The 56,286-nt window shown below is 69.3% G+C and carries 50 protein-coding genes (2 of these 50 cut by a window edge); 28 read left to right on the forward strand and 22 right to left on the reverse strand.

The window, feature by feature from the left end; genetic code table 11:
* A protein-coding gene (gene bioB / locus U5A56_RS21490; protein ID WP_044846175.1) for a biotin synthase BioB crosses the window boundary here: on the forward strand, positions 1-129 show its end. Its footprint begins 891 nt before the window's first position; the window shows 129 of its 1,020 coding nt (coding positions 892-1,020); its start codon lies off the left edge, out of view; the stop codon is at positions 127-129.
* A gap of 187 nt (positions 130-316) precedes the next feature.
* Here the strand turns inward: bioB and U5A56_RS21495 are convergent, their stop codons facing one another.
* Both U5A56_RS21495 and U5A56_RS21500 read right to left on the reverse strand, forming a co-directional pair.
* A complete protein-coding gene (locus tag U5A56_RS21495) occupies positions 317-1,042 on the reverse strand; it encodes a copper homeostasis protein CutC (protein ID WP_044846174.1) in 726 nt (241 codons plus the stop codon).
* A 77-nt stretch (positions 1,043-1,119) separates the two neighbouring features.
* Complete coding sequence (locus U5A56_RS21500) at positions 1,120-2,406, reverse strand: EAL domain-containing protein (RefSeq protein WP_044846173.1); 1,287 nt, start codon at positions 2,404-2,406, stop codon at positions 1,120-1,122.
* Positions 2,407-2,697: 291 nt separating this feature from the next.
* Here U5A56_RS21500 and U5A56_RS21505 point away from each other — a divergent pair, with 291 nt between their 5' ends.
* Positions 2,698-4,365 carry a Na+/H+ antiporter gene (locus tag U5A56_RS21505; protein WP_321924442.1) on the forward strand — a complete coding sequence of 556 codons (1,668 nt, stop codon included), beginning with the start codon at positions 2,698-2,700 and terminating at the stop codon, positions 4,363-4,365.
* An 88-nt stretch (positions 4,366-4,453) separates the two neighbouring features.
* On the opposite strand, the gene U5A56_RS21510 is transcribed toward U5A56_RS21505, so the two are convergent.
* Together U5A56_RS21510 and U5A56_RS21515 are read right to left on the reverse strand one after the other, a co-directional pair.
* Positions 4,454-8,026, reverse strand: a complete 3,573-nt coding sequence (locus U5A56_RS21510; RefSeq protein WP_321924444.1) for an indolepyruvate ferredoxin oxidoreductase family protein — start codon at positions 8,024-8,026, stop codon at positions 4,454-4,456.
* Positions 8,027-10,214: 2,188 nt separating this feature from the next.
* A complete protein-coding gene (locus U5A56_RS21515) occupies positions 10,215-10,772 on the reverse strand; it encodes a sugar O-acetyltransferase (protein WP_321924446.1) in 558 nt (185 codons plus the stop codon).
* 467 nt (positions 10,773-11,239) lie between these two features.
* Between U5A56_RS21515 and U5A56_RS21520 the strand changes: the two genes are divergently transcribed.
* On the forward strand, positions 11,240-11,854 hold the full coding sequence (locus U5A56_RS21520; RefSeq protein WP_044846169.1) for a glutathione S-transferase family protein: 615 nt from the start codon (positions 11,240-11,242) through the stop codon (positions 11,852-11,854).
* 74 nt (positions 11,855-11,928) lie between these two features.
* Here the strand turns inward: U5A56_RS21520 and U5A56_RS21525 are convergent, their stop codons facing one another.
* Both U5A56_RS21525 and U5A56_RS21530 read right to left on the reverse strand, forming a co-directional pair.
* On the reverse strand, positions 11,929-12,897 hold the full coding sequence (locus U5A56_RS21525; RefSeq protein ID WP_124893697.1) for an ion channel: 969 nt from the start codon (positions 12,895-12,897) through the stop codon (positions 11,929-11,931).
* Between the two features lie 206 nt (positions 12,898-13,103).
* Entirely contained in the window at positions 13,104-14,123 is a 1,020-nt protein-coding gene (locus tag U5A56_RS21530) for a sulfate ABC transporter substrate-binding protein (protein ID WP_321924448.1), read from the reverse strand.
* Between the two features lie 452 nt (positions 14,124-14,575).
* On the opposite strand from U5A56_RS21530, the gene dapA reads away from it, so the two are divergent.
* The gene (dapA, locus tag U5A56_RS21535; protein WP_321924450.1) at positions 14,576-15,469 is read left to right on the forward strand and encodes a 4-hydroxy-tetrahydrodipicolinate synthase; all 894 of its coding nucleotides are present in this window, start codon (positions 14,576-14,578) and stop codon (positions 15,467-15,469) included.
* A gap of 21 nt (positions 15,470-15,490) precedes the next feature.
* Here the strand turns inward: dapA and U5A56_RS21540 are convergent, their stop codons facing one another.
* The 3 genes from U5A56_RS21540 to U5A56_RS21550 form a co-directional block, all read right to left on the reverse strand.
* The gene (locus U5A56_RS21540) at positions 15,491-15,871 is read right to left on the reverse strand and encodes a type II toxin-antitoxin system VapC family toxin (RefSeq protein WP_044846165.1); all 381 of its coding nucleotides are present in this window, start codon (positions 15,869-15,871) and stop codon (positions 15,491-15,493) included.
* Complete coding sequence (locus tag U5A56_RS21545) at positions 15,871-16,125, reverse strand: prevent-host-death protein (RefSeq protein WP_052664711.1); 255 nt, start codon at positions 16,123-16,125, stop codon at positions 15,871-15,873. The genes U5A56_RS21540 and U5A56_RS21545 overlap by 1 nt, the downstream gene beginning before the upstream one ends.
* A gap of 69 nt (positions 16,126-16,194) precedes the next feature.
* Positions 16,195-17,241: a LysR substrate-binding domain-containing protein gene (locus U5A56_RS21550; RefSeq protein WP_321924452.1), complete on the reverse strand. Its 1,047-nt coding sequence runs from the start codon at positions 17,239-17,241 to the stop codon at positions 16,195-16,197.
* Between the two features lie 107 nt (positions 17,242-17,348).
* On the opposite strand from U5A56_RS21550, the gene U5A56_RS21555 reads away from it, so the two are divergent.
* Positions 17,349-18,623, forward strand: coding sequence for an MFS transporter (locus tag U5A56_RS21555; RefSeq protein ID WP_321924454.1), 1,275 nt, complete (start codon positions 17,349-17,351; stop codon positions 18,621-18,623).
* A 55-nt stretch (positions 18,624-18,678) separates the two neighbouring features.
* Here U5A56_RS21555 and U5A56_RS21560 read toward each other — a convergent pair whose 3' ends face one another.
* Complete coding sequence (locus U5A56_RS21560; RefSeq protein WP_321924455.1) at positions 18,679-20,880, reverse strand: TonB-dependent siderophore receptor; 2,202 nt, start codon at positions 20,878-20,880, stop codon at positions 18,679-18,681.
* A 305-nt stretch (positions 20,881-21,185) separates the two neighbouring features.
* Entirely contained in the window at positions 21,186-21,824 is a 639-nt protein-coding gene (locus U5A56_RS21565) for a glutathione S-transferase family protein (protein WP_124571777.1), read from the reverse strand.
* A gap of 111 nt (positions 21,825-21,935) precedes the next feature.
* Between U5A56_RS21565 and U5A56_RS21570 the strand changes: the two genes are divergently transcribed.
* Positions 21,936-22,856, forward strand: a complete 921-nt coding sequence (locus U5A56_RS21570; protein WP_124486603.1) for a LysR substrate-binding domain-containing protein — start codon at positions 21,936-21,938, stop codon at positions 22,854-22,856.
* Positions 22,857-22,871: 15 nt separating this feature from the next.
* Here the strand turns inward: U5A56_RS21570 and U5A56_RS21575 are convergent, their stop codons facing one another.
* From U5A56_RS21575 to U5A56_RS21585, 3 genes are read right to left on the reverse strand one after another with little or no spacing between them, the layout of a single operon-like run.
* Positions 22,872-25,097 (reverse strand): xanthine dehydrogenase family protein molybdopterin-binding subunit, encoded by a 2,226-nt coding sequence (locus U5A56_RS21575; RefSeq protein ID WP_321924458.1) that lies wholly within the window; start codon positions 25,095-25,097, stop codon positions 22,872-22,874.
* On the reverse strand, positions 25,094-26,095 hold the full coding sequence (locus tag U5A56_RS21580) for an FAD binding domain-containing protein (RefSeq protein ID WP_124486605.1): 1,002 nt from the start codon (positions 26,093-26,095) through the stop codon (positions 25,094-25,096). Before U5A56_RS21580 ends, U5A56_RS21575 begins: the two co-directional genes overlap by 4 nt.
* A gap of 17 nt (positions 26,096-26,112) precedes the next feature.
* Complete coding sequence (locus U5A56_RS21585) at positions 26,113-26,868, reverse strand: 2Fe-2S iron-sulfur cluster-binding protein (protein ID WP_321924460.1); 756 nt, start codon at positions 26,866-26,868, stop codon at positions 26,113-26,115.
* A 559-nt stretch (positions 26,869-27,427) separates the two neighbouring features.
* Here U5A56_RS21585 and U5A56_RS21590 point away from each other — a divergent pair.
* Both U5A56_RS21590 and U5A56_RS21595 read left to right on the forward strand, forming a co-directional pair.
* On the forward strand, positions 27,428-27,712 hold the full coding sequence (locus U5A56_RS21590; RefSeq protein WP_321924461.1) for a hypothetical protein: 285 nt from the start codon (positions 27,428-27,430) through the stop codon (positions 27,710-27,712).
* 57 nt (positions 27,713-27,769) lie between these two features.
* Positions 27,770-29,890 (forward strand): phosphocholine-specific phospholipase C, encoded by a 2,121-nt coding sequence (locus U5A56_RS21595; protein WP_321924463.1) that lies wholly within the window; start codon positions 27,770-27,772, stop codon positions 29,888-29,890.
* 54 nt (positions 29,891-29,944) lie between these two features.
* On the opposite strand, the gene U5A56_RS21600 is transcribed toward U5A56_RS21595, so the two are convergent.
* On the reverse strand, positions 29,945-30,568 hold the full coding sequence (locus tag U5A56_RS21600) for an alpha/beta hydrolase (protein WP_321924465.1): 624 nt from the start codon (positions 30,566-30,568) through the stop codon (positions 29,945-29,947).
* A gap of 257 nt (positions 30,569-30,825) precedes the next feature.
* Here U5A56_RS21600 and U5A56_RS21605 point away from each other — a divergent pair, with 257 nt between their 5' ends.
* The 5 genes from U5A56_RS21605 to U5A56_RS21625 are packed head-to-tail and all read left to right on the forward strand — an operon-like array spanning position 30,826 to position 33,904.
* Complete coding sequence (locus U5A56_RS21605; protein ID WP_044846155.1) at positions 30,826-31,263, forward strand: VOC family protein; 438 nt, start codon at positions 30,826-30,828, stop codon at positions 31,261-31,263.
* A 4-nt stretch (positions 31,264-31,267) separates the two neighbouring features.
* Positions 31,268-32,209, forward strand: coding sequence for a 2-hydroxyacid dehydrogenase (locus tag U5A56_RS21610; protein WP_124666486.1), 942 nt, complete (start codon positions 31,268-31,270; stop codon positions 32,207-32,209).
* Between the two features lie 29 nt (positions 32,210-32,238).
* Positions 32,239-33,171: a hydroxymethylglutaryl-CoA lyase gene (locus tag U5A56_RS21615; protein ID WP_321924467.1), complete on the forward strand. Its 933-nt coding sequence runs from the start codon at positions 32,239-32,241 to the stop codon at positions 33,169-33,171.
* A gap of 23 nt (positions 33,172-33,194) precedes the next feature.
* A complete protein-coding gene (locus U5A56_RS21620; RefSeq protein ID WP_044846152.1) occupies positions 33,195-33,701 on the forward strand; it encodes a YbaK/EbsC family protein in 507 nt (168 codons plus the stop codon).
* Complete coding sequence (locus tag U5A56_RS21625) at positions 33,698-33,904, forward strand: DUF1289 domain-containing protein (protein WP_124571769.1); 207 nt, start codon at positions 33,698-33,700, stop codon at positions 33,902-33,904. Before U5A56_RS21620 ends, U5A56_RS21625 begins: the two co-directional genes overlap by 4 nt.
* 205 nt (positions 33,905-34,109) lie before the next feature.
* Here U5A56_RS21625 and U5A56_RS21630 read toward each other — a convergent pair whose 3' ends face one another.
* A complete protein-coding gene (locus tag U5A56_RS21630; protein ID WP_321924469.1) occupies positions 34,110-35,012 on the reverse strand; it encodes a DMT family transporter in 903 nt (300 codons plus the stop codon).
* 113 nt (positions 35,013-35,125) lie between these two features.
* Here U5A56_RS21630 and U5A56_RS21635 point away from each other — a divergent pair, with 113 nt between their 5' ends.
* A complete protein-coding gene (locus U5A56_RS21635) occupies positions 35,126-35,617 on the forward strand; it encodes an Lrp/AsnC family transcriptional regulator (protein ID WP_034177375.1) in 492 nt (163 codons plus the stop codon).
* Positions 35,618-35,674: 57 nt separating this feature from the next.
* On the opposite strand, the gene U5A56_RS21640 is transcribed toward U5A56_RS21635, so the two are convergent.
* Complete coding sequence (locus tag U5A56_RS21640; protein ID WP_124666483.1) at positions 35,675-36,571, reverse strand: alpha/beta fold hydrolase; 897 nt, start codon at positions 36,569-36,571, stop codon at positions 35,675-35,677.
* Between the two features lie 280 nt (positions 36,572-36,851).
* Here U5A56_RS21640 and U5A56_RS21645 point away from each other — a divergent pair, with 280 nt between their 5' ends.
* Positions 36,852-37,811 carry an NAD(P)H-dependent flavin oxidoreductase gene (locus tag U5A56_RS21645; RefSeq protein WP_124486615.1) on the forward strand — a complete coding sequence of 320 codons (960 nt, stop codon included), beginning with the start codon at positions 36,852-36,854 and terminating at the stop codon, positions 37,809-37,811.
* 112 nt (positions 37,812-37,923) lie between these two features.
* Here U5A56_RS21645 and U5A56_RS21650 read toward each other — a convergent pair whose 3' ends face one another.
* The 3 genes from U5A56_RS21650 to U5A56_RS21660 all read right to left on the reverse strand — a co-directional run bounded on the left by U5A56_RS21650 (position 37,924) and on the right by U5A56_RS21660 (position 41,004).
* Complete coding sequence (locus tag U5A56_RS21650; RefSeq protein WP_044846148.1) at positions 37,924-38,886, reverse strand: LysR family transcriptional regulator; 963 nt, start codon at positions 38,884-38,886, stop codon at positions 37,924-37,926.
* 174 nt (positions 38,887-39,060) lie between these two features.
* Entirely contained in the window at positions 39,061-40,137 is a 1,077-nt protein-coding gene (locus U5A56_RS21655) for a porin (protein ID WP_044846147.1), read from the reverse strand.
* A 369-nt stretch (positions 40,138-40,506) separates the two neighbouring features.
* Positions 40,507-41,004, reverse strand: a complete 498-nt coding sequence (locus tag U5A56_RS21660; protein ID WP_044846200.1) for a hypothetical protein — start codon at positions 41,002-41,004, stop codon at positions 40,507-40,509.
* 358 nt (positions 41,005-41,362) lie between these two features.
* Between U5A56_RS21660 and U5A56_RS21665 the strand changes: the two genes are divergently transcribed.
* From U5A56_RS21665 to U5A56_RS21690, 6 genes are all read left to right on the forward strand, one after another.
* Entirely contained in the window at positions 41,363-42,406 is a 1,044-nt protein-coding gene (locus U5A56_RS21665; protein WP_124520621.1) for a bile acid:sodium symporter family protein, read from the forward strand.
* A 442-nt stretch (positions 42,407-42,848) separates the two neighbouring features.
* The gene (locus U5A56_RS21670; protein ID WP_321924473.1) at positions 42,849-44,687 is read left to right on the forward strand and encodes a phosphodiesterase; all 1,839 of its coding nucleotides are present in this window, start codon (positions 42,849-42,851) and stop codon (positions 44,685-44,687) included.
* Between the two features lie 352 nt (positions 44,688-45,039).
* Positions 45,040-46,059, forward strand: coding sequence for a LacI family DNA-binding transcriptional regulator (locus U5A56_RS21675; RefSeq protein ID WP_044846144.1), 1,020 nt, complete (start codon positions 45,040-45,042; stop codon positions 46,057-46,059).
* On the forward strand, positions 46,056-47,336 hold the full coding sequence (locus tag U5A56_RS21680) for an AGE family epimerase/isomerase (protein ID WP_321800561.1): 1,281 nt from the start codon (positions 46,056-46,058) through the stop codon (positions 47,334-47,336). Before U5A56_RS21675 ends, U5A56_RS21680 begins: the two co-directional genes overlap by 4 nt.
* A complete protein-coding gene (locus U5A56_RS21685; RefSeq protein WP_321924475.1) occupies positions 47,333-48,241 on the forward strand; it encodes a carbohydrate kinase in 909 nt (302 codons plus the stop codon). Before U5A56_RS21680 ends, U5A56_RS21685 begins: the two co-directional genes overlap by 4 nt.
* Before the next feature lie 98 nt (positions 48,242-48,339).
* Positions 48,340-48,561: a hypothetical protein gene (locus tag U5A56_RS21690; RefSeq protein ID WP_044849082.1), complete on the forward strand. Its 222-nt coding sequence runs from the start codon at positions 48,340-48,342 to the stop codon at positions 48,559-48,561.
* A gap of 103 nt (positions 48,562-48,664) precedes the next feature.
* On the opposite strand, the gene U5A56_RS21695 is transcribed toward U5A56_RS21690, so the two are convergent.
* Positions 48,665-48,859: a DUF2905 domain-containing protein gene (locus U5A56_RS21695; RefSeq protein WP_321924477.1), complete on the reverse strand. Its 195-nt coding sequence runs from the start codon at positions 48,857-48,859 to the stop codon at positions 48,665-48,667.
* Positions 48,860-48,871: 12 nt separating this feature from the next.
* The gene (locus tag U5A56_RS21700) at positions 48,872-50,062 is read right to left on the reverse strand and encodes a class I SAM-dependent methyltransferase (protein WP_124520617.1); all 1,191 of its coding nucleotides are present in this window, start codon (positions 50,060-50,062) and stop codon (positions 48,872-48,874) included.
* A gap of 13 nt (positions 50,063-50,075) precedes the next feature.
* Here U5A56_RS21700 and U5A56_RS21705 point away from each other — a divergent pair, with 13 nt between their 5' ends.
* From U5A56_RS21705 to U5A56_RS21735, 7 genes are all read left to right on the forward strand, one after another.
* Positions 50,076-50,819, forward strand: coding sequence for an SDR family oxidoreductase (locus U5A56_RS21705; protein WP_044849085.1), 744 nt, complete (start codon positions 50,076-50,078; stop codon positions 50,817-50,819).
* 78 nt (positions 50,820-50,897) lie between these two features.
* Complete coding sequence (locus U5A56_RS21710; protein ID WP_124486622.1) at positions 50,898-51,302, forward strand: dihydroneopterin aldolase; 405 nt, start codon at positions 50,898-50,900, stop codon at positions 51,300-51,302.
* Positions 51,299-52,294: a tRNA 2-thiocytidine(32) synthetase TtcA gene (ttcA, locus tag U5A56_RS21715; RefSeq protein ID WP_124486623.1), complete on the forward strand. Its 996-nt coding sequence runs from the start codon at positions 51,299-51,301 to the stop codon at positions 52,292-52,294. The genes U5A56_RS21710 and ttcA overlap by 4 nt, the downstream gene beginning before the upstream one ends.
* A gap of 135 nt (positions 52,295-52,429) precedes the next feature.
* Entirely contained in the window at positions 52,430-53,791 is a 1,362-nt protein-coding gene (glmU, locus tag U5A56_RS21720; protein ID WP_044849088.1) for a bifunctional UDP-N-acetylglucosamine diphosphorylase/glucosamine-1-phosphate N-acetyltransferase GlmU, read from the forward strand.
* Between the two features lie 53 nt (positions 53,792-53,844).
* On the forward strand, positions 53,845-55,662 hold the full coding sequence (glmS, locus tag U5A56_RS21725; protein WP_044849089.1) for a glutamine--fructose-6-phosphate transaminase (isomerizing): 1,818 nt from the start codon (positions 53,845-53,847) through the stop codon (positions 55,660-55,662).
* A 107-nt stretch (positions 55,663-55,769) separates the two neighbouring features.
* Positions 55,770-56,135 (forward strand): type II toxin-antitoxin system RelE/ParE family toxin, encoded by a 366-nt coding sequence (locus tag U5A56_RS21730; protein WP_321800546.1) that lies wholly within the window; start codon positions 55,770-55,772, stop codon positions 56,133-56,135.
* Positions 56,128-56,286: the 5' end (the start) of a DNA-binding transcriptional regulator gene (locus U5A56_RS21735; protein WP_321800544.1), read on the forward strand. Its footprint extends 162 nt past the window's final position; 159 of the gene's 321 nt are visible here — the first part of the coding sequence; its start codon is at positions 56,128-56,130; its stop codon lies beyond the right edge, outside the window. Before U5A56_RS21730 ends, U5A56_RS21735 begins: the two co-directional genes overlap by 8 nt.

A 56,286-nucleotide genomic window follows, 5' to 3' on the forward strand; every position in this document is an offset into this window, starting at 1 on the left:
GCGAACTCGATGTTCTACGGCGACCAGCTGCTGACCACGAGCAACCCGCAGACGCAGCGCGACCGCGCGCTGTTCGAGCGCCTCGGCATCCGCGCGAGCCAGGCCGACGCGCTGGCGGAGAACGCGTAAGCGCCGGCCTCGCGTCGTTCTGCGAAGGTTGCAGACGAAAAAACCGGGGCATGCCCCGGTTTTTTTTCGTCCGATCGTCTGCGCCGGGCCGGCCTGCGCGTCGCGCATCGCGGTCTTGCCCGCGTGCCGGATCGAAGCGTCGAGCCCGATCGTCAGCGTGCGCGTCGGCGCGACTTCCGCCTGCGCGTCACACGTGTGCGGCCGCGCCGTCGAGCGCCGCGCGCACGCGCGCGACGCGCTGTTCGTCGACCGGTGCCAGCACCTCGCCGCGCGGCCGCACGCCCGAGCCGAAGTGCACCGCGCGCACGCCGGTCGCGCGAACGAAATCGCCGACCGCGTCGATCGTGAGGCCCGAGCCGGCCAGCACCGTGCAGGTCGAGCCTGCCGCCTGGCGCACCAGCCGCGTGATCGTCGCGACCGCGTCGAGCACCGACGGATGGCCGCCCGAGGTCAGCACCGACGTGACGGCCGGCACGCGCAGCAGCGCGTCGAACGCGGCATTGAGGTCGCGCGACACGTCGAACGCGCGATGGAACGTCAGGTCGCGCCCGTCCGCGGCCGCCGCGATGCGCTGGAGCGCATCGAGATCGACGTCGCCGCGCGCATCGAGCGCGCCGAACACGACGCCGTTCGCACCAGCCGCGACGGCCGCGCGCACGTCGCGCTCGATCACGCGCAGGTCGTCGGCGTCGTAGACGAACGCGCGGCTGTGCGGGCGCACGATCACGTTCACCGGGATCGCCACGGCGGCCACGACGGCCTCGATCAGGCCGACGCTCGGCGTGAGCCCGCCTTCGCTGATCGCGGTCACGAGCTCGAGCCGGTCGGCGCCCGCGCGGGCAGCGGCCTTCGCGTCGCCGACGGTGGTGGCGATCACTTCGAGGAGAACGGAGGAAGCGGCGGTGCGGTTCATCGGCGGCTCGCGAATCGTCAGGACAATTCGCGCATCCTAGCCGAGCGGCATGAACCGCGCCAGCATGCCGGCCGTCGCTATGCGCCGCCCGCTTCCTCGTCGATCCAGTCGATATCGCCGCACAGCACGTGCTGCGCATCGCCGATGCGCACCGCCACCGACAGCGTCACGCACGGCTGCGCCTCGTTGATCGACAGGTACGGGCGCGTCACCTGCACGCGTCCGGGCTCGGCGATCGCCGTGCGGAAATACGGCCGGCGCAGCCAGTTCGCACCTTGCGCATCCGACAGCGGCGAGAAGCGCGCCTCGGCGAGCGCGCGGTCCGCGCGCAGCACGACGTTGCGGCCGGCCTGCCGGCCGCGCGCGTCGAGCAGGAAGCAGCGCGCGGCATCGTCGAGCGCGAGGAAGTTCCAGCACACCTCGTCGAGCGGCTCGCCGGCCGCCACCCGCTCGGCCGCGCGCTCGAACGCGCGCAGGTACGGCGCGAGCCGCTGCGCGTCGCGCCGCTCGCGCGCTTCGGTCTGCTGGCGAAAGCGCTCGGTCAGCTCGCCGATGCAACCGGTCGCGGCCGCGCTGTCAGGTAGCCCGGGGGCCGGGCGGCCGAAGAAATAGCCCTGCACGAAATCGGCCTCGCACGACAGCGCGATCTGCGCGTCGTGCTCGGTCTCGATCCCCTCGACGAGCACCAGCTTGCCGGCCTCGTGCAGCAGCGTGACGAGCCCGTGCAGGATCGCGGTGAGCCCCGTGCGGTGCGCCGCGTGGGACAGCATGATCCGGTCGAGCTTCACGATGTCCGGGTTCAGCTGCCAGATCCGCTCGAGGTTCGAGTGACCGGCGCCGAAATCGTCGAGCGCGATCAGGAAACCCTGCGCGCGGAATTCGCGCACGGCCTCGGCGAGCCGCTCGACGTCTTCCGCGCGCTGTTCGAGCACTTCGAGCACGACGCGGCGCGGCGGCATGCCGATCCGCTTCAGGTTCGCGAACAGCGCGGCGGCCTGGAACGGGTCGGTCAGCACGCCCGGATGCACGTTGAGGAACAGCCACTCGCGCTCGGCGCCGAGCAGCGCGAAGTTCTCGAGATGCAGCGCCTGCGCGAGCCGGTCGAGCTGCAGCAACTCGCCCTGGCGCGCGGCCTCGCCGAACACGTCGAGCGGCGACACCGCGCGGTCGAGCGCGTCATGCGCGCGCAGCAGCGCCTCGTAGCCCACCGCGCGCTGGTGCGACAGGCTGAAGATCGGCTGGAACACGGTCGTGAGCGACAGGTCGTGATGCTGCGTCGCCAGGCGCTCGAGGCCGGAGCTCATCTCCCGCTCGAAACGATACGGCGATGCGGTGGCCGGACGCTCCTGTTGCGCGATCGTCATGGCGCCCTCCTGGTGATGCAGCCGAACGCGGCGGTTGGTTGAGACGGCGCGCGCAATGTCATGGTGGAATCCTCGGTTGTCCGGCCGGTGCCGGACGGTAGGCAAGCATCAAGCAAGGTCCGTGCAAGGGCCGAACACGCGCGCCGCGCCTGCGTGCGGCGCCGCCGCACCAGCATGGCGCAGGCCGGATGCACCGTTCACGTGCATGCGCACCGGCGCACTCGAACGCACCCGCCGCGTCGTCACGCTAAACTCCGTACGGTCGTTTCATTCTCCGCAATCGCCGTCTCGATGGAAATCGTCTTCACAGTCCTGATCCTGCTGCTGACCGTCGCGCTGTCCGGCGCGGTCACACGCATCCTGCCGTTGCAGCTTCCGCTGCCGCTGATGCAGATCGCGTTCGGCGCGATGCTCGCGTGGCCGAAGCTGAACCTGCACGTCACGTTCGATCCCGAAATCTTCATGCTGCTGTTCATTCCGCCGCTGCTGTTCGCGGACGGCTGGCGGATTCCGAAACGCGAGCTGTACCTGCAGCGCCGCGCGATCCTGATGCTCGCGTTCGGGCTCGTGTTCATGACGGTACTCGCAGTCGGCTATTTCGCGCACTGGCTGATACCCGAGTTGCCGCTGCCGATCGCGTTCGCGCTCGCGGCCGTGCTGTCGCCCACCGACGCGGTCGCGCTGTCGGGCATCGCCGGCAAGGGGCGGATCCCGCCGCAACTGATGCACATCCTCGAAGGCGAGGCGCTGATGAACGACGCGTCGGGCTTGGTCGCGCTGAAGTTCGCGGTCGCGGCCGCGCTCACCGGCGTGTTCTCGCTGCGCGATGCGTCGATCACGTTCGTGATCGTCGCCGCCGGCGGGCTCGCGACGGGCGCGCTCGTGTCGTGGGGGTTCAGCGCGCTGTCGACGCGCTTCCTGAACGCCGAGCAGGAAGGCGATCCGGCCCCCGGCATCGTGATGACGCTGCTCGTGCCGTTCGCCGCCTATCTGTTCGCCGAGCATCTCGACCTGTCGGGCGTGCTCGCGGCCGTGTCGGCCGGGATGATGATGAACTACACGAGCTTCTCCCGCAAAAGCACCGTCGCGTCGCGCGTGCGGGCCGAAAGCACGTGGGCGATGATCGAGTTCGTGTTCAACGGCATGGTGTTCATCATGCTCGGGCTGCAGCTGCCGCACATCATCGGCCGCGCGCTCGTCGACGCGCACCACACGAGCGACGCGCTCGTCGGCCGGATGATCTTCAACGTGTGCGCGATGATGATCGCGCTCTATGCGATCCGCTTCCTGTGGGTCTGGCTGCTGCGCTGGATCGCGAGCCGCCGCGCCGCGCGCCAGGGCCTCGCGGGCACGATGGCCGGCGTGCGCACGATCGCGGTGATGACGGTCGGCGGCGTGCGCGGCGCGGTCACGCTCGCGGGCGTGCTGTCGATCCCCGTCGCGCTGTCCGACGGCGCGCCGCTGCCCGGGCGCGACACCGCGATCTTCGTCGCATCGGCGGTGATTCTCGGTTCGCTGATCGTCGCGGTGATCGGCCTGCCGCTGCTGCTGCGCGGCGTGCGCTCGACGCGCAACCCGCTCGCCGACGAGGAGCGCACCGCGCGCGCGGCCGCCGCGCAGGCCGCGATCCGCGCGATCGACTCGTCGCACGACGCGATCTCGGCCGATCTCGACGAATCGGGCGCCGCGCGCTGCGCGGACATCTCGGCGCGCGTGATGGACCAGTACCGCCGCCGCCTCGCCGCGCTCGCCGACGACGGCCCGACCCCGCGCGCGCAAGCCAAGCAGGCGGAGACGATGGAACTGCAGATGCGGATCGCGGCGGTGCGCGCGGAACGTTCGGTGCTGTACCGGCTGCGCAGCGAAAGCAGGATTTCCGACGAGACGCTGACGAAGCTGATCCGCGAGATCGACCTGTCGGAAACGGCGCTGTCGACACGCAAGAAAGGACTCGTCTGAGCGGCTGCGCCGCGGTGCGATCGCACGGCCGCTCAAAAGAAACGGCGACGCACGAGCGTCGCCGTTTTCACATCCGCCCGCCGCGGCGTTACTTCGCGACGACGACCGGAATCCCCTTCAGCATTCCCGCGCCCTTCATCTCGTCGAGCGCGTGCTGCACTGCCGCACTCGTCGCCGCGTCGATGCCGAGCTGCAGCGCGAGCTCGCGCTCCGCACGCTTCACGCCCGCGAGGTTGCGCACCTTCACGTGACCGAAGCCGCGCACGCGGGCGTGAAGATCTGCCAGCTGCGTGACCTGCGCCGCATTGCCGGCGGTCACCGCGGCCAGCGCGCGCGTGAGCGTCGTCTCGTAGTCGTCCGCGAGCGCGCGCTCCATCCTGCGCTCGGCCGTGCGGCCGAACGGATCGAGCCACGTGCCGCGCAGGCTGCGCACGCGCGCGAGCGTGCCGAGCACCGGCCACATCCACTGGCCGAACACGCGCTTCTTCGGCACGCTGCCGTCGCGGCCGGCCTTCGCGACCGTCGGCGGCGCCAGGTTGAACTTCACGCGATAGTCCTGCCCCGGCACGCCTTCGAACTGCGCTTCGAGCGCCGTGCGGAACGCGCCGTCCGCATACAGCCGGGCAACCTCGTATTCGTCCTTCACCGCGAGCAGCCGGTAGAACGTCGTCGCGACCGCGCGCGTCAGCGCATCGTCGCCCTTCGCGCGCGCCGCGTTCACCAGTGCGCGGTAGCGCTCGACGTAACGCACGCCGCCGTAGGCGTCGAGGCGCGCCTCGCGATCGGCGATCAGTTCGGCGAGCGTCTCCGGCACAACCTGCACGGCCACCGCGTGACGCGCGTTCCACAATGCGTCGAGGCCCGCCGCGTCGCCGGCCGCCATCCGGCCGATCGCGAACGCGAGCTTGTTCATCGGCACCGCGACGTTGTTCAGCTCGATCGCGCGCATCATCGCGGCGAGCGACACCGGCACGAGGCCGAGCTGCCACGCGTAGCCGAGCATCAGGATGTTCGCGCCGATCGAATCGCCGAGGAATTTCGCGGCGAGCGCCTGCGCGTCGCAGCTCGACAGGTAGCCGTCGCCGGCCGCGTGATGCATTTTTTCGAGCAGCGCATCCGCGTGCAGGTTCGCGTCGGGGTTCTGCACGAACGACGCGTTCGGAATCCGGTGCGTGTTGACCACGATCCGCGTGCGCTCGTGGCGCACCGTCTGCAGCGCCTCGGCGCTCGCGCCGACGACCATGTCGCACGCGAGCAGCACGTCGGCCTGCTGCGTGTCGATGCGCACCTGGTTCAGCCACCGGTCGCTCGACGCGATCCGCACGAACGACAGCACCGAGCCGCCCTTCTGCGCGAAGCCCATGAAGTCGAGCACCGACGCGCTCTTGCCTTCGAGGTGCGCGGCCATGCTGATCAGCGCGCCGACCGTCACGACGCCCGTGCCGCCCACGCCGGTGACCAGCATGTCGTACGGCGCCGCATCGAGATGGGTCGCGGGCACCGGCAGCGCGTCGACGCGCACGGCGAGCGCGGCTTCGTCGAACGCCGCGCCCGCGGCCTTCTTCAGCGCCGCGCCTTCGACCGTCACGAAGCTCGGGCAGAAGCCGTTCACGCACGAGTAGTCCTTGTTGCACGACGACTGGTCGATGCGGCGCTTGCGGCCGAGCGGCGTCTCGAGCGGCTCGACCGACAGGCAGTTCGACTGCACACCGCAGTCGCCGCAGCCTTCGCATACCGCGTCGTTGATGAACAGCCGCTTGTCCGGGTCGGGGAATTCGCCCTTCTTGCGGCGGCGGCGCTTCTCGGCCGCGCAGGTCTGGTCGTAGATCAGCACGGTGACGCCCGGCGTCTCGCGCAGCTCGCGCTGCACCGCGTCGAGTTCGCTGCGGTGATGGAACGTCGTGCCCTTCGGGAACAGCCCGTGATGACCGTCGTACTTCTCCGGTTCGTCGGACACCACGACGAAGCGCGACACGCCTTCCGCCTCGACCTGCCGCGCGATCTGCGGCACCGAGATGCTGCCGTCGACCGGCTGGCCGCCCGTCATCGCGACCGCGTCGTTGTAGAGGATCTTGTACGTGATGTTCGCTTTCGCGGCGACCGCCTGGCGGATCGCGAGAATGCCCGAATGGAAGTAGGTGCCGTCGCCGAGGTTCTGGAACACGTGCTTCGTGTTGGTGAACATCGCGTGCGCGGCCCAGTCGACGCCCTCGCCGCCCATCTGGATCAGGCCCGTCGTGTCGCGCTCCATCCACGACGCCATGAAGTGGCAGCCGATGCCGGCCTGCGCGATCGAGCCTTCCGGCACCTTCGTCGACGTGTTGTGCGGGCAGCCCGAGCAGAAGTACGGCGTGCGCTTCACCGCGTCCGCCTCGTTCGACAGGATCTGCGGCGCGACGAGATCGACGACGCGCTCGCGCCGGTCGAGCGCCGGCTTGTGCCGCGCGAGCCAGGTGGCGAACACCGGCAGGATCCGCGACGGGCGCAGCTCGCCGAGCTCGGACAGCAGGCACGCGCCTTCGGCGTCGTGCTTGCCGAGCACGCGCGGGCGCGCACCGTCCGCGCGGTTGTACAGGTAGTCCTTGATCTGCTGCTCGATCACCGGGCCCTTCTCTTCGATGACGAGCACTTCCGACAGGCCGTCGACGAAGGTTTCGATCCGTGTCATCTCGAGCGGATACGACAGGCCGACCTTGTAGATCCGCACGCCGGCCGCCTCCAGGTCGGCGACGGTGAGGTCGAGCCGGCGCAGCGCCTCCATCAGGTCGAGGTGCGCCTTGCCGCACGTGACGATGCCGACGTTCGCGTGCGCGCTCGGCGCGATCCATTTGTCGATGCTGTTGCTGCGCGCGAAGTGGCGCACCGCGTCCAGCTTCGCGGCGAGGCGCGCTTCGATCGTGAGGCTCGGCAGGTCGGGCCAGCGGTTGTGCAGGCCGCCCGCCGGCGGCGTGAAGCCCCCGGGCGCCGGCCATTGCGTCTGCAGCGCGTCAAGATCGACGGTCGAGCCCGACTCGACGGTCTCCGAGATCGCCTTGAAGCCGACCCAGGCGCCCGAGTAGCGCGACAGCGCCCAGCCGTACAGGCCGAACTCCAGCATGTCGGCGATGTTCGACGGGTTCACGACCGGCATGTGCCACGCGATCATCGCGAAGTCGCTCTGGTGCGGCATCGACGACGACACGCAGCCATGGTCGTCGCCGGCCACCACCAGCACGCCGCCGTGCGGCGACGAACCGTATGCGTTGCCGTGCTTCAGCGCGTCGCCGGCGCGGTCGACGCCGGGACCCTTGCCGTACCACATCGCGTACACGCCATCGACGGTGCGCTCCGGGTCCGCCTCGACGCGCTGCGTGCCGAGCACGGCGGTGCCGCCGAGTTCCTCGTTGATCGCGGGCAGGAAGCGCACGCCGCTGCCGTCGAGCAGTTTCTTCGCCTTCCACAGCTGCTGGTCGACCATCCCGAGCGGCGAGCCGCGGTAGCCGCTGACGAAGCCGGCCGTGTTCAGGCCCTGCGCGGTATCGGCTGCGCGCTGCATCAGCAGCAGGCGGACCAGCGCCTGCGTGCCGGTCAGGAAGATCCGGCCGCGCGTGGCGGTCAGGTTGTCGGTCAGGCGGTAGTCGGATAGAGCGGGCGTGCCGTCGACGGGCAGGCGGGCGGTCATGGGGATGTCTCCTGATTGTGTGTTCTGGGCCGCGCACGGGGCGTCGGGCGACGCCGGCCGGGGCTGCGGCTGGATGGCTCTATTTTTTCGCGGGGAGACGAGAAAGTTTTTTCTCATCTTGCTCGGATGACGCCGGAGCGAGAAAAACTGCGCAGGTTTCGGTCGGAAATCGAGAGATTTTTCGCGCGGGGTGGCGGGCGGCTGTTCGGGGCGTGTCGGGGTGGGCAGGCGGGTTGCCTCGAAAAGGCCGGAATGCGCGGGAGGCGGACCGCGGGCGCGGCGGCGGGCGCTCGCAGGCCGTGCGGCAAGGGCTCGGGTGGTGGAACGGGCGCGCCCTCACCCATCGAATGCACAGCGTTCGGATTGGTCGCGGGTGCGGGATGTCCACAATGCCGGGGCTGCGTTTCGGGCTGGCCCGCGCGCTCACCATTCGGTTGCACAGGGTTTCGAGTCGAGCCGGAGGCCGGATGTCCAAACCTCGATCGGTCCGCGGTTCGAGCGGATGCCGACGCTCACCGTCGAAATTCACAGCGCGGCGAGTCGATGTTGGCGGAAGATATCCACACCGTCGGATTCCTGCCCCGACGACGCGGCGTTCGTCCTCACCTGTGGGATGCACAGGTTTGCGAGTCGATTCGGCAGCGCGATATCCACACCGCCGTCCGCCTTCGCGACTTTTCGGAGCGTCGGGGCGACGCGGGACAGCGCGCTTCAGTGTGGATGGGCCCGCCGCCGCAAGCGCCCGCACGGCCTTGGCGTTCGTCGGCGCGTGCAGTCGCGTCGCCGGACGAGGTGCCGGCACGGGTTTGGATATCGCCCACACCAGGCGCTGAAAATCCAGTGAATTTCGACGATGAGCATCGGCACGCAATCGAACAAGGATGCCGATCCGGGTGTGGACAGCCCAACCCGCGACGACTCGAAACGCTGTGCATTTCGACGGTGAGCGCCGATCCGGATGCGAACAGCCCGCCCCACGACAACGCCAAACGCCGTGATTTGCAACGGTGAGTGACTGCACGGCGATTGAACGAGGGTGCCGATTCGGGTGTGGATAGTTCGATCCGCGACCACTCGAGACGCTGTGACTTGCAACGGTGAGCGACGGCACGGCAATCGAACGAGGGTGCCGATTCGGGTGTGGATAGCTCGATCCGCAACCACTCGGAACACTGTGAAATTCGACGGTGAGCGACGGCACGACAGTCGAACGAGGGTGCCGATTCGGGTGCGGATAGCTCGACCCGCGACCACTCGGAACACTGTGAAATTCGACGGTGAGCGACGGCACGGCAGTCGAACGAGGACGCCGACTCGGGTGTGGATAGCTCGATCCCCGACCACTCGGAACACTGTGAAATTCGATGGTGAGCGAAGGCACGGTGTCGCACGAAAGCGCCGATTCAGGCGTGACCGGCAGCACATGCAAACCACGCCGAAGCCCACGCATCCGCAGTCGCACCGACGCGGCAGAGCAGCACGCGCGCGCCCTCTCCACCGAAAGACACAGCACGTCGACTGCTTTAGGCGACCGGATATCCACATCGCGGCAAGCACGCGAATGGCACGCGCGATCGCGCGTGCGGTTAGAATGCGCGACCCCGAAGCCGCGTCGAAGATCGGGAACGGGCACGCAAGTCGACACCTGACCCGTCCGGGTACCGACGCTCACCATTGAAATACACAGCGCTTCGAGTGAATTCCACGGCAGGTTATCCACACCGCGATGCGTGCGCGGCTCTATCGCCGATCCGCACTCGCCGTTAGAATGCGCGGCGCTCCGGATTTCGTGCGACGCCCGGAAGTCCGCACCAGGCAAGTCTCACGCGCGATCGGTCGGCGGCGCTCACCGGTCAAAGGCACAGCATTTTTCGTCGTCGCGATTCCCGGTTGTCCACACCCTGCATCGCGCATCCGGCCGCATCCGGTCGCACTCACCGGTGAAATGCACAGTCTGCCGAGTGGTTGCGAGGCCGTGATATCCACAACCGACGCGGCGAAAAAATTCATCGCGGGCGCTGCGGCAACGTCGGTTCACACGCCTGCCCGCGATCGGCGCCGGATGCCGGAAAGCCCCGCAAAATTCGGCCTCCGGACGCACGCTCACCGTTCGAATCCACAGCGTTTCGAGTGGGCGGAAACCCGGTTGTCCACATCCGCGCCGAAGCGGACGGCGCCGCAAGCGCCGTCATTCGGCAATCGAACGGATGATCCGCGCCGGGCTTCCGCCAACCAGCGTATTCGGCGGGACGTCGCGCGTCACGACGGCACCCGCGCCGACAACCGAATTCTCGCCGACCGTCACGCCGCCGATGATCGTCGCACCCGCGCCGATCCACACGTTGCTCCCGATCACGATCGGCCGGGCGACGACGGCGTCGCGCCGGCGGGACGGCTCGACCGGATGGCCCGACGTGATGAGACTGACGTTCGGCCCGATCATCACGTCGTCGCCGATGTCGAGGCCGCCGAGATCATAGAACGTGCAGTTCTGGTTGATGAACACGTTGCGGCCGATCCGCGTATCGGCGCCGCCCGTCGCATAAAACGGCGGGATCAGCAGAAAACCGTCGTCCATCGCCCTTCCGATCAGTTCTCCGAACAATGTACGGACGTCGTCCGCATCGTCGAACGTCAGACGGTTGAGCCGCGCGGTGATCGCCATCGTCCGCCCGAGCTCGGCGCGCATCGCGGCCGATTCCGGCGTGCGCCGGGGAATGATCGTGGTGCGATCGTCGTTCGCCATTCGTTGCCGTTCTCCGTGCGCGATCGAACCGGCGACGCCGCGCATCACGCAGCGCCTGACTCGTCGAATACGATCGCATCGCCCTGAATTCAGTCATTCGGTCGACCCGCGCGGGGTCACCCGGTTTCCACGTTTCGCGCCCCGCCGACGGCCATCGTCCGGGTGCGTGCGGGCAGCCGCCGACGCTGCTGCAAAGCCAGCGGAACAGCAGGGTCGTGACCGCTGTAGCCGAGCACGCATACGTCAATCTCAAACTAATTGTTTCATGACTAGTTAATTCATGAACTTCCGCCATACAAGGCTTTGCGGGAAATTCCCTAGCCGCCCGCATCCGCCCGGACACGCACGCCCCGCGCCCGCGCCAGGCTCCGCCATTCTCGCCGTCCGCCCCTGTCCGAACCTCTCCCGCTCGGGTACGCTTGAGCATCCACCGACCCGACACACGCACACCCATACGCGGAGGCGCGATGAAGCTCTACTACTGGCCGAAGACCCGGGCATTCCGGGCGCTGTGGATGCTGGAGGAAATCGGCGCCGTCTACGAGCTCGTGCCGATCGACTTGCGATCGCACGAACAAGGCAGCGACGCGTTCGTCCAGGTCAATCCGATGGCCAAGCTGCCCGCGCTCGACGACGGCAGCGAACCATTCGCCGAATCCGGCGCCGTGCTGCTCTATCTCGCCGATCGCTGCCCGGGCGCCGGGCTCGGCATTGCACCGGACGATCCGCTGCGCGGCCGCTTCCTGCAGTGGATGTTCTTCACGCCCACCTGTCTCGAGCCGGCGATGGCCGAGAAATTCACCGGCGCGTCGGGCAATCCGGTCGCCTTCGGCTGGGGCAACATCACGCGCGTGCAGCGTGCGCTCGCACAAACGCTCGCCCACAGCCGCTGGCTCGTCGGCGATCACTTCACCGCGGCCGACCTGCTGCTCGCCAGCACGCTGAAGATCGCGTTCGACGCGCACCTGCTGCCGCACGAAGGCGTGCTCGGCGACTACGTCGCGCGCGCCGAGGATCGCGACGGCCATCGCCGCGCGGTCGCGGTCGAACAGCGCGAAGCGGCGCGCCTGCTGCATGCGTGACGCGGGAACGGCACGGCCTTCCGTCGCGGCGGCCGCGCCCGAAGGCCGGCGCCCGTTCGCGCCGTTCACGGCCGTCATGCAGCCGGCCCGGGCGTCTGCGCGGCCGTGCCGGCCTCGACCACCACGCCCGGCGAACCGCGCTCGTCCGTATCGGTGTCGACCGGCACGACTTCGTGAAAATGCGTGTAGTCGATGTGCGTGATGCCGCCTTCGTCGTGCATCAGGTCGACATAGCGGTGACGCCAGCGGATCTCCGCATGCGTCCATGAGTAGCGCGCCTGCATGACTTGCGCGGTCGTCTCGTCGGAGCCCTCGATCGTGATCAGCAGCGACGCGTCGCGCGCGGCGAGCGACTCGGCCGTCTCGCCGAACAGCGGGCTCGTTTCGTCGATCACGTGCATCAGGTTCCAGCCGAGCAGGAAGATCGGATGCTCGTTGCGCACGAGCGGCAGGTCGTGGATCTTGCGCAGCATATAACCCTCGTGCGTGCCTTCGACGCGCATCAGCCGCAGTTTCGCCTGCGCTTCGGCGATCACGTTCTGGCGCGCATTCGCGGCGCGCACCATCAGCGTCATCCGCCCGTTCAGCGGACGCACGATCGCGTAACGCGCGAACAGGATCTTCGCCTGCGGCCGCGAGAAGCGCGCGAACACGAGGCCGGTCGCGAGCGCGATGCCCGACATCCCGATGAAGATCTCGAAGGTCGAGACGACGTGCGCGTAGACGGTCTGCGGATGCATGTCGCCATAACCGACCGTCGCGAGTGTCTCGACGCTGAAGAAGAACGCGCCGGCGAACCCGGCCGGCGACTGGTTCGCGATCGGCGCGTGGCCGAGCAGGTAGAGCGTCGCGAAGCCGCCGTTGAGCAGCAGGAACAGCACCGCGAGCGACAGGAAGAATACGGGCCAGCTCACCGTCAGCGCGCGGTGATAGAGGTCGCGCCAGCCGAGCGGCGGCATCCCGTACGCGATCACGGGGCGGGTGCCCGACCAGATCTTGCGGCCGCGGCCGCGGGTGGCTGGGGAGGACGAATCGACGTTCATCGCGCAAGGGCCTGGAGCAAGGAGGCGATGAGCGTAGCACGCGCGGGCGGCGGCCGGGAATGCGCAGCGATGCGGAGCGGGCTCGCGCGTGCGGCGCGAAAAAAAGCCGGCCGCATGGGCGGCCGGCTTCGCGGTCGTTCGGCGTGCGCGCGGCGCGGCCTGGGGCTTGCGGCTTGCGGCTTGCGGCTTGCGGCTTGCCGCCGAACTTACTTGCGGTCGACGATCACGCGGTCGAACGTGCCGCCGTCGGCGAAGTGGGTCTTCTGCGCATTCGCCCAGCTGCCGAAAACCTGCTCGACGCTGAACGTCTTCAGCGGCTTGAACTCGGCCGCATGCTTCTTCAGCACGGTCGCGTCGCGCGGGCGCAGATGGTGCTGCGCGATGATCTCCTGCGCCTGCGGCGTGTACAGGTAGTCGAGATACGCCTGCGCGACCTTGCGCGTGCCCTTCTTGTCGGCAACCTTGTCGACGACGGCGACGGGCGGCTCCGCGAGGATGCTCGCCGACGGGTACACGGCGTCGAATTCCGCGCCCGACGCGCCGGTGTCCATCAGCGCGACTTCGTTCTCGAACGTGACGAGCACGTCGCCGATGCCGCGCTGCGTGAAGGTCGTCGTCGCGCCGCGGCCGCCGGAGTCCAGCACCGGCACGTTGCGGAAGATCGCCTTCTCGAAGTCGAGCGCCTGCTGGTCGGTCGCGCCTTTCTGCTTCTGGTAGCCCCACGCGGCGAGGTACGCGTAGCGGCCGTTGCCCGACGTCTTCGGGTTCGCGATGATCACCTGCACGCCCGGCTTCGCGAGATCGCTCCAGTCCTTGATCGCCTTCGGATTGCCCTTGCGCACGAGGAACACCATCGTCGTCGAGTACGGCGAGCTGCCGTCGGGGAAGCGCGCGCGCCAGTCCTTCGGCAGCAGCTGGCCGCGCTCGGCGAGCAGGTCGATGTCGTTCGGCTGGTTCATCGTCACGACGTCGGCCTGCAGCCCCTGCAACACCGACAGCGCCTGCGCGCTCGACGCGCCGTGCGACTGCTTGATCGTCACCGTTTCACCCGTCTGCTGCTTGTAGGCGGCGGCGAAGCTCGTGTTGATGTCCTTGTACAGTTCGCGCGTCACGTCGTACGACACGTTCAGGATCGACGTGTCCGCATGCGCGGCCGTGGCCGCCACGACCAGCGCCGCCGCGGCGCCCGTGTGCAGCCAGCGGCCGATCCCCTTGATGCTTGCCATCGTGATATGCCCCGTTTCCAGTGGTGGTGAATAGGCGTGACGGCACGCGTACGCGCTGTCATCGAAACGTAAGCGGGCATTCTAACGGCCGGGCGCGACGCACTTTCCAATCTGTCGTGGAAAGCAAATCTCTAATTCTGCTAAGCGGCGCGCGTCGCTCGCGTACGCGCCGGATCCGGTGTTAAGATCGCCGTTCAGCCCCTTTCACGGTTCATCCATGTCCGTTGCCCCGCGTTCGCCGTCGATCCTTGCCGCCATCGCGGCAGGCGCGCGCGCGGCCGGGCTGAAACTGAAAAAACGACACCTCGACTGACGGGGGCGTCGCGTCCCGTCAGGCGAATGCCGGACGGGATGCCCGCAGGTCGTTTCTTTCTCCTTGCTCGCACGCCTCGCTCCGGCACCCCGTCGGCGGAACGGTTCCTTCCCACTCCGTTTCCACCATGAGGCTTTGCATGCACACACGTTTCGAAGGTATCTGGCTGCCGCTCGTCACGCCGTTCCACGACGGCGAGGTCGACCACGGCGCGCTCGCGCGGCTCGCGCGTCACTATGCGGCGGCGGGCGTCGCCGGGTTCGTCGCGGGCGCGACGACCGGTGAAGGCGTGCTGCTCGACGCGCACGAACAGGACGCCGTGTTCGCGACGCTGCGCGATGCGGTGCCCGACCTGCCGATCGTCGTCGGGCTCACCGCGAGCGCGACGCACTTCGCGGCCGCCCGCGCACGCGAACTCGCGGCGCTGCGGCCCGACGGGCTGCTCGTCACGCCGCCCGTCTACGTTCGGCCGACGCAGGACGGGATCCGCCGCCACGTCGAGGCGATCGTCGAGGCGGCCGACCTGCCGGTCCTCGTCTACAACATCCCGTATCGCACCGGCGTGAACGTCGAACTGGAGACGCTGCAGGCGCTCGCGCGCGATCCGCGCGTCGCGGGCATCAAGGAATGCGGCGGGACGCTCGACCGGATGAGCCGGCTCGTGCACGAGACGCCGCTCGCGATCCTCTCCGGCGACGACAACCAGAACTTCGCCGCGCTGTGTGCCGGCGCGCATGGCGCGATCGCCAGCAGCGCGCACGCGCTGCCCGAATGGCACGTGCGCATCCACGCGCTGCTGCGCGACGGCCGGCTCGCCGACGCGCGACGGCTGTCGGTCGCGCTGCAGCCGCTCGTCGCGGCGCTGTTCGCCGAGCCGAATCCGGCGCCGGTGAAGGCGGTGCTGGCTGCGCAGGGGTGGTGCGAGGACGGGCTGCGGTTGCCGTTCGTGCCGGCGAGCGCGGGGTTGCGGGAGAGGCTCGGCAAGCTGTGCGCGGCGCTGGAGGCGTCGGCGCAGACGGTCGCGGCAGCGTAGGATTTCGCTCCCGAAACTGTTTCAGACCGTCAGAATCCGCGACGCGCCATACTGCGCAAGATGGCCGTCGGCGGTGATGAGCAGCATCGGTTCGGACCAGGCCTGTGCGACCAGCAAGCGGTCGAACGGATCGCCATGGTAATGGGGAAGATGACGTACGGCCGCACCGTGTGCGGCCCGGACCGGCAGTTCGCGATATTGGCTCGCGTTCAGTTTGTCGACCAACCGATCCACATCGACGTCCAGCTTCCCCTTCCCGGCCTTGATCGCGACTTCCCAGATGCTCGCGCTGCTGATGAACACTTCGTCGGCTGCGACGATCAGCTTGCGCGCCCGAGCGCTCAACTTCGGATCATTCGCCACCGCCCAGAGAAAGATGTGCGTATCGAACAGCAGCCGCATTACTCACCTTCGAACGCCGCGAGCTCCTCGGCGGAAAGCGGTGCATCGAAATCGTCCGCAATCCAGATCTCGCCCTCGAGGGCGCCGAATGGATGAATCGGCTTGAGCGGCACGAGCCGGACAGACTGCTTGCCGTCCTGCATGATCACGACGCGTTCGCCGGCGATCGCGGCATCGAGAAGCCGCTGAAGATCGAGCGCGGCTTCCGGGACAGTGGCAACTTGCATGATGGCCTCCGTTGAGTGATCCACCATTGTCACGACATTCGCCGCGTCCCTCCAATAGGCCGAACGCCCAGTCGGGCGCAGGCGTGTCGATCGCCATCACGCCGCCAGCGCCCCCGCCTCCCCTCGCGTCGCGTCCCGCACCGCCTGCGTGACGATCCGCGCGAGCCGCTCGACGGTCGGCGTCGCCGACGACGTCCGCCGCAGCAGCATCAGTGGCAGGCCCGGCAGTGCCGGCAGCCCGGACGACACCGCGTCGAGCACACGCACCGACGCGGGCAGCCCGTAGTGCGAGCGCACGGTCAGCCCGAGGCCGGCCGCCGCCGCCGCCCACAGCCCGGCCAGGCTCGGCGTCGTGAACGCGACGCGCCACGGCACGCCCGCGCGGTCGAGCGCATCGGTCGCCGCGCCGAAGAAGCGGCACGGCCGATCGAACACGACGAGCGGCAACGGCTCGCCCGATGCGCGCATCGCACACAGACGCGCGGCGCCGTCGTCGACCGCATCCGCCGGTCCGTCGGTGTCCGGCACGCCGAAACCGCTCGCGCCGCTCGCCGCGATCCACTGCATCGGCACCTGCGCGATCGCGTCGCTGTCGATGCCCGCGCGCGACACCAGCGCCGCCGACGCCGGGTCGCCCCACACGAGCGCGAGATCGAGCTGGTTCGCGTCGAGCCGCTCGAGCAACTCGGCATTGCGCGCGACGCGCGCCTCGATCCTCACCTTCGGATGCGCACGCGCGAAACGCCCGAGCACGTCGGGCAGGATCGCTTCGCCGAAGTCCTCCTGAAGGCCGACCCGCACCCAGCCGTCGAGATTCACGCCGCGCACGGCCGCGGCCGCTTCGTCGTTCAGCTCGATCATCCGCCGCGCATAGCGCAGCATCGCGTCGCCGGCGTCGGTCAGCGCGAGCCCGCGGCCGGCCTTCACGAACAGCGGCGTGCCGGCCTGTTCCTCGAGCTTGCGGATCTGCGCGCTCACCGCCGACGACGAACGCGCGACGCGATCGGCGGCCTTCGCGAAGCTGCCGAGATCCACACCCGCGACCAGGCTGCGCAGCGCCGCGACGTCGAAGTTCGGCCGGGCTAGCGTGGCGTCGGGTGCCACGAGCGACGCCTCGCCGGGGGCAGGGTCTTGTCCGGACATCTCAATCATCCCGTTTTATCGAACGATTCATCAAAAACTTTCCGATTTTCAGGATGAATGTAGGTCGCCACACTGGCGATGTCAATTTCCACACGGGCCCTGTCGCCATGGATACCTCCTGCCTAGCATCCCCGTCCCCGTCCTTGCCAGCGCGCGACGCGCGCGGCCCGGCCCATCGCTGGCGCGTGCTCGCGGCCGGCGTCGCCGCGAACATGAGCTTTTCCGCCGCCGCGGCGGGCATTCCGACCACCGCCGTGTGGATGCGCTCGGCCTATCACCTCGACAACGGCGCGCTGGGCCTCGTGCTCGGCGCGCTCGGCTTCGGCGTCGCACTGTCCGAACTGCCGTGGGGGATCGCCGCCGACCGCTTCGGCGATCGCCGCGTACTGCTCACCGGCCTCGTCGCGACCGCCGCGATGCTGGCGCTGATGGTGGCCACGATCGTCCCGGCCGCGCACGCGGTGCCGCCGCTCATGCGCGTCGTCGCGGCGATGGGCTGCGTCGGCCTGCTCGGCGGCAGCGTGAACGGCTCGAGCGGACGCGCGGTGATGCGCTGGTTCGGCGAGCGCGAACGCGGGCTCGCGATGAGCATCCGCCAGACGGCCGTGCCGCTCGGTGGCGGCGTCGGCGCGGCGCTGCTGCCGTCGCTCGCGTCGCATGCGGGCTTTGCCGCGGTGTACGGCGCGCTGATGCTGCTGTGTGCCGGATCGGCCGCGCTCACGTGGCGCTGGCTGCACGAACCGCCCGATACGGCGGCCACCGCGCCCGCCGCCGCGAACCGCGCCGTCGGGCAGCAACCGCCGCCCGCGCCCGCGCGCAGTCCGCTCGCGAGCGGCCGCGTCTGGCGCATCGTGCTCGGCATCGGCGCGCTGTGTGCGCCGCAGTTCGCGGTACTCACGTTCGCGACCGTGTTCCTGCACGATTTCGGCCGGCTCGGCCTCGCCGGCATCAGCGCGGCGATGGTCGCGCTGCAGTTGGGCGCGATGGTGATGCGCGTGTGGAGCGGCCGCCATACCGACCGGCACGGCAACCGGCGTGCGTACCTGCGCGGGTCGGTCTGCGTCGCGTCCGGATCGTTCGCGCTGCTCGCGGCCGCGACCGCCGGCAGCCCGCACGTGCCGCTCGCCGCGATCGTCGCGATCCTCGTGTTCGCCGGCATCTGCGTGTCGGCCTGGCACGGCGTCGCGTACACCGAACTCGCGACGCTCGCGGGCGCGAACCACGCAGGCACCGCCCTCGGGATGGCGAACACGGTCGTCTATCTGGGGCTGTTCGCGACGCCGCTCGCGATTCCGCCGCTGCTCGCCGTCAGCTCGTGGAGCGTGGTGTGGCTCGCGACCGCGCTGATCGCGGCGGCAACGTACCCGTTGTTTGCCCGCTAGCCAGCAAGCGGGCACCAGCGGCGACGCCCGTCCTGCCGACCGCATGGCGCGGCATTCAGAACTTGTACACGGCCGACAGCATCGCCGAGCGGCCGTCGCCGAACTCGACGGCCGACGATTGCGATGCGTTTCCCACCACCTGCCGCACGCGTTCGACATAGGCGCGATCGAACAGGTTGTCGACGTTCAGCTGGAAGCGCAGCCTGCGGCTCACGTCGTACGACGCCATCAGGTTGTGCACCCAGTACGCGCCGAGCTTGCCGTCGCCTTGCGACGTCACGTTGCGCCGGCCGACGAAGTGCGAACCGTAGCCGACCGTCCAGCCGGCCGGCAACCGATAGGTCGTCCACAGGTTGAACGCGTGCCGCGGCGTGTTGCCGAGCGCCTGTCCGTCGCGGCGCGGCGTGGCCGGTGAACCGAGCGTGACGCTCGCGAGATACGTGTAGTTGGCAAACACGTCCCACTGCGGCGTCACCTTGCCCGCGGCCCCGAGCTCGATGCCGCGAACGCGCTGGCGGCCCACGAGCGCGTAGCTGCCGTCGGCCATGCGTTCGCGCGCGTTGTTCTTTTCGGTCTGGAACAGCGCGCCGTTCAGCGCGACGCCCGCGAGCCCCTCCCATTTCGCGCCGAGCTCCAAACTCTCGTTCTTCTCGGGTGCGAGCGCACCGGTCGCCGCGCTCACGCCGGAGCCGGAGGTCACGAGAAATTCGGCGGACGGGTTGAACGACGTGCCATACGCGAAATACACGCGACCGTTGTCGGTCGGCTTGAACACGAGCCCCGCGCGCGTGCTCAGGTGACGGTCGGAACTGTCCGCGCGCTCGGCGGGCTTGCCGGCCGCGGCCCCTTCCGCCCAGCCGTCGATCCAGTCGTGCCGCAGCCCGACGTCGATGTCCCAGTGGCGACCGACCGAGATCGTGTCGAACGCGTACAGCGCCTTCACGACCAGCGCGGTGTCCTGGCGGGCACTGTCCTCGCGCTGCGCCGGGCCGCGCCACACGCCGGGCGGCGCCGCGAGCGCAAAGCCGTCGGCCGGGTAGAACCGGTTGAGCCCGTACGAATAGGTCGTGCGGCCGTACGTTTCGCGCGAGATCTCGAAGCCCGTGACGAGCGTGTGCCCGACGCCGAACGTCGTGAACGTGCTCGTCACGTTCGTCTGGTTCGCCCACATCGCGGTCGACGCGTCGCGGCCGTAGCCTTGCGGCCCGGCCGGCTTGTAACGCCCGGGCGGCAGCCCTTCGAGGCTCACGCGCGCTCCCGAAATCACCGTATCGCGATTCAGGTGCGCGTAGCGGCTCAGGTTCTGCACCTTCAGGCCGGACGACACGTCGTGCTCGGCCTTCACGGTGAAGGCATCCGCGGCGATCCGTTCGCGATCCAGATTGCGCCAGCCGAAATAGCGGTCGCGCGACATGCCGGCCAGCACCTGGCCGTTGTGCGCAGGCAGCCCGTAGTCGGGCAGGTTGTTGTCGTACTGGTGAAAATAGCCGAGCGTGACGCGCGTCGGCGTGCCGAGGCCAAACGCGAGCGACGGCGCGACGCCCCAGCGGCGCTTGCGGATGTCGTTGCGGCCCGGCACGTCGTTCACATGCGCCATCGCGTTCAGGCGGAACGCGGCCCGGCCTTCGGTGCCGGGCACCGGCCGGTTCGCATCGAGCGTCACGCGGCGGTAGCCGGACGTTCCGAGCATCGTGCCGGCCTCCGTGAGCGCGCCGGCTTTCGGCGTCTTGCTGATCAGGTTCACCGAGCCGCCCGTCGTGCCCGCCCCGCCGAATACCGAGTTCGGCCCCTTGATCACCTCGACCGCCTCGATGTTGAACAGGTCGCTGCGATTGTTCTGCGCACTGTCGCGCAACCCGTCGAGCTGCATATTCGCGTTCGCGCCGAAGCCGCGGATATTGAACATGTCGCCCGACCCGCCGCCGCCTTCTCCCGCGTTGAACGTGATGCCCGCGACGTTCGACAGCGCGTCGCGCAGGCTCAGCGCCTGCTGTTCGTCGAGCACCGCGCGCGGCACGACGGTGATCGTCTGCGGCACGTCGAGCAGCGGCGTCGCGTATTTGGCGGAACCCGACCGGTCGACGCGCGTACCGGCGTCGCGATTGCCGTGGACGAAGATCGGGCTCAGGTGCGGCGCGTGGCGCGGCTCGTCCTCTTCCGCGCACGCAGGCGCGGCGGCACAGGTCACCATCGCGAACGCAACGGACGCGGTCGCGCGACGCGGCGGCGTCGCGCTCGACAGAATGCAACGACTCATGTTCACTCCACCCCATTAACGAGAATGGTTCTCATTCAATAGAAATGGAGTCGACGTGGCAATTGGACACGTACGAACTTCGGGATCCGAATGAATCGTCGAACGACGCGGGCACGGCGCAGGCCAGCATGACGCAGTGTGGCGTCTCGACCATTCGCACGGAGCGTGCGACAGCTGGCTGCGTACGGTCTTCGCGTTCAGGAGGCCGCCGACGCTGTACACGCCACCGATGCGCGGCACCGTGAAATGGCAGCCGTTCGTCACACGCGGGCGGCGCAGCACGCCCCACGGCGCCCGCGCATCCGTCAGGCCGCCTCGCGCGCCAGCGCGCGCCGCGCGGCCGGCCGCTCGGCCTCGCGCTGCGCGTGGGCTGTCCACGCCGCATGCTGCGTCATGTCGAGTCCGATCGCGACACCCCAGCGATACAGCACCAACAGGAACGGATCGACGATCGAATGCGCACCCGGTTCAGCCCACGTTCGGCCATCGGCGAGCGCGGCCTCGATCGAGGCGTTCGCGGCTTCGATCGTGCCGCGCCCGTGTGCGCTGACCGCGCCGTGCAGCGCCGGATCGCCGATGAAGCGGCCCGGCCGCCACAACGCGCCGTAGCCGACGCCGTGCACCCAGCCGACCAGCCAGGCGAGCCATTCATGACACCGCGCCTCGCGCAGCGGTTCGCCGAGCGGCAGCAATTGCGCATCCGGATAGCGGTGCGCGAGATACGTGAGGATCGCAGGCGTTTCGGTCAGCACGCTCGGCTCGCCCGGAATCGCGAGCACGGGCACACGCGCCTTCGCGTTGATCGCCAGATAGGGCGCTGCGAGGTTCTGCTGCTTCTGCACCGAGACGATCTCGACGTCGAACGGCGCGCCGGTTTCCTCCAGCGCGATATGAGCGGCGAGCGAGCAGGCGCCCGGCGAAAGATAGAGACGATATGCGTTCATGGTGTGTGGCCCGACGGCGCTGTGGAAGACGGAACCGAGTGTAGGAACGCATCCCGATGCGCGGCAAACGAAGAATTGTCGTGCTTGAACATTAGTGTTACTAATACCCGCATGCGACGCATCCACCTCCCCCCGCTCCAGACGCTGCGTGCGTTCGAAGCCGCCGTGCGGCTGCAGAGCTTCACGCGCGCGGCCGATGCGCTTGCGCTCACGCAAGGCGCCGTCAGCCAGCACATCCGCGCGCTCGAGGCGCAGCTCGGCTACCCGCTCTTCACGCGCGAACGCAACGGCGCAACGCCAACGCATGCCGCGCATGCGCTCGCGCTACAGGTGCGCCAGGGCCTGAGCGTGCTCGAACGCGCGTTCGAGCCGGCGCTCGCCGTACGCAGCCGCCCGCGTACCTGCGACGTGACGCTGAACGTCAGCGTGCTGCCGAGTGTCGCCGAGCGCTGGCTCGCACCACGCCTGCCGCGCTTCACGGCCGCGCATCCGCACATCGCGATCGCGCTGCACCCGGACGTGGCGCTCGCGCCGCTGCGCAAGCGCGACCGCATCGACGTCGCGCTGCGCTACGGGCCCGGCAGCTGGCCGGGCGTCGTCGCCGAAAAGCTGATGAACGAGACGATCTTCCCGGTCGCGAGCCCCGCGTACCGCAATCGCGACGGCATTGCGCCGCGCGTGCCGGCCGATCTCGTGCGCGCGACGTTGCTGCGCCATCCCGCGCAGCCATGGGAACCGTGGCTCCAGGCTGCGCGGCTCGACCTCACCGAATCCGCTCGCGCGCCGCGTTTCACCGATGCGAATGCGCTGATCGACGCGACGCTGAAAGGGCGCGGCGTCGCACTCGCGCGCCGCTCGCTGATCGAGCCCGAACTCGCGGACGGCACGCTCGTGCGCGTATCGACGGTGCGCGTGACCGACGTGTATGCGCACTACGTCGTATGGCGCCCCGGCCATCCGCAGGAAGCGGCGATCCGCACGTGGCTCGACTGGCTGCGCAGCGAAGCGCGGCGCAGAACGCCGCGCCGCTGACGCTGCGGCTGACGCTCACGCGCGCGTCGGCATCGCCACCTTGTCGAGCGTGATCGGCAGATCGCGCACGCGCACGCCCGTCGCGTGATAGATCGCATTCGCGATCGCCGCCGGCACGCCCGTGATCCCTATTTCGCCGATGCCGCGGATGCCGAGCGGGTTGAAATGCGTGTCGCGTTCGTCGACGAAGCTCACGTCGAGATCGCCGATATCCGCATTCACGGGTACGTGATATTCGGCGAGGTTCGCATTCGTGAAGCGGCCATGCCGCACGTCGAGGAACGAGCCTTCCTCGAGCGCGGTGCCGAGCCCCCACACCATCCCGCCGATCAGCTGGCTGCGTGCGGTCTTCGCATTCAGCAGGCTGCCGACGCTGTACACGCCGACGATGCGCGGCACCCGGATCGTGCCGAGTTCGGCATCGACGTGTACTTCGGCAAACACCGCGCCGAACGAATGAGATGCATAGCGCGACTTCTCGTCGCCCGGCTTCGCGGTCGCCTGCGCTTCGAGCGGCCGTCCGCCCGCGCGCGCGATCACCGCGGCGGCCGGATCGCGCCGCGACGGCTCGCCGCGATGCACGAGCCAGCCGTCGTCGACCGTCACGTCGTCCGCCGCGACGCCGTGCAGCGGCGAGCCCGAATCGGCGATCGCCAGCGCGATCAGCATCGCGCGCGCGCGCAGCGCGGCGTCGCGCACGGCCGGCGCGACGCTCGCCGCCGATTGCGAGCCGCCCGACACCGGCGCGCGCGGCAGGCTCGAATCGCCGAGCACGAAGCGCACGTTCTGCGGCGCGAAGCCGAGCGCGTCGGCGGCGACTTGGGTCATGACCGTGTAGGTGCCGGTGCCGATGTCCTGCGTGCCCGACGCGACTTCGGCCGTGCCGTCCGGCAGGATGCGCGCACGCGCAGACGCCTCGCTGCGATTCGCCGGATACGTCGCGGCGGCCATCCCGAGACCGACCAGCGTGTCGCCGTCGCGCATCGTGCGCGGCCCGCCGGTGCGCCGCGACCAGCCGAAGCGTTGCGCGCCGGCCTGGTAGCACTCGCGCAGCTTGTTGCTCGACCACGGCTTGCCATCCTCCGGGTCGACCTCCGCGTAATTCGCGAGCCGCAGCGCGACCGGATCCATGCCGAGCCGCCACGCGAGCTCGTCCATCGCCGATTCCAGCGCGAACGAACCGGACGCCTCGCCGGGCGCGCGCATGAACGTCGGCGTGCCGACGTTCAGCGACACGATCCGGTGCGTGGTCGCGTGGTTCGGCACTGCATACATGATCCGCGACGGCATCCCGCACATCTCCGTCCAGTCCTCGAACGTCGACGTGGTGACGATCGAGTCGTGGCGCAGCGCGGTCAGCGTGCCGTCGGCGCGCGCGGCCAGCACGACGCGCTGCTCGGTGAACGGGCGGCCGCCGACCGGGCCGAACATCTGCGGCCGCGTCAGCGCAAGGCGCACCGGGCGGCCCACCTGGCGCGCGGCCATCGCGCACAACGACACGTGCGACCACGACGATCCCTTGCAGCCGAAGCCGCCGCCGAGGAACGGCGAGATCACGCGCACGTGTTCCGGCGCGATGCCGAACACCGCGGCCACCGCCGTGCTGGCGCCCGACACGCCCTGCGTCGCGTCGTGCAGCGTGAGCGTCGGGCCGTCCCAGTGCGCCATCGTCGCGTGCGGCTCAAGCGGATTGTGATGCTGCATCGGCGTCGTGTAGGTGGCGTCGATGCGCACCGCGCCCTCGCGCAGGCCCGCATCGACGTCGCCGCGCTGCGTGTCCATCGCGCGCCCCTGCTGCTTCGGCGGCACGCGCGCGCCGCGCTTCGCGCGCGCGAAATCGAGCGTGGCATCGCTCGCGCGATAGCGCACCTGCACGGCATTCGCGGCGTCGGTCGCCTGCTCGAGCGTTTCGGCGACGACGACCGCGACAGGTTCGTTGCTGTAGCGCACCGTGTCGTCCTGCAACAGCGTGAGCCGGCGCCCGGCCGGCGGCGACAGCGGCGTGCGGCCGCCGTTGGGCAACCGCATCGCGTTCTCGTGCGTCATCACGAGCAGCACGCCGGGCATCGCGCGTGCGCGTGCCGCGTCAATCGATTCGATGCGCCCCGCTGCGATCGTGCTCGTCACGAGCACCGCGTGCGCGAGGCGCGTATCGGCGAATTCGGCCGCATAGCGCGCGCCGCCCGTCACTTTGAGTACGCCGTCGACACGGTCGAGCGGCTGTCCAGTCACCGTGTTCATGCCGCATCTCCCGTCGTGCCAGCGGCCGCATGCACCGCACGGACGATCGCGCGCTGCGCGAGCGCGACCTTGAATCGATTGCCGTCGAGCGGCCGCGCGTCGCGCAACGCGAGCGCAGCCGCCTCGCGCAGCGCCGCATCCGTCGGCGCGCGGCCGACGAGATGCCGTTCCGCGGCCGTCGCACGCAGCGGCTTGTGCGCCACGCCGCCGAGCGCGATGCGCGCCTCCGTCACCTGCGCACCGTCCAGCCGCAACGCGGCGGCCACCGCGACCAGCGCGAACGCGTAACTCGCGCGGTCGCGCACCTTCAGATAGTGCGCATGGTCCGCAAAGCGCGGCGGCGGCAGATCCACCGACGTAATCAGTTCGCCCGGTTCGAGCGTCGTGTCGAGATCGGGCCGATCGCCGGGCAACCGGTGAAACGACGCGAACGGAATCTGCCGCGCGCCGCGTGGGCCGCTCACCTGTACGACCGCGTCGAGCGCCGCGAGCGCGACGCTCATGTCCGACGGGTTCACCGCGACGCACTGCTGGCTGGCGCCGAGAATCGCGTGCATCCGGTTGTGCCCGCCGATCGCCGCGCAGCCGCTGCCCGGCTCGCGCTTGTTGCATTGCGCGAACGCGGGATCGTAGAAATACGGGCAGCGCGTGCGCTGCATCAGGTTGCCGCCGACGGTCGCCATGTTGCGCAATTGCGCGGACGCGCCGGCGAGCAGCGCCTGCGACAGCAGCGGATAGTCCGCGCGAATACGCGGATGAGCGGCCGCATCGCTGTTGCGCACGAGCGCACCGATTCGCAGTCCGCCATCCGGCAACGCGTCGACCGTATCGAGGCCCGCGATGCGCGTGATGTCGATGAGCGTGACGGGCCGCGCGACGCCGCCCTTCATCAGGTCCAGCAGGTTCGTGCCGCCGCCGATGAAGGCCGCGCCCGGCCGCTGCGCCGCCCGCACGGCGCCCGCGACGTCGGTTGCCCGTTCGTAGGAGATCGCTTCCATGGCCGGGTCCTCCCGCGCTAGCCGTTCGCCGCGTGCGCGGCGCGCACGGCGGCGACGATGTTCGGGTACGCACCGCAGCGGCACAGATTGCCGCTCATGCGCTCGCGGATCTCGTCGTCCGACAGTTGTGCGGGCCGGCGTCGCACGTCGTCGGTGACGGCGCTCGCCGCGCCCGCCGAAAACTCGTCGAGCAGCGCGGTCGCGGAACACAGCTGGCCGGGCGTGCAGTAGCCGCACTGGAATGCATCGTGATCGACGAACGCACGCTGCATCGGGCTCAGCACGCCGCCGCGCGCGAGCCCCTCGACGGTCGTGATCCGCTCGCCTTCGTGCATCACCGCGAGCGTCAGGCACGCATTGATGCGCCGCCCGTCGACGAGCACCGTGCACGCGCCGCATTGCCCGCGGTCGCAGCCTTTCTTGGTGCCGGTGAGGCCCGCGTATTCGCGCAGCGCGTCGAGCAGCGTGACGCGCGGTTCGAGCTGCAGCGTGTATTCGCGCCCGTTGATGTCGAGCCGCACGGGCCGCGCCGGGACCGTATCGCGATGCGTCGCCGCAGGCGTGGATGTCATGTGCGGCGGCTGCGGATGAACGTGCGATGCGGCGCCGACGGTCGCGGCCGCCGCCGCCGATTGCAGAAAGCGGCGCCGTGCGGCACTGGACGGCGTATCGTCCGGCAACGGCGGCGACGCCGCATGGCCGGCCGCGAGCGGCGACGGGGCAGCATCGCTTGCGGGTCCGGTGGACGGGGGGATGGGTCGATCGCTGGACATGGCTTCTGCTCGCTCCCTGGTTGATGGATGCGGATACGCCGCCCGTGCCCGGTTGGCCGCGCGGGACAGCGCGTGCATCGGCGCTGCGAGCAATTCCGGTGCCGCAAGCCGACACGGGTCTTCGCCTGCGCCGGGCAGATTGCGTTCATGCGTTGCGAACGGACCGCACGCAGGTATCGGTTACCGCTCCTGTCACGTGCGTGCCGCTACGCTGGCGCGTGGCTGACCGCCGGCTGTCGATGCGGTAAAAAACACGCATTCGGGAGTCGCGCTGGCGACACATCGACCGACGCTGGCCAAAAGCGTCCGCACCGCCGTGCACGACACGTCGCATCGCGTACATGGTTCGTCGCGTTGCACGCGCGTGTAAATGCGCGCGGCCACTACATCCGCCATGAAAATTCGGCGGGTCGACCCGGCTCCGCCGCCGTGAAAGCATATGGTCAGCATCACGAAAGCCGTTCGCGATCACGCGCCGGTCGCAAACGATTCACCGAATCGTCGCATCGCACGGGCATACTCGAAAACGTTTCCCGATCCGCCTGCCAGGAGAGAAGTGATGCGTCGTGTTGCCCTCGTCGTCGTTCTATGTGCCGCCGCCTTCGCCGCCGCCTGCAGCGACAACGCGCCGCACGACGCGCACGCAACCGACGCCTCGCAACAGGCCGGCGCATCGTCCGGCGCCGCGAGCGCGTTCAACAGCGGCGCGGGCGCGAAAGCCGCCGCGTCCGATGCCGCGCCGCTCGCGCCGCCCGTCGTCCACTACCCGCCCGACGATGACGACGACGCGAAGCCCGCGACGAACGCGGGCGCGTCCGCCATCGCCGCGTCGTCGCCGCACTGATCCCGCCGTTCCTGTTGGTGTCCCCAGTCCCCGATCGCAGAACCGAGGTGAAATAACATGACGTCATCCAGCCGCCGCCGTTTCCTGCATACCGTCGCACAGTCGGCGGGCGCGGCCGTCGCGCTCAACGCGTTCCCCGAATCGATCCGCCGCGCGCTCGCGATTCCGGCCGCGCGCGGCACCGGCACGATCCGCGATGTCCAGCACATCGTCGTGTTCATGCAGGAGAACCGCTCGTTCGACCATTACTTCGGACACCTGCGCGGCGTGCGCGGCTACAACGACCGCTTCCCGATTCCGCTGCCGAGCGGCAAGCCGGTGTGGTACCAGCCGTCGAAGGAAGACCCGGCGAAGCCCGTGCTGCCGTTCCGGCTCGACACGAAGACGACCAGCGCGCAGTGCCTGGGCGCGCTCGACCACTCGTGGGCGAAGACCCACGCGGCGATCGACGGCGGCCGCTACGACCAGTGGCCCGCGAACAAGACCGACATGACGATGGGCTATCACGTGCGCGAGGACATCCCGTTCCATTACGCGCTCGCCGATGCGTTCACCGTGTGCGACAACTACTTCTGCTCGCTGCCGGGGCCGACGCATCCGAACCGTTCGTACCTGATGACGGGCACGGTCGACCCGACCGGCAAGTTCGGCGGCCCGCTGCTCGACAACGCCGACTACGTCGACGGCGACCTGCCGCCCGCGTACCAGCTGCTGTCGTGGACGACCTTCCCCGAACGGCTCGAGGCGCACGGCGTGTCGTGGCAGATCTACCAGCAGGGGCTCACGTGGGCCGATCCGTACAACGGCAACTACGGCACGAACATCCTGCAGAACTTCACGAACTTCATCAACGCGAAGCCGGGCTCGTCGCTGTACCAGCGCGCGCAGACGGTGCGCACGCTCGACAACCTGAAGGACGACGTGATCAACGACCGGCTGCCGCAGGTGTCGTGGCTGCTGCCGCCCGCCGTGTTCTCCGAGCATCCGAAATACACGCCCGCGTACGGCGCGAACTACACGTCGCAGATCCTCGACGCGCTGACGTCGAACCCCGACGTGTGGGCGAAGACGGTGCTGTTCATCATGTACGACGAAAACGACGGCTTCTTCGATCACGTCGTGCCGCCGCAGCCGCCGACCTCGGCCGCGCAGGGCGCATCGACCGTGACCACCGACGGCGAGCTTCATACGGTCGTGAATCCCGGCCGCGGCGGCAGCTACACGGCCGACGGGCTGCCGTACGGCCTCGGGCCGCGCGTGCCGATGACGGTCGTGTCGCCGTGGTCGAAGGGCGGCTTCGTGTGCTCGCAGGTATTCGACCACACGTCGGTGATCCGCTTCATCGGCGAGCGCTTCGGCGTCGACGAGCCGAACATCACGCCGTGGCGCCGGACCGTCTGCGGCGACCTCACCGCCGCGTTCGACTTCCGCTCGTCCGACGCGACGTTCCCGACGCTGCCCGATACGAGCCAGTACCGCTCGATCGCCGACCAGCAATGCACGTCGCAACCCGCGCCGAGCGTGCCCGCGACGCCGTCGCCGATCGACCCGCAGGAACCGGGCGTGCGCCCGGCGCGTGCGCTGCCGTACGAACTGCACGTGAACGCGAGCCTCTACGGCGGCAACACGCTGCGCATCGAGTTCGCGAACCGCGGCAACCAGGGCGCGCACTTCCAGGTGTACGCGACCAACCGCACCGACGGCCCGTGGCGCTACACGGTCGGCGCGCGCCGCGTGCTGCACGCGGACTTCGACCTGACGGAGACGAACGGCGCGTATGCGTTCTCGGTGTACGGGCCGAACGGCTTCGTGCGGATGTTCGCGGGCAACGTGTCGGCCGCGACGGCGCGCCGGCGCAACCAGGCGCAGCCGGAGGTGAAAGCCGGCTACGACATCGCGAACGGCAACCTGTACCTGAAGCTGCGCAACCACGGCAGCGGTCACGTGACGCTGACGCTGACCGACAACGCGTACGGCACGCCCGCGCGCCAGGTGACCCTGCACGGCGGCGATGAACGCGTCGAGCAATGGGCGCTCGCGTCGAGCCACCACTGGTATGACGTGACGGTGAGCGACGGCGTGAACGGCACGTTCTCGCGCCGCTTCGCGGGCCACGTCGAGAACGGCCGGTCGAGCTACTCGGATCCGGCCGCGGTGGGCCCGGTCTCCGCGTCGTAAGCGCGGCGGCACGACGGTGCGCGGCGTCGGCCGCGCGGCGCGTGCCGTCGAATCTCAGATCGCGTGCGCGAGCGCGCGCTCGACGGGTGCGACGTCGAAGCCGTCGTCCGCGTCGCGAAAGCGCAGCGGCGCCGCGCAATGCACCAGCGTGTCGATGAAGTACTTCGCGCGCGGCCACGGCCCGAAGCCGGCCGCGGTGTTGATGTGGCCCGCGTCGCCGAGGTTCACGAATGCGCTGCCGAGCCGCTGCGCGAGCGTGCGCGCATCGGCGAGCGGCATCCACGGGTCGGTTTCGCTGCCGATCACGATCGACGGCACCGCGAGCCGGCGCGCGTCGAACGGCCCGGCGAACGTGAATTTCTCCGGACTGGCGGGCGCGACGAGCAGCACGCCCGCGACGTCGGCCGCCTGCGGCCATTGCGCGAGCGCATGCGCGGCCGCGAGGCAGCCGAAGCTGTGCGCGGCCAGCACGAACGGGCCGCGCTCGCGTTCGAGCAGCACGCGCACGGACTGCGCCCAGCGCGCGAGATCGGGGGCGTCCCAGTCGGCCTGCTCGACCCGCAGCGAACGCGGGAACTGCCGCTCCAGCCAGGTCTGCCAGTGGGCGCCTTCGCTGCCGTGCAGGCCCGGAACGGTCACGAGCCGCGGCGGCCACGCCGATTTGCTGCATGCGCGCATGATTGCCCTCGCTTGCTTTGCTTGGAGACGAGGTTCGATTGTGGCGTGGCGTGCGCGGCGGCCGAACCAATATTTTGTGCTTTGCTTTTGCGCGCGACGGTAGCCGGGCGACCGCCGGCGCGGGCCCCGCGGTGCGGGCCGGCAGCCTCGCGGCGGCGCAATGCGCCGCGAAACCGTAGAATGTGGGCTTCCCGCTTGCCTTGCATCAGATCGAACCGGGGCGCCCCGCGCCGGTTCCGATCGACAGGAGACGCCCGATGTCCGCTACGCCCGCCGGCGCGCTGCGCCCGTTCCATCTCGCCTTCCCCGTGTCGAGCCTCGCCGGCGCGCGCGCGTTCTACGGCGGCCTGCTCGGCTGCCCCGAGGGCCGCAGCTCCGAGCACTGGGTCGACTTCGACTTCTTCGGCCATCAGCTCGTCGCGCACCTCGCGCCGGACGAAACCGGCAAAAGCGCGGTGAACCCGGTCGACGGCGACGATGTGCCCGTGCGCCATTTCGGCGTCGTGCTGTCGATGGACGAATGGCATGCGCTCGCCGACAAACTGAAGGCCGCGCATACGCGCTTCGTGATCGAGCCGCATATCCGCTTCAAGGGCGAGGTCGGCGAGCAGGCGACGATGTTCTTCCTCGATCCGTGCGGCAACGCGCTCGAGTTCAAGGCGTTCGCCGACATCGGCCAGCTGTTCGCGAAGTAAGCGCATGAAGATCCTGTTCTACTCGCCGCACCAGGAAGCCGGCGCCTGGCGCGACGCGATCGCGCAGGCGCTGCCCGAGGCCGAGCTGCGCGCGTGGCAGCCGGGCGACACGGCCGCCGCCGACTACGCGCTCGTGTGGCGCGCGCCGCGCGAGCTGTTCGCGCCGCGCGACGGCCTGCGCGCGATCTTCAACCTCGGCGCGGGCGTCGATGCGCTGCTCGCGCTCGATCGCGCGCATCCCGGCACGCTGCCGCGCGACGTGCCGCTGGTGCGCCTCGAGGATTCGGGCATGGCGCGGCAGATGATCGAATACGTGACGCACGCGGTGCTGCGCTACCTGCGCCGCTTCGACGAATACGACGCGTTGCAGCGCGAGCGCCGCTGGCAGGTGCTGGAGCCGCATCCGCGCGCGAGCTTCACCGTCGCGGTGCTCGGCCTCGGCGTGCTCGGCGCGCAGGTCGCGCAGGCGCTCGCCGCGCTCGGCCTGCCGGTGCGCGGCTACAGCCGCAGCCCGAAACGGCTCGACGGCGTCGCGACCTTCGCGGGCGACGACGCGTTCGACGCGTGCGTCGACGGCGCGAAGGTGCTCGTCAACCTGCTGCCGAGCACGCACGATACCGACGGGATCCTGTCGGCGCGGACCTTCGCGAAGCTGGCGCCGGGCGCATACCTGGTGAACGTCGCACGCGGCGCGCATCTCGTCGAAGCCGACCTGCTCGATGCGCTCGCGAGCGGCCAGGTCGCCGCCGCGACGCTCGACGTGTTCCAGCACGAGCCGCTGCCGGTCGACCACCCGTTCTGGCACGCGCCGCGCATCACGATCACGCCGCACAGCTCGGCCGAGACGCTGCGCGACGAAGCCGTCGAGCAGATCGCCGGCAAGATCCGCGCGCTCGAGCGCGGCGAGCGCGTCGGCGGCATCGTCGACTACGCGCGCGGCTACTGAATTCCACCTACACGAAACCGGAGACAACCATGACGTTCCCCACCGCCGTCAAGATCGTCGAAGTCGGCCCGCGCGACGGGCTGCAGAACGAAAAGACCTTCGTACCGACCGACGTGAAGATCGCGCTCGTCGACCGGCTGTCGCGCGCCGGCTTCCGCAATATCGAGGCCGCATCGTTCGTGTCGCCGAAATGGGTGCCGCAGATGGCCGACGGCGCCGACGTGATGGCCGGCATCGAGCGTCGCCCGGGCACCGTGTATTCGGTGCTCACGCCGAACCTGAAAGGCTTCGAGAACGCGCTCGCCGCACGCGCCGACGAAGTGGTGATCTTCGGCGCGGCGAGCGAGGCGTTCTCGCAGCGCAACATCAACTGCAGCATCGCGGAGAGCATCGCGCGCTTCGAGCCGGTCGCGAAGGCCGCGAAGGATGCCGGCCTGCGGCTGCGCGGCAGCGTGTCGTGCACGCTCGGCTGCCCGTACCAGGGCGAGGTGCCGGTCGCGTCGGTCGTCGACGTCGTCGAACGCTTCGCCGCGCTCGGCTGCGACGAGATCGACATCGCCGACACCATCGGCGTCGGCACGCCGACGCGCACGCGCGAAGTGCTGTCGGCCGTCACGCGCGTGTTCCCGCGCGAACGGCTGTCGGGCCACTTCCACGACACCTACGGCCAGGCGCTCGCGAACATCTACGCGGCGCTGTTCGAAGGGATCGAGATCTTCCACGCGTCGGTCGCCGGCCTCGGCGGCTGCCCGTACGCGAAGGGCGCGACCGGCAACGTCGCGACCGAGGACGTGCTGTACCTGATGCAGGGCCTCGGCATCGACACCGGCATCGATCTCGCGCAGGTGGTCGCCGCCGGCGACTTCATCTCGAACGCGATCGGCCGCGCGAACGTGTCGCGTGCCGGTCGCGCGCTGCTCGCCAAGGCGCAGAGCGCGGCCGACGCGCCGAGCTGCGCGTGACCCCGACACTCACCGGACTCCCCATGACGACACCCGCTTCATTCGACTCTCTCCCCGATTCCGCGCGACGCGTCGCGCTGCTGCTGCGCGAACGCGGGCATGCGAAAGGGATCGTGATGCTCGCCGAAACCGGCAAGACCTCCGCCGAAGCCGCGGCCGGGCTCGGCTGCTCGGTCGCGCAGATCGCGAAGTCGATCCTGTTTCGCCGCGAATCCGACGGCCTGCCGGTGCTCGTCGTCGCGAGCGGCGTGAATCGCGTCGACGAGAAGAAGGTCGCCGCCCAGGTCGGCGCGGTCGGCCGCGCCGATGCGAAGTTCGTGCGCGACCATACCGGCTACGCGATCGGCGGCGTGTGCCCGATCGGCCATCTCGTCGAACCGGTCACGCTGATCGACGCCGACCTGCTCGAGCTCGACAGCCTGTGGGCGGCCGCCGGCCATCCGCACGCGGTGTTCAACCTGTCGCCGCAGGAACTCGTCGCGCTGACGGGTGCGCCGGTCGCCGACGTCGCATTGCGTAACGACGCATGAGCGACGTGCCGGTACCGGTCGGCACGGTCGCCTCGCCGTGCACCGACGTCTGCAGGATCGATCCGCGCACCGACTGGTGCGCGGGCTGCCTGCGCACGCGTGACGAGATCAAGGGATGGCGCGCGTCGGACGACGACGCGAGACGCGTGTTGCTCGCGCGGCTCGACGCGCGGCGGCGCCTGCTCGCGCGGAGCGGCGCATAAAAAAATGCCGTTCGGCCTGCTTGGCGAACGGCATGAGATCGGAATCCTGTGAACGTGATCAACGTCACAGCCGCATGATACGAGCGACGCTGCAGCGTCGCATCGGGTGTTTCCCTACAACTCCTTACGGCCTGTCTGGCGCGCAATCCGCGTGCCCGGAGGCGACGCCGACGGGCCTGGCGGCAAGCCGAATCGCACAACCGTTTCAGTTGCCGACCGCCGCGCGACGCGCGGGCACGATGCGCCAGCCGAGGTTCACGCCGGCCGCCGCGAGCAGGATCAGCAACGCGCCGAGCACCTGCGTCCACGCGAGCGTCTGCCCGAACGCGACGCGATCGACGATGATCGCGACGACCGGATAGACGAACGACAGCGCGCCCGTCATCGCGACCGGCAGCTTCTGGATCGCGCCGTACAGCAGCACGTACATCAGGCCGGTGTTGACGACGCCGAGCACGACGAGATCGAGCCACTGCGCGGCCGTCGCCGGCAGCGTGTCGAAGTGCGCGAACGGTGCGAGCAGCACGATGCCGAGGCCGGCCTGCAGCAGCGCGAGCAGGTGCGGCGGCGTGCCCTTCAGGTGCTTCGTGACGATCGACGACACCGCGTACAGGAACGCCGCGCCGAGCGACAGCGCGACGCCTTCGAGATATTCGCCGGGCACCGCGAGCACGGCCGGCTCGACCCGCACCACGCAGACGAGCCCGATGAAGGCGAGCGCGAGCCACGCGATCGTCGACGCGCTGATCCGTTCGCGGAACACGAGCGCGCCGAGCGCGACCAGCATGAACGGCTGCGTGTTGTAGACGGCGGTCGCCATCGAGATCGACGCGCGCGAATACGCGGCGAACAGCAGCAGCCAGTTCGCGACGATCGCGACGCTGCCGAGCGTCGCGAGCGCGAGCATGCGCGGCGAGAACAGTGCGCGGCGCAGCAAGCCGAGCGCCGCGCAGACGATCGCGAGCGTCGCGGCGCCGAACAGGCAGCGGAAGAACACGACATTGGTGAGCGGTTGCTGCGACGACATCACGAGCCAGCCGATCGTGCCGGACATCAGCATCGCGACGACCATCTCGGCGGCACCGCGGCGGATTTCGTTCGAGGCCATCATGGACTCCGTTTGGCGAGAGAAGATGACTTCGATTCTAGGAACTTGCTTTCCGTGCATCCACGGCTAAACTGAAGCGAAACGACCGATTCACCTTCGAAAGCAAAGCGATCATGTCGAAACGCCTTTCCCCACCCGCCGTCGCGTCGCTGGACGCGACCGACCGCGCGATCCTCGCGGCGCTCGCCGAGGATGCGCGCATCGCCACCAGCGAGCTGGCGCGGCAGATCGGGCTGTCGGCGCCCGCGACCGCCGACCGCGTGCGGCGGCTCGAGGCGCAGGGCGTGATCGCGGGCTTCACCGTCGAGCTCGACCCGCGCGCGCTCGGCTACACGCTGCAGGCGATCGTCCGCGTGAAGCCGCTGCCGGGGCAGCTGCATCTGGTCGAGGAGGTGCTGCGGCGGATTCCGGAATTCGTCGAATGCGACAAGGTGACCGGCGAGGACTGCTTCATCTGCCGGCTCTACCTGCGCACGATCGAGCACCTCGACGACATCCTGTCGAAGGTGACGGAGCGCGCGGAAACGAGCACGGCGATCGTGAAATCGACGCCCGTGCCGCGCCGCCTGCCGCCGCTGGTCGAAGACGACGCCGCGCGCCGCTGATCCTCGAACGCTGGCGGTCGACGCACAGCAAACGCCGCGCGCCGCGGCCGGCACCGCTCACGCGGCCGCGTCGCGCGCTTCGAAGAACGCGAGCAGCTCGTCGATCAGCGCGACGGGCGCCTCTTCCGGAATGTAGTGCCCGCAATCGAGCGCGCGGCCGCTGACGTCGCGCGCGACGCGCCGCCATTCGTCGAGCGGATCGAAGCAGCGGCCGACGATCCCGTGCTCGCCCCACAGCACGCGCAGCGGGCACGCGACCTTGTTGCCGCGCTCGAGATCCGCGCGGTCGTGTTCGAGATCGATCGTCGCCGACGCGCGGTAGTCCTCGCACATCGCATGTACGGCGCCCGGCTGCGCGAGCGCGGCGCGATACGCGGCGAGCGCCTCCGGCGCGAACGGCGCGAGCCCGGCCGAACGGTTGCCCATCACGCGCTCGATGTACGCATCGGTGCGGCCTTCGATCAGCGTTTCGGGCAGCGGCGCCGGCTGGATCAGGAAGAACCAGTGGAAATACGCGGTCGCGAACGCACGGTCGGTCTGCTCGTACATCGCGAGCGTCGGCGCGATGTCGAGCAGCATCATCCGCTCGACGGCCGCCGGATGATCGAGCGCGAGCCGGTGCGCGACGCGCGCGCCGCGATCGTGCGCGCACACATGGAATTGCTCGAAACCGAAATGGCGCATCACGGCGACCTGGTCGGCCGCCATCGCGCGTTTCGAATACGGCGCGTGCCGCGCGTCGCTCGGCGGCTTGCCCGACGCGCCGTAGCCGCGCAGGTCGGTCGCGATCACCGTGAAGTGATTCGCCAGCGTCGCGGCGACGCGATGCCAGATCATGTGGGTCTGCGGGTGGCCGTGCAGCAGCAGAAGCGGCGGCCCCGCGCCTCCTTTGACACCGAAGATGTCGGTGTCCTGCACCGTCACGCGAAACGGTGCAAACGCCTCAAACGACATGGTTTGTTTCTCGTTGGTTTGTTATGGCGGATATTGTAGGAGCGCCCGGCCGGCTGCTGCGCGCGCCAGATGCCCGAACGCGTAGAAAGAGAACACTCACTCGATTGTCGCCTCGCCGCGCGGTTTGTTAAGCTCGCGTAGAATCGCACGACCGTTCGTATTAATATGAACGCGCGGCTGTACCGCTACACTCGAAGCACCGTTCGACCGCCAAGCATGCATGCCGGCGTCGGCGCGACCGCGCCGGGCCCGGCCGCCCCTCGAGACTGGAGACATCAACATGGCATTGCCCGCCGTCCTGCAGAACCTGACGCTGCCCGTCATCGCGTCGCCGATGTTCATCGTCAGCTACCCCGAACTCGTGCTCGCGCAATGCAAGGCGGGTATCGTCGGATCATTTCCCGCGCTCAACGCCCGTCCGGCCGAACTGCTCGACGAATGGCTGACGCAGATCCAGTCCGAACTCGCCGACCACAAGGCGAAGCACCCGGACGCGGTGATCGGCCCGATCGCGGTCAACCAGATCGTCCACCAGTCGAACGCGCGGCTCGAGCACGACGTGCGCGTGTGCGTCGAGCACAAGGTGCCGATCTTCATCACGAGCCTGCGCGCGCCGGCGCGCGAGATCGTCGACGCGGTGCACAGCTACGGCGGCATCGTGCTGCACGACGTGATCAACCTGCGCCACGCGCAGAAGGCGCTCGAAGCGGGCGTCGACGGGCTGATCCTCGTCGCGGCGGGCGCCGGCGGCCATGCGGGCACGACGTCGCCGTTCGCGCTCGTGGGCGAAGTGCGCAAGATGTTCGACGGCCCGATCGTGCTGTCCGGCGCGATCGCCAACGGCGGCTCGATCCTCGCCGCGCAGGCGATGGGCGCCGACTTCGCGTACATGGGCACGCGCTTCATCGCGACGCAGGAAGCGCACGCGGTCGAGGACTACAAGCACGCGATCCTCAACGCGAAATCGTCCGACATCGTCTACACGAACCTCTTCACCGGCGTGCACGGCAACTACATCCGCGAGAGCATCGAGAAGGCCGGCCTCGATCCGGACGCACTGCCGGAATCGGACAAGTCGAAGATGAATTTCGGCGGCGACAAGGCGAAGGCGTGGAAGGACATCTGGGGTGCCGGCCAGGGTGTCGGCCTGATGGACGACCTGCCGAGCGTCGGCGCGCTCGTCGAGCGCCTGAAGCGCGAGTACGACGACGCGAAGGCACGACTCGGCATCGCGCGCTGACGCGGGCGGCGGGTTGCGCCACCGGCGCGCACGACGTCGGACCAAACAAAAAAGCGCGAACCGCAACGGCTCGCGCTTTTTTCATGTCCGCCACGCGGGCGGCCGGCGCCGGTCAGCCCGCGCGCTTGATCCGCGTGATCGGCAGCACGCGCAGGCGCGACTCGATCGACGGGCACAGCGACTGCCCTTCGAATCGTGCCGCGAGGAAGTCGACGAACGAGCGCACCTTCGCGGACACGTGGCGACGGCTCGCGTACACCGCATAGATCGGCGCCTCGTGCGGCGGCACGGCGTCGAGCAGCACCGGCACGAGACGGCCGGATTCGATGTCGTCGCCGACCACCTCGGTGCCGAGCAGCGCGATGCCCGCGCCCGCGAGCACGGCCGCGCGCAGCCCCTCGAGATGGTTCACGATCAGGTTGCCGTTCAGGTTCACGCGCGACGCGGCGGCCGCGTCGATCACCAGCGAATCGAGCATCGTCGAATTCGAATCGCGACGCAGGTAGTTGTGGTGCGCGAGATCGGCGATCGTCTGTGGCGTGCCGTGCTTGTCGAGATACTCGGGCGACGCGACCAGCAGGATGTGCGCGGTCGCGATCTGCCGCGCGACCAGCGACGACGATTTCAGCCCGTTCGGCGCCGCGCGCACCGCGACGTCGTAGCCTTCCTCGATCAGGTCGACCACGCGATCGGACAGCGTCACGTCGACGGTTACGTCCGGGAACCGACCCGCATAATCGGTGACGGCCTGCATCACGTGCCGCAATCCGAACGCGGACAGCGACGTCACGCGCAGGCGGCCCTGCGGCACCACGCTCGCGGCGCCGACCGCCTGTCCGGCTTCGTCGAGTTCCGACAGCGCCTGCACGAGGCGCTCATAGTATTCGCGTCCCGCCTCGGTCGGCGCGACACGTCGTGTCGTGCGATGCAGCAGCCGCGCGCCGAGCTGCTGCTCGAGATGCATCACGTGCTTGCTCGCCATCGCGGCCGACATCTGCATGCGCTCGGCCGCGCCGACGAAGCTGCCCACTTCGACGACGTAGCGAAACACATTCATGCTGACGAGGGTATCCATCGAACTAGCTCGCAATTCCTGGGAATTATGCAATTACGAGATAGGGTAACAAAGGCGAGGAAACAAAAAGGTCAACAAAGGCAAAACGGCGCCGCGAAAAGGGCGCCGTTTTTTTCGGGGCGGAATGCCGGCAGACGCGACGCGCGTTGTGTGCGCGTCCGAACCGACGAATCGTCAGAACTTCGCGCGGATGCCTGCGCCGAACGTATTGCCGCTCGACAGGCCGCTGATGTGGTCGTTCATGTACGCAGCGTAGACGTCGGTGCGCTTGGACAACGGATAGTCGTAGCCGACGGCCCAGGTCTGGCGCGTCTGGTCGAGGCCGCCGCCGTCGCGCGAGTACGCGTACGACGCCATCGCGTTGCCGACGCCGAGCGGCACCGACACGCCGCCCTGCGCGGTGTTCACGTGCCAGCTGCCGGCGACCTGGTCGTTCTTCGTATACATGTACTGGCCGAACAGCTTCACGTATTTCAGGTCGTAGGTCGCGCCGACCAGCCCGATGCCCTGGCTCTTCATGCCGGTCACGAGCGAGCTCAGGTCCTGCGGGCCGTTGTTGAAGTTCACGTACTGGTAGACGGCGGTCGCCGCGAACGGGCCGTTCGCGTAGTTGAACTGCGCGCTCCACTTCTTCGAGCGGTTGTCGCCGGCCGTGTTGCCGAGCGCGTACATCGCCGCGAAATTCAGGCCCCCGAACGAAGGCGACGTGTAGGACAGCGCGTTGTTCCAGCCCGAATCGCCGACCGCGCCCTGGTCGCTCGGATAGGTCGGGAACGTGCCGAGGCCCAGGAACACGTGGTACACCATCGGCGAGAAGGTGTACGAATCGTAGAACGGGTTGAACAGGATCGTCGACAGGAACAGGTGCGTCGTCAGGCGGCCCGCCGTCACCGTGCCGTACGGCGAGCTGACGCCGACGTATGCGTTGCGCGCGAAGAACGTGTCGCCCTGGAAGCGGCCGAACTGGCCGTTCTGCGCACGGAAGAAGCTCTCCAGCGTGAAGATCGCCTTGTAGCCGTCGCCGAGATCCTCGGCGCCGTGCAGGCCCCAGTAGGACGTCGACATCCCGCCGCCCGACACGTTCCATGCGCGATCGCCGCCCGGGAACTTGGTGGCGCCGACCCATTCGTCGACCTGACCGTAGAGCGAGACGCTCGACTGCGCGTGAACGGGTGCGGTTGCGGCCACGCAGGCGGCCGCGGCGATCAGCTTGACGGACGTGCGCGACGCACGGCGAGCGAATGCTTTCATGGGATCTCCAGGGTTTTGTCGAATGTCGATAAGTGGCGCGAGCGTTGTTGTTTGGAGCCGATTGCTTGCGTCGTATGGGGCGCAGCCATCTTTACGGAACCTGCGTCCCGTCAAAATTGCGCACACTTATTGCGGGTATAGCGGCAGCATTAACTTCGCGGAATCGGCACATGGCCAGGCGCGCCGCAGCGGCCCCGCGCGGTGCGGGCACGCGACGGGACGGCCGCGAGGGGCGCGCGTGCCGGGCGCGAAAGATAGCGCAATGCGACGGGAAAATCAGCGGAAATCTATGCGCGACTGTGGCGAATTCGCATCACAGCCGGCGGGGGAACGAACGCGCGAGGCGCGCTCGGCGAACGCGCGGGGCGCTCAGTTTCGGTAGAACGGGGAGAAAAACGGCGAGTGGGAAGGCTCTTCCTGCGCGCGGGGCGGCGGCATCGGACGGCCGCCACGCTCTTCGTTGTAGCGCGCGACGTCGGCGCGGATCGAGCCGGCCCGCAACGGAACGTTGCCGCCGCCCGGCGGGCGCGGCATCTGGCGGGACTCGGCGCTGATCGGACGATACGGGCTCTGCGCGGCGTAATGACCGTAAGACGGCGTCGGACGCAGGCCCCAGCGGGAACCGTAGCCGCTCACGCCGCCGGCACGCGCGCCGCCCGGCGGCAGCGCCCGGCGCCATACCTGCGCGTTGCCGGCCGGCTGGCCGTACATGCGCATGTCGCCGCCACCGAAACCGTGACCGAAGCCATGACCGCCGCCGAACGCCTGACCGCCATGCGGCGGTTGCGCGAGCGCGAGCGGCATCAGCAGCGCGCCGAGCACGCCTGCCACCCATCGTCCGACCTTCAGTTTCACCCGTTCCGTCATCATTCAGTGCCTGTTGCCGCTCGCCGCCGGCTGTTTCCAGCCGACGCAAGCCTTTCAGCAGTAATTTATGAGCGGTCCCAAACGGTGTCGAGCCAAAAAGTGTTATGTCGCGGGCATCGGTGTAACACCATGTTACTGCTAGGTTTTTTCACTTCAGGGTGGGATCGCGACAGAACATTCTTCTGCCGCTCCGCGCGTCGCCGGGCCGCCGCGGGCGTGCCGTGTTGCGCAGCCGCATCATGCAACCGATTCATCAATGGATTCGTACAATGAATTTGTTTATTGAATGACCAACCGGGACAATACCGGCTTCGCGCGCGCGACATGTGCGCCCGCCGTTTCCGAATCGAGTTCCCCGATGGCCCGTCCCCGTTTTCTTCCCGACAACTTCACGCTCGCGCTCGTCGGCACCGTCGTGCTCGCGAGCCTGCTGCCGTGCCGCGGCCCGGCCGCCCATGCGTTCAATTGGGCGACCAACATCGCGGTCGGCCTGCTGTTCTTCCTGCACGGCGCGAAGCTGTCGCGCGAAGCCGTCGTCGCGGGCGCGACCCACTGGCGGCTGCATGCGGTCGTGCTGCTCAGCACGTTCGCGCTGTTCCCGCTGCTCGGCCTCGCGCTGAAGCCCGTGCTGCAGCCGCTCGTCACGCCGACGCTGTATGCCGGCGTGCTGTTCCTGTGCACGCTGCCGTCGACCGTCCAGTCGTCGATCGCGTTCACGTCGATCGCGAAGGGCAACGTGCCGGCCGCCGTGTGCGCGGCATCGGCGTCGAGCCTGCTCGGGATCTTCGTGACGCCGGCGCTCGTCGGGCTGATGATCACGTCGCAGTCGGCCGCGGCCGCGTCGCCGTGGAGCACCATCGGCAGCATCGTGATGCAGCTGCTCGTGCCGTTCATCGCCGGCCAGCTGCTGCGGCCCGTGATCGGCGGCTGGATCGAACGCAACCGCGGCGTGCTGCGCTTCGTCGACCAGGGCTCGATCCTGCTCGTCGTCTACGTCGCGTTCAGCGAGGCCGTGAACCAGGGGCTGTGGCACCAGATTCCGGCGCGCGCGCTCGGCGGCCTGCTGATCGTCAACGTCGTGCTGCTCGTGATCGCGCTGGGGCTGACCGCGTTCGTCAGCAAGCGGCTCGGCTTCAACCGGGCCGACCAGATCACGATCATCTTCTGCGGGTCGAAGAAGAGCCTCGCGGCCGGCGTGCCGATGGCGAAGGTGATCTTCTCCGCGCAGGCGGTCGGCGCGATCGTGCTGCCGCTGATGCTGTTCCACCAGATCCAGCTGATGGCTTGCGCGGCGCTCGCGCAACGCTGGGGCGCGCGCGACACGAGCGGCGAGCGCGACGGCGACGCGGGTGCGGCCGGTGCCGCACGCGGGCGCGGTGCGCTGAGCGCGGGCAAGCGCTGACGCGGGAGGCTGCGCGGCCGGCATGGCTGGCCGCGCTGGGGTGTTCGTCTTGTTCCTTTCGTCCCTGCCTCTCGCCTCTCGCCTCTCGCCTCTCGCCTCTCGCCTCTCGCCTCTCGCCTCTCGCCTCTCGCCTCTCGCCTCTCGCCTCTCGCCTCTCGCCTCTCGCCTCTCGCCTCTCGCCTCTCGCCTCTCGCTTCTCGCTTCTCGCTTCTCGCTTCTCGCTTCCCGCTTCCCGCTTCCCGCTTCCCGCTTCCCGCTTCCCGCTTCTCGCCTCTCGCTTCCCGCTTCCCGCTTCCCACTCCCCGCCTCCCCGCCTCCCCGCCGCGCAGCCCGCCGCGACGCATGCACCATCGACGCGCATCGCGTCACGAAATCTTCATTCAATTCTCCGCGCGCACTGCCGTTAAAGTCGGGCGTCCCGTCGTCTCGGCCGCCTTCGTCCATGCCCGCGCCCCATCCCGACTCGCCCGCCGCCCCCACCACACGCCTGATCGCGGAACGCGCGCTCGCGGCCGTGTTCCAGCCGATCGTCGATCTCGGGTCGGGCACGGTCGTCGGTTACGAAGGCCTGATCCGCGGCCCGCGCGGCACCGACCTCGAGCCGCCGGCCGCACTGTTCGCGCAGGCCGCCCGCGACGGCACGACCGTCGCGCTCGAACAGGCGGCCGCGCGCACCTGCCTCGACGCATTCGCGGCGCTCGGCTGCGACGGCAAGCTGTTCCTCAACTTCAGCGCGGGCACGATCCTGCAACTCGCGCGCGAACGCGAGCGCGCGCGGCAACTGCTCGTGCGCGCGCGGATCGGCGCCGAGCGCATCGTGATCGAGCTGACCGAGCAGACCGCGCTGCCGGACGTCGCGCGCATCGGGCCGGCGGTCGCCTCGCTGCGCGACGCCGGCATCCAGTTCGCGCTCGACGACTACGGCACCGCGAGCGCGAGCATGAACCTGTGGCTGCGCCTGCATCCGGATGTCGTGAAGATCGACCGCTTCTTCATCCACGACATCGCGCGCGATCCGCTCAAGTTCGAGGCGGTCAGGGCGATGCAGCACTTCGCGCAGGCAAGCGGCGCGCAACTGATCGCGGAAGGGATCGAGAACGAGTGCGACCTGCTCGTCGTGCGCGACATGGGCATCGGCTGCGTGCAGGGCTTCCTGCTCGGGCGGCCGGACGCGCAACCCTCGCCGGTCGTCGCGCCGGCCGCGCGCGACGCGATCCGCGCCCCGCACATCGCGGTGTTTCCCGGTGCGACCCGCGCCGTGCGGCCGGCCGGCACGATCGCGGCGAAGATGCTGGTCGCCGCGCCGGCGCTGCCGCGCGACGCGACCAGCAACGACGTGCTCGACCTGTTCAACCGGATGCCCGCGCTGCACGCGGTCGCACTCGTCGAACGCGACCGGCCGGTCGCGCTCGTGAACCGGCGCGGCTTCATCGACCGCTTCGCGCTGCCGTACCACCGCGAGGTGTTCGGGAAGAAGCCGTGCCTGCAGTTCGCGAACGACGCGCCGCTGATGATCGACAACGCGACGACGGTCGAGCAGCTCGCGATGCTGCTCGCGAGCCACGACCAGCGCTACCTCGCGGACGGTTTCGTGATCACCGAACACGGCCGCTACGTCGGGCTCGGCACCGGCGAAAGCCTCGTGCGCGCGGTGACCGAAATGCGCATCGAGGCCGCGCGCTACGCGAATCCGCTGACGTTCCTGCCCGGCAACATCCCGATCAGCGCGCATATCGAGCGCCTGCTGGCGCGCGACGCCGGCTTCCACGCGTGCTACGTCGACCTGAACCAGTTCAAGCCGTTCAACGACCAGTACGGCTACTGGCAAGGCGACGAAGTGCTGAAGTTCGCGGCGACGGTGCTGGCCGGCGTGTGCGATCCGCAACGCGACTTTCTCGGACACGTCGGCGGCGACGATTTCCTCGTGCTGTTCCAGCGCGACGACTGGCACGCGCGCGCGGCCGACGCGATCGCGCGCTTCAACGACGGCGCGCAGCGCTTCTACACGCAGGCCGACCGACTGGCGGGCGGGCTGCGCGGCGAGGACCGCTACGGCAACCCCGCGTTCTTCGGCTTCGTGACGATGGCGATCGGTGTGGTCGGCGTGCCGGCCGGCGCGAACGGCGCGATACGCTACGGCAGCGACGAGATCGCATCGGTCGCGGCGCTCGCGAAGCGGCGCGCGAAACAGCAGCCGGGCGGGCTCGCGGTCGTCGATCTGGACGCGGGCCGCGCGGCGCTGCGCGATCGCGGCGAGCCGCCGCACGCGGCGGCAGGCTGAGTGGCGGGCGGTTGCCGGTCGCAGGCAGGTCGCCAGCCCGCCCGAGCGACGTTGCCGGTGCCGCGTCGGCCCGGCCGGGCCGCGCCCCGGCAACCGCCGGCCGATCGCCCCGCCGGCCCCGTTCACGCCGGGCAGCGGAACGTGCCCCGACGCTCCACCTGCCGGCACCGCCACATTCCGCGTGATCACCTTGCCTTTTCCGCGTTTTGTTTAGTATTTTTAGTAACGGCGTTTTCGCAGATTAGCTCGCAAAAACCCGCTATTTCCGGGTATTCCCCGGTTATCCGGCCCGAATTAGGCGCCGCGTTTACTATACAATCGCCGTCACCCTAAACAAACCGGATCCCGAACGATGGGCACCACCATTCGCGACGTAGCGCGGGCGGCAGAGGTCTCGATCGGCACCGTCTCCCGCGCGCTGAAAAACCAGCCGGGCCTGTCCGAAGCCACGCGAGCGCGCATCGTCGAGATCGCGCAGCGGCTCGGCTACGACCCGGCCCAGTTGCGGCCGCGCATCCGCCGGCTCACCTTCCTGCTGCACCGCCAGCACAACCGCTTTCCCGCCAGCCCGTTCTTCTCGCACGTGCTGCACGGCGTCGAGGACGCGTGCCGCGAGCGCGGCATCGTGCCGACGCTGCTCACGGTCGGCCCGAACGACGACGTGCTGCGCCAGATGCGCCCGCACGCGCCCGACGCGATCGCGGTGGCCGGCTTCATCGAGCCCGAGACGATCGAGGCGCTCGCCGCGACCGGCCGGCCGCTCGTGCTGATCGACCTGTGGGCGCCCGGCCTGCGCTCGGTGAACATCGACAATGCGACGGGCGCGGCGCTCGCGATGCGTCACCTGCTCGCGATCGGCCGCTCGCGGATCGCGTTCATCGGCGGCTCGGCCGCGCACTACAGCATCGCGCAGCGCGCGATCGGCTACCGGCGCGCGTTCTTCGAGGCCGGGCGGCTGTTCGATCCCGCGTACGAAGTGACGATCGACGCCGGGCTCGACCCCGACACCGGCGCCGCGCGGGCGATGCAGCAGCTGCTCGACGCGCCGGGTCCGCGCCCGGACGCCGTGTTCGCGTACAACGACGCCGCCGCGCTGGCCGCGCAGCGCGTGTGCCTCGCGCGCGGCGTGCGGATTCCGGAAGACATCGCGATCGTCGGCTTCGACGACATCCCGGCCGCCGCGCACGCGAACCCGCCGCTCACGACGCTCGCCGTCGACAAGGAAGCGCTCGGCCGCCGCGGCGTCGAACTGCTGCTCGCGGAAGCCCCCGAGCGCACCGAGATCTCCCTGCCCGTCGAGCTGATCGTACGGGCCAGCAGCCAGCCCGCCGGCTCACCGGCGCTCGATACCGCCACGGTCACCGAATCATGAACATGCCCCCGGCCCAATCCCGCACGGCCACGCCGGCCAACCACGCGCAAGCGGCACCGTTCGTCGCGAGCTTCCGCGATCCGTCGTTCCTGCTGTCGCACATCGAGGACACGCTGCGGTTCTACGCGACGAACGCGTTCGACCCGACGGGCGGCTTCCACCACTATTTCCGCGACGACGGCAGCGTCTACAACCGCACGTCGCGGCATCTGGTCAGCAGTTGCCGGTTCGTCTTCAACTACGCGATGGCGTACCGGCATTTCGGCGATCCGCGCCATCTCGACTACGCGCGCCACGGGCTGCGCTTCCTGCGCGACGCGCACTGGGACGAGGCGCTGCAAGGCTACGACTGGGAGCTCGACTGGCGCGACGGCACGAAGCACGCGACGCTCGACGGCACGCGCCATTGCTACGGGCTCGCGTTCGTGCTGCTGGCCGCCGCGCACGCGACGATGGCCGGCATCGACGAAGCGCGCGCGCTGATCGCGTCGACCTACGAGCTCGCCGAACACCGCTTCTGGGATGCGGCCGCCGGCCTCTACGCGGACGACGCGACGCCGAACTGGATCGTGTCGTCGTACCGCGGCCAGAACGCGAACATGCACATGACGGAAGCGCTGCTCGCGGCATACGAGGCGACCGGCCACCTCACCTACCTCGATCGCGCGGAAAAGCTCGCGACCCACATCACGCAGCGCCAGGCCGCGCTGTCGGGCGGGCTCGTGTGGGAGCACTACCACGCGGACTGGTCGGTCGACTGGGACTACAACAAGGAAGACAGCTCGAACATCTTCCGTCCGTGGGGCTTCCAGCCCGGGCACCAGACCGAATGGGCGAAGCTGCTGCTGATCCTGGAGCGGCACCGCCCGCTGGACTGGCTCGTGCCGCGCGCGGCCGAGCTGTTCGACGCGGCGCTCACGCACGCGTGGGACGCCGATCACGGCGGCCTCTGCTACGGCTTCGGGCCCGACTTCACGATCTGCGACCACAACAAGTATTTCTGGGTGCAGGCGGAGACCTTCGCGGCGGCCGCGATGCTCGGCGCGCGCACCGGCAGCGAGCGTTTCTGGGATTGGTACGACGAGATCTGGCGCTACAGCTGGGCGCATTTCGTCGATCACCGCTACGGCGCGTGGTACCGGATCCTCACCTGCGACAACCGCAAGTACAGCGACGAGAAAAGCCCGGCCGGCAAGACCGACTATCACACGATGGGCGCGTGCTACGACGTACTCGCGACCCTCGCGCGCGCGGCGCGCAGCGAGCCGACGCAATGAGCGGCGGCACCTTTCCGGCCTTCGTGTCGGCGGGCGACATCCTGACCGACATGGTGCGCGCAGGCGACGCGCAGTGGACCTCGGTGCCGGGCGGCGCCGGCTGGAACGTCGCGCGCGCGGTCGCGCGGCTCGGCCTGCCGAGCGCGCTCGCGGGCGCGATCGGCGAGGACTGCTTCTCCGACGTGCTGTGGCGCACCAGCGAGGCCGCCGGGCTCGACCTGCGCTTCCTGCAGCGGGTCCCGCGTGCGCCGCTGCTGGCGATCGTCCACGAGACGCGGCCGCCCGCGTACTTCTTCATCGGCGAAGCGAGCGCGGACCTCGCGTTCGACCCGGCGCGGCTGCCGGCCGGCTGGGCCGCTCACGTGAAATGGGCGCACTTCGGCTGCATCAGCCTGGTGCGCGAGCCGCTCGCGGGCACGCTCGTCGCGCTCGCGGCCGACCTGCACGCGCGCGGCGTGAAGATCAGCTTCGATCCGAACTACCGCAACCTGATGACGGCCGCGTACCGGCCGACGCTGGAGACGATGGCCGCGCTCGCCGACCTGATCAAGGTCTCCGACGAGGACCTGCGCCATCTGTTCGGCGGCGACGGCCCCGACGCGGTCGCGGCGGTGCGCGCGCTGAATCCGCGCGCGGCCGTGCTCGTCACGCGCGGCGCGCAGGCGGCGACGCTGTACGCGGACGGCGACGTGCTCGAGGCCAGCCCGCCGCGCGTCGAGGTGGTCGACACCGTCGGCGCCGGCGACGCGTCGATCGGCGGCATGCTGTTCAGCCTGATGGCCGCCCCGCAGCGGTCGTGGCGCGAGCATCTCGCGTTCGCGCTCGCGGCGGGCGCCGCCGCATGCCGGCACACGGGCGCGCACGCGCCGACGCTCGACGAGGTCGTCGCGCTGCTCGAAGGGTGACGGGATGATGACGGCGCGCTGATCGGTCGCCGATATGCGGCGCTGTACATGCTGCGCCGCAGTGCTACGATGAAGTGTCCTATTGCGGGAGAGGCACGATGGACACGAACACGTTCACGAAGGGCATCTACACGGCCAAGGCGCATACGCAGCACGCCGCCAACGGACAGTTCCAGGGCTACGTGATCCTCGCCCGGGACGACGGCGACGAGACGGAGAACGTGCGCTACGACGTCCACACGACGAGTCCGAGCGAGGAAGAGGCGTTCGACGAGGCGAAGGCGCTCGCGCACCGGATCCTCGGCGAAATCGAACTGTGATGCGCGAGCTTCAATGCACGAGCCGTCATGCACGAACTGCCCCGCGCCGAACCCGTCACGCGCGCGCCGCGGCCGGACCGCGACGCGCCGTCTTCGGCACGACTCAGAGCAGCCGCGCCACCACCGACACCAGCATCGTCAGCACCAGCGTCGACATGAACGGGAACGGATAACGCCGCCCGCCGAGCGTCAGCGTGACGTCGCCCGGCATCCGCCCGACGCCGAACTTGCCGAGCCACGGCCAGCAGCGCGTCAGGATCATCACCGCGACGAACGACGCCATCAGCCAGCGCAGCATCCCGTGCTCCCTTCAGAGCGCGTGCGAGCGGTCGCCGCGCGCGAACGCGTCGAGCGTGCCGTCGATGCCGCGCGAGAACGCGATCACCTTGAACAGCTCGCCCATCTCGGCTTCCGAGATCAGCTTCTGCACCGCGTTCGCGGCCGGCAGGAACTGGTGGATGTCGGACGGATCGATCGCGGCGAGCGCGTCGGTGATGCCCGCGTTCAACAGGAAACGCGCCTGCGACGTGTAGCCGAGCAGGTCCGCGCCGGTCGCGACGCCCGCGTCGTAGATGCCGGTGAATTCGACATGCGCGGTGATGTCCTGCAGGCCCGGGTAAAGGAATGCGTCGTCGTGCGCGTGGTGGCGGTAGTGGCACATCAGCGTGCCGCGGTCGCGCTGCGGGTGGTAGTACTCGTGCGCGGGGAAGCCGTAGTCGACCAGCAGCACCGCGCCGCGCCCGAGCATCGTGCACACGGTGCGCGTGAACGCCAGCGCGGCTTCATGTGTTTCGGTCACGTAGCCGTCGTCGACGTCGAGCGTCGCGAGCACCGGCGGCAGGCCGGCCGCGCCCACGGGCCGGTCGTCGAACACGAACGCGTGCCGCGCGTCGAGCGCGACGCCGCGCTCGCGCCACGCGCCGCCCGCCTTCGCGAACAGGCGCACCGGCATCGCGTCGAGCACCTCGTTGCCGACCACGACGCCGTCGAAGCGCTCGGGCAGCGCGTCGAGCCAGCGTACTTTCCCCGCAAGCGCCGGCGCAGCCGCCGCGATCGTGTCGCGCTGCCGTTCGCGCAGTTCGCCGGACAGGTCGACGATCAGGTATTCGTCGAGCTCGACGCCGAGCGCATCGAGCGCCGCGAGCAGCCCGGCCGCGAGCTTGCCGGTGCCCGCGCCGAATTCCATCACGCGGCGCGTGCCGCTCGCCGCGAGCGCGTCGGCGACGGGATTCGCGAGCGTCTGCGCGAACAGCGGCGACAACTCGGGGGCCGTGACGAAGTCGCTGCCGTCGTCGGCGCGGCGCCCGAACTTGCGCGCGCCGCCGCTGTAATAGCCGAGGCCGGGCGCGTACAGCGCGCGCTCCATGAAGCGGTCGAACGGCAGCCAGCCGCCGGCCGCCGCGATCTCGTCGCGCAGTTGCGCGGCGAGGGTTTCGGACTGCGCGAGCGCGTCAGGGCCGGGAGCAGGTAAACTAGCGGGTTCGTGAGCTTTCGGGTTCATCCCGGCATTGTAAATGACCGTTTCAGCCGATACGTCGCCCCCGCGCATCGCGCTCGTCGCGGGCGCGCTGGGCAGCGCGGCCGACGCCGCGTCGCTCGGCCGCGCGCTCGCGACCGGATTCGCGCAGCGCGGCTGGGACGTCGCGCTGCAGCGCAGCCCCGGCGCGCCGCGCGCGGCTGGCGACGCGCTGGTCGCCGAAGTCGCCGCACTGGGCCGCCGCGCGGCCGTGCTCGACGCCGATCTGGCCCTGGAAGCCGATGCGGCCGCGCTCGTTGCCGCGTGCGGCGCGGCGCTCGGCCGGCCCGCCTGTGCGGTGTTCGTGAGCGCTTGCGCCGGCACCGACGACGCGCATACCGTGGACGGCGCGTCGCTCGCCGGCGCGCTCGCGCGCAACGTGACGGCGCCGCTCGCGCTGGCCCGCGCGCTCGCCGACGCGACGCCCGATGCCGCGCGCGACGACGAATCGCTGCGCGCCTGCGCGATTCACGTGCTGGATCAGGCCCTGTTTCACCCGGCGCCGGCGCAGCTGTCGCACGCGCTGATGCAGGCCGCGCTGAACCGCGCGACCTCGGCGCTCGCGCTGGCGCTGGCGCCGAAGGTGCGCGTCGCGGCGCTCGTGCGCGGCCACGCGCCGCACGCGAACGACATCGCGGCGGCGGCCTGCTATCTCGCGAGCGCGCCCGGCGTCACGGGCGCGACGCTGACCGTCGACGGCGGCGAGCACCTGGTGCCGCCCGCCGCCGGCCCGAATGACTGAACTGCGCGGAGCGCGCGGCCTGAACGCCGCCGCCCGCGCCGCTTTGCGTGCGTGCACGCCAATTTGACTGGGACGACCATGTTTTCCGCTCTCCTGCACCCCCGCCTCGCGGACTGCCGCAGGCTCTACCTGCGCGACTACGAGGTGCACATCAACATCGGGGCCTTCGAACACGAGAAGCGCGGCGAGCAGCGCGTCGTCATCAACATCGACCTGTTCGTGCCGCTCGCGCTGTCCACCCCCGTCGACGACCGGCTGCATGAAGTCGTCGACTACGACCTGATGAAGCAGAGCGTCGCGCAGTGCCTGGCGCGCGGCCACATCCACCTGCAGGAAACGCTGTGCGACGCGATCGCCGCGAACCTGCTGGCGCACGACAGCGTGCGCGCGGTACGCGTCTGTACCGAGAAACCGGACGCCTATCCGGACTGCGACGCCGTCGGCGTCGAAGTCTTTCGCATCAAGGACGAGGAGCGCGCATGAACGCCCCCCACATGAACGACACGGCGGCCGATGGCGCCGCCATCGAAGCCACCGTCGCCGACACCGGCCGCCGCGCGCTGACGCGCCGCGAGCAGAAGGAAGCGTACGAGAACAACAAGCTGTTCAAGCGGATCGTGCGCCAGGTCGGCCAGGCGATCGGCGACTACAACATGATCGAGCAGGGCGACAAGGTGATGGTGTGCCTGTCGGGCGGCAAGGACAGCTACGCGATGCTCGACGTGCTGCTGCGCCTGCGCGAACGCGCGCCGATCGACTTCGACATCGTCGCGGTCAACCTCGACCAGAAGCAGCCGGGCTTCCCCGAGCACGTGCTGCCCGAGTACCTGACGCAGGTCGGCGTGCCGTTCCACATCGAGAACCAGGACACCTACAGCATCGTCAAGCGGCTCGTGCCCGAAGGCAAGACGACCTGCTCGCTGTGCTCGCGGCTGCGCCGGGGGATCCTGTACCGCGTGGCGGGCGAGCTCGGCGCGACCAAGATCGCGCTCGGCCACCACCGCGACGACATCCTGCAAACCTTGCTGCTCAACATGTTCTACGGCGGCAAGCTGAAGGGGATGCCGCCGAAGCTGCAGTCGGACGACGGCCGGAACGTCGTGATCCGCCCGCTCGCGTACGTGAAGGAAACCGATCTCGAGAAATACGCGGAGCTGCGCGAATTCCCGATCATCCCGTGCAACCTGTGCGGCAGCCAGCCGAACCTGAAGCGCGCGGAAATGAAGGCGCTGATCCGCGAATGGGACAAGCGCTTCCCGGGCCGCGTCGACAACATGTTCAGCGCGCTCGCGAACGTCGTGCCGTCGCACCTGATGGATACGACCCAGTTCCCGTTCGCGTCGCTGCGCGCGACCGGAGAAGCCGATCCGCAGGGCGACATCGCGTTCGACGAGGAGCCGTGCGCGTCCGGCGAAGACACCGCCGTGCCGGGTGCCGCGAAACCGATCTCGATCGTCCAGTTCGACGACCTGTGAGCAGGGCGGGAACATGCGCCGGCGCGGGGGCGCAAGCCCCCTTTCCGGCACTGTCGCCCCGTCGCGACAGGCCCGGAACGCCAGGGGCCGCATGCTAAAATGGACGGCTTCGAACTCCTCTGACAAGCTGGCGCCATGAATATCGTGATTTTGGCGGCAGGCACCGGCAAGCGCATGCGTTCCGCGCTGCCGAAAGTGCTCCACCCCCTGGCCGGCAGGCCGCTCCTCTCCCACGTCATCGCCACCGCGCGCACGCTGCAGCCGTCGCGGCTCGTCGTCGTCGTCGGTCATGGCGCCGAGCAGGTCCAGGCCGCCGTCGCCGCGCCCGACGTCCAGTTCGCGGTACAGGCCGAGCAGCTCGGCACCGGGCACGCGGTACGCCAGGCGCTGCCGCTGCTCGATCCCGCGCAACCGACGCTGGTGCTGTACGGCGACGTGCCGCTCACCCGCGCATCGACGCTGCGGCGTCTGGTCGACGCCGCGCGCGAGGGCCGCTACGGGATTCTGACGGTCACGCTCGACGATCCGACCGGCTACGGCCGCATCGTGCGCGACGCGTCCGGCTTCGTCACGCGCATCGTCGAGCAGAAGGATGCGTCGCCCGAGCAACTGAAGATCGCCGAGATCAACACCGGCATCATCGTCACGCCGACGGCCCAGCTGTCGATGTGGCTCGGCGCGCTGAAGAACGAGAACGCGCAGGGCGAGTACTACCTGACCGACGTCGTCGAACTCGCGATCGAGGCCGGCTTCGAGATCGTCACGGCGCAGCCCGACGAGGACTGGGAAACGCTCGGCGTGAACAGCAAGGCGCAGCTCGCGGAACTCGAGCGCATCCATCAGCGCAACGTCGCCGATGCGCTGCTCGTCGACGGCGTCACGCTCGCCGATCCGGCGCGCCTCGACGTGCGCGGCACGCTCCGGTGCGGGCGCGACGTGTCGATCGACGTGAACTGCGTGTTCGAAGGCAACGTGACGCTCGCCGACAACGTGACGATCGGCGCGAACTGCGTGATCCGCAACGCGTCGATCGGCGCGGGCACGCGCATCGACGCGTTCACGCACATCGACGGCGCCGAACTCGGCGCGCACACCGTGATCGGCCCGTACGCGCGGCTGCGCCCGGGCGCGCAGCTCGCGGACGAAGCGCACGTCGGCAACTTCGTCGAGGTGAAGAACGCGGTGATCGGCCACGGTTCGAAGGCGAACCACCTGACCTACATCGGCGATGCCGACATCGGTGCGCGCGTGAACATCGGCGCCGGCACGATCACCTGCAACTACGACGGCGCGAACAAGTTCCGCACCGTGATCGAGGACGACGTGTTCGTCGGCTCGGACACGCAGCTCGTCGCGCCGGTGCGCGTCGGCCGTGGCGTGACGATCGCGGCCGGCACGACGATCTGGAAGGACGTCGCCGAGGGCGTCCTCGCATTGAACGAGAAGACGCAGACCGCGAAGAGCGGCTACGTCCGACCGGTCAAGAAGAAAAATTAACATCATGCGGGCGCCGCGCGGCGTCCGTATCCACATTGAGAGGGTAGATTTTCATGTGCGGCATTGTCGGCGCAGTTGCGCAGCGTAATATCGTTCCGGTGCTGATCGAAGGATTGCGGCGCCTCGAATACCGTGGCTATGACTCGTGCGGCGTCGCCGTGCTCGAGCCGGACGCGCCGAAGCGCGCACGCAGCGTCGCGCGCGTCGCCGATCTCGACGCGCAGGTGCAGGAATCGCACCTCGAAGGCACGACCGGCGTCGCGCACACGCGCTGGGCGACGCACGGCGCGCCCGTCACGCACAACGCACACCCGATCTTCTCGTCGAACGCGCTCGCGCTGGTGCACAACGGCATCATCGAGAACTTCGAGACGCTGCGCGACGCGCTGCGCGCGAAGGGCTACGAATTCGTGTCGCAGACCGACACCGAAGTGATCGCGCACCTCGTGCACAGCCTGTATCGCGGCGACCTGTTCGAGGCCGTGCGCGAAGCCGTGCAGCAGCTGCACGGCGCGTATGCGATCGCGGTGACCCACAAGGACCAGCCGCACATCGTCGTCGGCGCGCGCCAGGGTTCGCCGCTCGTCGTCGGCCACGGCGACGGCGAGAACTTCCTCGCCTCCGACGCGCTGGCGCTGGCCGGCAGTACCGACCATTTCACGTTCCTCGAGGAAGGCGACGTGTGCGAGCTGTCGCTCGACGGCGTGAAGATCGTCGACCGCCACGGCGCGCTCGCGCAGCGCGAGATCCGCGTGGTCAGCGCATACGGCGGCGCGGTCGAGCTGGGCCCGTATCGCCACTTCATGCAGAAGGAAATCTTCGAGCAGCCGCGCGCGATCAGCGACACGGTGCCGCAAACCGAAGCGTTCGACGCGACGCTGTTCGGCGACGCGGCGCCCGCCGCGTTCGCGGACATCGACAGCCTGCTGATCCTCGCGTGCGGCACGAGCTACTACTCGGGCCTCACCGCGAAGTACTGGCTCGAATCGATCGCGAAGATTCCGACCCAGGTCGAGATCGCGAGCGAATACCGCTACCGCGAGTCGGTGCCGAACCCGCGCCAGCTCGTGCTGGTGATCTCGCAGTCGGGCGAGACGGCCGACACGCTCGCCGCGCTCAAGCACGCGCAGTCTCTCGGCCACACGCATACGCTCGCGGTGTGCAACGTCGCGACGAGCGCGATGGTGCGCCTCACCGAGATGCAGTTCCTCACGCACGCGGGCACCGAGATCGGCGTCGCGTCGACCAAGGCGTTCACGACCCAGCTCGTCGCGCTGTTCGTGCTGGCCGCGACGCTCGGCAAGCTGCGCGGGCACGTCGACGCCGCGCAGGAAGCGCAATTCCTGAAGGAGCTGCGCCACCTGCCGGCCGCGCTGAACAGCGTGCTCGCGCTCGAGCCGCAGATCATCGCGTGGTCGGAGGAATTCGCGCGCAAGGAAAACGCGCTGTTCCTCGGCCGCGGGCTGCACTACCCGATCGCGCTCGAAGGCGCGCTGAAGCTGAAGGAAATCTCGTACATCCACGCGGAGGCCTATCCGGCCGGCGAACTGAAGCACGGCCCGCTCGCGCTCGTCACGGAAGCGATGCCGGTCGTCACGGTCGCGCCGAACGACACGCTGCTCGAGAAGCTGAAGTCGAACATGCAGGAAGTGCGCGCGCGCGGCGGCGAGCTGTACGTGTTCGCGGATGCCGACACGCAGATCGTCAACGACGACGGCCTGCACGTGATCCGGATGCCGGAACACTACGGCCAGCTGTCGCCGATCCTGCACGTCGTGCCGCTGCAGCTGCTCGCGTATCACACCGCGTGCGCGCGCGGCACCGACGTCGACAAGCCGCGCAACCTCGCGAAGTCGGTGACGGTGGAGTAACGCCGGCCCGTCCGGGCTGCGTAGCGGCGGGAAGCAGGCCATTCGGCCAGGTCGAAATATGTACCACGTAGTGGTATATAATCCTGTGCTAACTCGACTGGCTCGACATGTCTGCTTCCGTACGACGCGTATTCAAGACGAAGTGGTTTCACAAGGCAGCAGGAAAAGCGGGAATCGCCGATGGCGAACTGTGCCGCGCGGTGCGCGAGCTGGCGCGGGGCCAGGGCGTCGATCTCGGCGGCAACGTCTGGAAAAAGCGCCTGGACGAAAATCGGCAGCGCGGCATCGTGCTGGGCAAGCTCGGGCATACGTGGGTGTTCGTGTTCCTGTTCGCGAAGCGCGACCGTGACGACATCGATGCTCGCGAACTGCGCGCCTTCAAAAAGCTCGCTGCGGACGTCGGTCGGCGCACCGACGTCGACATCGCGACACTGGTCGCACTGAACGAGTGGGTGGAGATTTGCAATGGCTAAGAGCCGATTCAAGAGCGACGCGACGGAGGCGGTCCACAGCGCCGCGTCGGGCCTCTATCGCGCACGGCTGATCGACAAGAAGACGATGCGCGAATACGACGCACTATGCATCGAAGCGGCGCCGAAGTTCGATCCGGAAGAAATTGCCCGC

Source organism: Burkholderia sp. BCC1998, assembly GCF_905339875.1.
GTDB lineage: Bacteria > Pseudomonadota > Gammaproteobacteria > Burkholderiales > Burkholderiaceae > Burkholderia.

What these genes read in the sequence shown, in the direction of transcription:
- U5A56_RS21495 (WP_044846174.1), bottom strand. Translation starts at nt 1,042, where the DNA reads ATGAACCGCACCGCCGCTTCCTCCGTTCTCCTCGAAGTGATCGCCACC.
- U5A56_RS21500 (WP_044846173.1), bottom strand. Translation starts at nt 2,406, where the DNA reads ATGACGATCGCGCAACAGGAGCGTCCGGCCACCGCATCGCCGTATCGT.
- U5A56_RS21505 (WP_321924442.1), top strand. Translation starts at nt 2,698, where the DNA reads ATGGAAATCGTCTTCACAGTCCTGATCCTGCTGCTGACCGTCGCGCTG.
- U5A56_RS21510 (WP_321924444.1), bottom strand. Translation starts at nt 8,026, where the DNA reads ATGACCGCCCGCCTGCCCGTCGACGGCACGCCCGCTCTATCCGACTAC.
- U5A56_RS21515 (WP_321924446.1), bottom strand. Translation starts at nt 10,772, where the DNA reads ATGGCGAACGACGATCGCACCACGATCATTCCCCGGCGCACGCCGGAA.
- U5A56_RS21520 (WP_044846169.1), top strand. Translation starts at nt 11,240, where the DNA reads ATGAAGCTCTACTACTGGCCGAAGACCCGGGCATTCCGGGCGCTGTGG.
- U5A56_RS21525 (WP_124893697.1), bottom strand. Translation starts at nt 12,897, where the DNA reads ATGAACGTCGATTCGTCCTCCCCAGCCACCCGCGGCCGCGGCCGCAAG.
- U5A56_RS21530 (WP_321924448.1), bottom strand. Translation starts at nt 14,123, where the DNA reads ATGGCAAGCATCAAGGGGATCGGCCGCTGGCTGCACACGGGCGCCGCG.
- dapA (WP_321924450.1), top strand. Translation starts at nt 14,576, where the DNA reads ATGCACACACGTTTCGAAGGTATCTGGCTGCCGCTCGTCACGCCGTTC.
- U5A56_RS21540 (WP_044846165.1), bottom strand. Translation starts at nt 15,871, where the DNA reads ATGCGGCTGCTGTTCGATACGCACATCTTTCTCTGGGCGGTGGCGAAT.
- U5A56_RS21545 (WP_052664711.1), bottom strand. Translation starts at nt 16,125, where the DNA reads ATGGTGGATCACTCAACGGAGGCCATCATGCAAGTTGCCACTGTCCCG.
- U5A56_RS21550 (WP_321924452.1), bottom strand. Translation starts at nt 17,241, where the DNA reads ATGTCCGGACAAGACCCTGCCCCCGGCGAGGCGTCGCTCGTGGCACCC.
- U5A56_RS21555 (WP_321924454.1), top strand. Translation starts at nt 17,349, where the DNA reads ATGGATACCTCCTGCCTAGCATCCCCGTCCCCGTCCTTGCCAGCGCGC.
- U5A56_RS21560 (WP_321924455.1), bottom strand. Translation starts at nt 20,880, where the DNA reads ATGAGTCGTTGCATTCTGTCGAGCGCGACGCCGCCGCGTCGCGCGACC.
- U5A56_RS21565 (WP_124571777.1), bottom strand. Translation starts at nt 21,824, where the DNA reads ATGAACGCATATCGTCTCTATCTTTCGCCGGGCGCCTGCTCGCTCGCC.
- U5A56_RS21570 (WP_124486603.1), top strand. Translation starts at nt 21,936, where the DNA reads ATGCGACGCATCCACCTCCCCCCGCTCCAGACGCTGCGTGCGTTCGAA.
- U5A56_RS21575 (WP_321924458.1), bottom strand. Translation starts at nt 25,097, where the DNA reads ATGAACACGGTGACTGGACAGCCGCTCGACCGTGTCGACGGCGTACTC.
- U5A56_RS21580 (WP_124486605.1), bottom strand. Translation starts at nt 26,095, where the DNA reads ATGGAAGCGATCTCCTACGAACGGGCAACCGACGTCGCGGGCGCCGTG.
- U5A56_RS21585 (WP_321924460.1), bottom strand. Translation starts at nt 26,868, where the DNA reads ATGTCCAGCGATCGACCCATCCCCCCGTCCACCGGACCCGCAAGCGAT.
- U5A56_RS21590 (WP_321924461.1), top strand. Translation starts at nt 27,428, where the DNA reads ATGCGTCGTGTTGCCCTCGTCGTCGTTCTATGTGCCGCCGCCTTCGCC.
- U5A56_RS21595 (WP_321924463.1), top strand. Translation starts at nt 27,770, where the DNA reads ATGACGTCATCCAGCCGCCGCCGTTTCCTGCATACCGTCGCACAGTCG.
- U5A56_RS21600 (WP_321924465.1), bottom strand. Translation starts at nt 30,568, where the DNA reads ATGCGCGCATGCAGCAAATCGGCGTGGCCGCCGCGGCTCGTGACCGTT.
- U5A56_RS21605 (WP_044846155.1), top strand. Translation starts at nt 30,826, where the DNA reads ATGTCCGCTACGCCCGCCGGCGCGCTGCGCCCGTTCCATCTCGCCTTC.
- U5A56_RS21610 (WP_124666486.1), top strand. Translation starts at nt 31,268, where the DNA reads ATGAAGATCCTGTTCTACTCGCCGCACCAGGAAGCCGGCGCCTGGCGC.
- U5A56_RS21615 (WP_321924467.1), top strand. Translation starts at nt 32,239, where the DNA reads ATGACGTTCCCCACCGCCGTCAAGATCGTCGAAGTCGGCCCGCGCGAC.
- U5A56_RS21620 (WP_044846152.1), top strand. Translation starts at nt 33,195, where the DNA reads ATGACGACACCCGCTTCATTCGACTCTCTCCCCGATTCCGCGCGACGC.
- U5A56_RS21625 (WP_124571769.1), top strand. Translation starts at nt 33,698, where the DNA reads ATGAGCGACGTGCCGGTACCGGTCGGCACGGTCGCCTCGCCGTGCACC.
- U5A56_RS21630 (WP_321924469.1), bottom strand. Translation starts at nt 35,012, where the DNA reads ATGGCCTCGAACGAAATCCGCCGCGGTGCCGCCGAGATGGTCGTCGCG.
- U5A56_RS21635 (WP_034177375.1), top strand. Translation starts at nt 35,126, where the DNA reads ATGTCGAAACGCCTTTCCCCACCCGCCGTCGCGTCGCTGGACGCGACC.
- U5A56_RS21640 (WP_124666483.1), bottom strand. Translation starts at nt 36,571, where the DNA reads ATGTCGTTTGAGGCGTTTGCACCGTTTCGCGTGACGGTGCAGGACACC.
- U5A56_RS21645 (WP_124486615.1), top strand. Translation starts at nt 36,852, where the DNA reads ATGGCATTGCCCGCCGTCCTGCAGAACCTGACGCTGCCCGTCATCGCG.
- U5A56_RS21650 (WP_044846148.1), bottom strand. Translation starts at nt 38,886, where the DNA reads ATGGATACCCTCGTCAGCATGAATGTGTTTCGCTACGTCGTCGAAGTG.
- U5A56_RS21655 (WP_044846147.1), bottom strand. Translation starts at nt 40,137, where the DNA reads ATGAAAGCATTCGCTCGCCGTGCGTCGCGCACGTCCGTCAAGCTGATC.
- U5A56_RS21660 (WP_044846200.1), bottom strand. Translation starts at nt 41,004, where the DNA reads ATGACGGAACGGGTGAAACTGAAGGTCGGACGATGGGTGGCAGGCGTG.
- U5A56_RS21665 (WP_124520621.1), top strand. Translation starts at nt 41,363, where the DNA reads ATGGCCCGTCCCCGTTTTCTTCCCGACAACTTCACGCTCGCGCTCGTC.
- U5A56_RS21670 (WP_321924473.1), top strand. Translation starts at nt 42,849, where the DNA reads ATGCCCGCGCCCCATCCCGACTCGCCCGCCGCCCCCACCACACGCCTG.
- U5A56_RS21675 (WP_044846144.1), top strand. Translation starts at nt 45,040, where the DNA reads ATGGGCACCACCATTCGCGACGTAGCGCGGGCGGCAGAGGTCTCGATC.
- U5A56_RS21680 (WP_321800561.1), top strand. Translation starts at nt 46,056, where the DNA reads ATGAACATGCCCCCGGCCCAATCCCGCACGGCCACGCCGGCCAACCAC.
- U5A56_RS21685 (WP_321924475.1), top strand. Translation starts at nt 47,333, where the DNA reads ATGAGCGGCGGCACCTTTCCGGCCTTCGTGTCGGCGGGCGACATCCTG.
- U5A56_RS21690 (WP_044849082.1), top strand. Translation starts at nt 48,340, where the DNA reads ATGGACACGAACACGTTCACGAAGGGCATCTACACGGCCAAGGCGCAT.
- U5A56_RS21695 (WP_321924477.1), bottom strand. Translation starts at nt 48,859, where the DNA reads ATGCTGCGCTGGCTGATGGCGTCGTTCGTCGCGGTGATGATCCTGACG.
- U5A56_RS21700 (WP_124520617.1), bottom strand. Translation starts at nt 50,062, where the DNA reads ATGAACCCGAAAGCTCACGAACCCGCTAGTTTACCTGCTCCCGGCCCT.
- U5A56_RS21705 (WP_044849085.1), top strand. Translation starts at nt 50,076, where the DNA reads ATGACCGTTTCAGCCGATACGTCGCCCCCGCGCATCGCGCTCGTCGCG.
- U5A56_RS21710 (WP_124486622.1), top strand. Translation starts at nt 50,898, where the DNA reads ATGTTTTCCGCTCTCCTGCACCCCCGCCTCGCGGACTGCCGCAGGCTC.
- ttcA (WP_124486623.1), top strand. Translation starts at nt 51,299, where the DNA reads ATGAACGCCCCCCACATGAACGACACGGCGGCCGATGGCGCCGCCATC.
- glmU (WP_044849088.1), top strand. Translation starts at nt 52,430, where the DNA reads ATGAATATCGTGATTTTGGCGGCAGGCACCGGCAAGCGCATGCGTTCC.
- glmS (WP_044849089.1), top strand. Translation starts at nt 53,845, where the DNA reads ATGTGCGGCATTGTCGGCGCAGTTGCGCAGCGTAATATCGTTCCGGTG.
- U5A56_RS21730 (WP_321800546.1), top strand. Translation starts at nt 55,770, where the DNA reads ATGTCTGCTTCCGTACGACGCGTATTCAAGACGAAGTGGTTTCACAAG.